Raw genomic sequence first — 57,671 nt, forward strand, 5'->3', positions numbered from 1 at the left:
TACGCCTCCGCGGCGTATTTCTGGCAATCTCGACGATCGCCTTTTCCGAGGTCGTGCGGATCTTCATCCTCAACGCCGAATGGACCGGTGGAGCCAGAGGTCTACGCCTCGACAAATGGGTCACCGTGGACTTGGCGTGGATCGTCCTCGCCCTCATCGCCTACTGTTTCTGGCGGTTCGGCCCCTCCCGGACCGGTCGCGCCTTCGCCGCCGTACGGGAGGACGAAATCGCGGCTCAGTCGATGGGGATCAACGTGGCTCGTACCCGCATGATCTCCTTCGTCACGTCGGGGGCCATCGCCGGTCTCTACGGTGTCATGTTCGCCTACTTCACCCGCTTCATCGAACCGTCCAACTTCGACTTCTCCTTGATGCTCGACGGGCTGATCTCCGCCATCGTCGGAGGTATCGCCCTCTTCATCGGTCCGATTCTGGCGGCGGCGTTCTTTACTCCCCTGCCCGATATCATGTCGGGCATGGGCGTGGAAGCCGGCTGGATTCCCTCCTTCGTCGCCGCCGCGATTCTGCTGCTGGTGATTCTCTTCCTACCAGGCGGGCTGTCGAGTCTCCTGACGAAGCTGAAGCCGAACCGTCCGGTGTCGGTCAGTGCCGAGCCACCTGAGCTGGCACCTCTACCGCAGGCCGGCAGCAGTTTGATCGAATTGACCGGGATGTCGAAACATTACGGTGGGGTCAAGGCCATCGACGGAGTCGACCTCCACCTCGCCGCCGGTGAGGTCCTGGGAATCGTGGGCCCCAACGGGGCGGGTAAGACCACGCTCATCAATCTGGTGAGCGGTCACGTGGCCCCGACCAGCGGACAGGGTAGTGTGCTCAACACTCCGTTGAAGGCCAAGACCGCCGTACACTCGGTGGCCAAGGCCGGTTTGAGCCGGACGTTCCAGCACTCCAAACTCTTCGACCGCCTGAGCGTTCTGAACAACGTCCTGGTCGGCACCCACAGCCTGGCACGTTCGACCTTCCTGCGTCGTCTGGTCTGGATTCCTTCGGCACGCCGCGATGAAGCCGCGCTGAAGGCACTGGCCTACCGGCAGCTGGAGCGCGTCGGCCTAGGCGACAAGGCACACCTTCCCGCCGCACAGCTGTCGTACGGAGACCAGCGCCGTCTGGAGATCGCCCGAGCGTTGGCGTCCCATCCCTCGGTCCTGATTCTGGATGAACCGGCAGCGGGGATGAACCCCAGTGAAGCCACCGAGTTGGCCGAACTGATCGAGTCGATTAAGAACGAAGGTGTAGCCGTCATACTGATCGAACACCGTATGAGCATGGTGGCCGACCTGTCCGACCGCATCATGGTTCTGGACTTCGGCAAGGTCATCGCCGATGACGAGCCGGACGCGGTGTTGAACAACGAGCAGGTCGTCGAGGCGTACATGGGGAGTGCAGATGAGTGATCCGGTATTGCGAGTCCGCGACCTGGAGGTCGCCTACGGCAAGATCAAGGCCGTGCAGGGAGTCTCCTTCGACGTCGAATCGGGTTCGTTGGTAACCCTGATCGGAGCCAATGGGGCCGGTAAGACCTCCACGCTGGCAAGCGTGGCGGGACTGGTTCGCCCAAAGTCCGGTTCGATCACGTTCAACGGCAAAGACATCACTCGGAAGCAGTCCCATCAACTGGTGAAGACCGGTTTGGTTCTGGTTCCCGAAGGACGTCAGATCTTGGGGTCGCTCACGGTGGAGGAGAATCTCAAGCTGGGCCGGTGGGGCCGTCCCAGTGACAGTGCTCTTCTGCAGCGCCAATACGACCGTTTTCCCATTCTGAACGAGCGTCGCGCCCTTCCGGCCGGTTCTCTGTCGGGCGGCGAGCAGCAGATGCTGGCCATCGCTCGAGCCATGATGGCGGAGCCGTCGATGGTGCTACTCGACGAACCGACGATGGGACTGGCACCCAAGATGGTGGACACCATTTTCGAGACCATCGACGAAATCCGTTCCGACGGCGTCACGGTTCTCTTGGTGGAACAGAACGCCCGCCGCGCCCTGAACGTGGCCGACCACGGCTACGTCATCGAAAACGGCACGGTGGCTCTGGATGGACCGGCCTCCGAACTGCAGGAGTCCGACGAAGTCAAGAAGGCCTACCTGGGCGGTTTTTAACACTCGAGGGTCGGGTATCAACGATGCCCGACCCTTATTCCTTGCCATCCAATCATTCCCCTTCACGCTTGGTTCTATAATGGATATACGGATTCACACTTCACTTGGGACATAACTCTCCTCTCCCTCCGTATCGATCCCGACACCACAATCGGTAAACACTCCTGGTGAATATCGCAGCAATCGGAGACGACTGGGATTTGCACCGCTCGGGCTCAACTGGTACTACTAACGAGTAATTTTTTCGTATTCGTGTCATGGTTTGTTAACGGTTTTGTACCTCGACCGTTGGCTTGGCGCGCTTTGCTGGCCATGACGACATACGATCACCCGAGAACAATACAGGTGAATACATGAAAGCCAACCGGATTGCCCTGGCGGCCACCGCCGCCGTCTCCGTTGCCGCAACAGCGGCTTGTTCCGATTCCGGCGATGCCGCACCCGACGGTGAAATCGACGTCTGGATCGCCTTTACCGACTACCGCCTGGACTGGATGGAAGACCTCGCCGAGGACTTCTCCGAAGAACACCCCGATTACAACGTCAACATTACCGGCTACGACAACTACGAGCCGTTGTTCGACGCCGTCAACACCGCCTCCGAACAGGGCGACCCTCCGGCCCTCGTGCAGTACTTCGAGGCCGCCACTCAAAAGGCCCGCGACGCGGTCAACGCCGACGGTGAGCCGATGTTCACCTCCATCGAATCGGCCATCGACGGCCGTGACGAGGTCCTCGGCGAGCCGGTGGTTCTCGATGACGTGGTCGACTCGGTGAAGAACTACTACACCATCGACGGTGAGTTCTCCTCCATGCCGTGGAACACCTCCACCACGCTCATGTTCAGCAATGACTCGCAGCTATCGGCCGCCGGCGTCGACGAGGTTCCCGAAACCTGGGAGGGCATCGAAGCCGCCTGTGACGACATCATGTCGGCCGACGACGCCCCCGAACACTGCATCACTCTCCCCAACCACAGCTGGTTCGCCGAACAGGCCGTGGCCCAACAGGGTGGCCTGTTCGTCAACAACGACAACGGACGCTCCGACCGGGCCGACGAAGTGAACCTCGACTCGTCCGAGATGGTCAACTACGTCGAGTGGCTGCAAGAGCTACAGGACAAGGACTACCTGTACTACTCCGGTAAGCAGAACGACTGGACCGGTCCTTTGAACGCCTTCAGCGCGCAGAAGAGCGCCTTCTTCCTCACCTCCTCCGGGGAAGCCACCGACATCGTCAACACCGGAGCCGACGCCGGATTCGACGTCAACGTCAGCCGCACCCCCTACAACTCCGAAACCGAGTTCGCCGGGAATCTCATCGGCGGTGCCACGATGTGGATGACCAACGGCCTCAGTGAGATCAACGAGGACGGTGCTCTGGCGTTCATGCAGTACCTCAATAACCCGGAGAACGCCGCCGACTGGCACAAGACCACCGGCTACATCCCGATCACCTACTCCGCCGAGGAGCGCCTCGAAGAGGAAGGCTGGTTTGAGGAGAACCCGTACCAGACGGTCGCCAATGAGCAGCTCGCGTTGGCCGACGACAGCCCCGCTTCCTCCGGAGCGCTCGTCGGATCGTTCGTATCCATCCGCGAAGAGGTCACCGCAGCCGTCGAAGCCGTCCTCGTCTCGGGCGATTCACCCGAGGAACGCCTGAGTGAAGCGCAAGAGAAGGCCCAGCAATTGCTGGACGACTACAACAAGCTCTACGTCGACTAGCGGAAACAACTGAAAACTCGATAATCGTGCCTATTTATCCGATAATGCCGCCGCTGTTCGCGGCGGCCGTCATCGCGGGCGCGGCGATTGGTTGGGTGGCGTGGAAACGCGCCACCCTTCCGCGCGCATGGTTGGGGGGCCTCGTCGGCGCTTTCGCCGGTGGCCTCGGCCCCTTGCTGACCATGGTTCCGCTGCAGGCCTGCACCTTCGAACCTGAACGTACCGGACTGGACAACGGCATCGGCGTGGTGGCGTTCTTCCTACCCGCCGCTTTCGCCATCGCCGCCTCGGTCTGGGTCGGACGAGCGATCGCCTCCCCCGGTGGACTGTCCAATCTCGATTCCGGAGACAAGGGCGGTACCTTCCGGCATGGAAACACCACCGCCTGGGCGTTCCTTCTCCCCACCCTGGCCGTATTGGTGCTCTTCCTCTACTGGCCGTTGCTGGAGACCTTCCGGCTGTCGACCCAGCTGACCATGCGGGGAACCGCTCAGGAACGCTTCATATGCGTCGACAACTACACGAAGTTGATCGATCCGACCCTGGAATGGTGGGCGATCGCGCTGGTGGCCGCCGCTCTCCTGGCCACCCTGATCACCCTGGTCTCCAAGCGGATCTGGAGCGACCCCCATACTTCGCCCGCGCCCAAACTGCACCGCGTGCAGCGGCTGGTGACCCTGGCGGCCGTCATTGCCGTGGCCGCCGCATTGTTCGGAGACGAGTACCGAGGCGTCTTCATTACGACGTTGATCTTGACGTCCGGAACCATCCTCACCGCACTGGCGGCCGGCCTGGGGATCGCTCTGTTGGTCTCCCAACCGATTCGAGGTAAAAGCGTCTACCGGGTGCTGTTGGTCTGGCCGTTCGCCATCAGTCCGCCGATCGCCGGTATCCTCTTCTTCGTCATGTTCGACCCCACCACCGGCATCGTCGGTCATGTGTGGGAGTTCTTTACGCCGTGGGAGATGCCCAACTATCGGACCGACGCATTCCTCGCTCGACTTCTGGTCATCGCGGCCAGCGTTTGGAAGACACTGGGATTCATCATCGTGTTCTACATAGCGGGTTTGCAGAATATCTCGCAGGACATGCTGCAGGCGGCTCGACTGGACGGAGCGAACGCCTGGCAACGACTCCGGTACTTCATCGTCCCCAGCTTGGCGCCGATTACCTTCTTCCTGATCATCACCACCGTCACCTTCGCGTTCTTCGAAATCTTCGGAACGATCGACTACCTGACGCGAGGCGGACCGGACGGTGCGACCACCGATGCCATGACGTCGGTGGTACTGAACCAGGAATGGATCGGAGACGGCGCGGCTCGCTCGCTGATCCTGTTCACCATCGTGCTGGCGATAACCGCCTGGCAGTTCCGTTCCACGGGAAGGAAGGTGCATTATGGTCGCTGAGAGGACCGTAGTCGCGCGTAAACCACGGCGACAGACGTGGCACTTTCACGTGGCACTCGTTTTGATCTGCATAGTGCTGTGCGCGCCCATCGCCTACGCGTTCCTGGGCGCGACACAGAACAACGCCCAACTGCTGAATTTCCAGCTGTATCCCGGCGACAAGTTCGCCGATAACCTGGCGGTGGTCTGGCTGGACCGGGAGTTGTGGCGCTACATGATCAACTCCTTCATCATGTCGGCCATCATCGCCGTCGGCAAGGTGGTCACCGGGGTGATGGCGGGTCTGGCGTTCGTCTATTTCCGCTTCCCCGGGCGCTGGGTGGTGTTCTTCTTCGTACTCGTCACCCTCATGATGCCCACCGAGGTGTCCATTCTGGCCCTGTTCCAGATCGTGGACGACTTGGGCATGTCGAACAACCTGGCGGGTTTGACCGTGCCGTTCCTCGCCTCGGCGACGGCCGCGTTCCTGTTCCGGCAGCATTTCGCCAACCTGCCCGCCAACCTGGTGGAGGCCGCGCAATTGGACGGAGCCAATCCCTTCCAGTTCCTCACGCGGGTATTGATCCCGTTGTCGTGGAACGTTATCGGTGCGCTGGCAGTACTGCAGTTCCTCTTTGGCTGGAACATGTACCTGTGGCCGCTGCTGTCGGTCACCGAGCGCGACCAACAGGTCGTCCAGGTCGGTCTGGGAACCCTGCAGCAGGCGGGAGAGGGACAGATGTACGGACCGCTCCTCCTCGGCGCGCTCCTGGCGTCCATTCCGCCGATCATCGTGTTCCTGGCCCTGCAGAAGCCCTTCACGTCGGGCATGGCCATCAACCCCGACAAGTAATCGGTCGCTCGGACGTCGCCACGGCGCGGCGTCCGAGACCTCCTTTAACGGCTCGCCCAGAGCCGTCGAGACGCCTTCGGCAGAAACTCGCTTCAGAGCTTAGACGGAAGCGGTCAATGCCGCGATCAGAAGTAGAAAAGCGGCGAAGCCCAAGACGGAGACACTCACGATCAATCCCGTCAACGCCATTCCACGCCCTTTGAAGGCGTCCGGCTGGCGCTTCAACTCGCGCAGCGATCGAATCGCCACCACCAGACCACCTGTCGACAACAGCACGGCCGTACTGGCGACCGTCAAGGTGAAAATCAGACTTCCGATGATCGTGGCGATGAGCTCCATAAACATGAATGGAGCCGCCAGAATCCCCAGGCACATGGAAGCCACGGCTTGACCGGATACCAGGCGCCGATACTTCGGCCACACCAGAACGAATCCGTCAGCCGCCCCGGCGAGGTTGTTTGGGCGAGGAGGCCACGGCAACGGTCCTTGGTGGGGACCGCGCGGCGGCGCCGGCTGGAAGGACGAATTATTCACGTTCCCCATGGTAACGGTTCATCGCCGCGACCGTGGCTCGAGGTTTGGTCGCGACCCGACAACACGACGGTGTCGAATCGTCGGGTCGTGTAAGCACCTAACCGCCTCCGACGCTATCGGCGATGTCGTCGAAGTACTGGTCCACTTCCTTGGTGTTGTAGCCACGAAACGTCATCTGGAATTCCAAACTCAACAGTGAATCGGGGTGCGGCGGCCTCCCGATGTCGATGGCACTGCGAACGCGCTCAATCGCACGATCAACCTGGTGTTTGTCATAGCCGCGAAACTGGGTGGAAAAATAGGGGGTCTCCATATCCATAGAGTGTCCCATAGGCAAGCCCAAATGCGCAACTTATACTCATATTTCATTGGGGCCGTGCGCTGGAGCGATCTTGCCTAGGAATCGACGGCACGCCGTCGGTGACCGCTCCACGCCAACCCTGACCGTACCTGTTGGGCGCTCCCTATCGGCTCAGCCGCACGCGTCCGGCTACCGCGCCCACGACGATCACCGCCGGAGACGATACGTCGACTTCCGGTAGTTCGGCCAAGGTCAGCGATAGATCCCGTTGATCCGTGGTCGTCGCCTTTTCCACGACCCGCACCGGGGTGGCGGCGGGTTTTCCCGCCTTCATGAGCCGCTTGGCTATCGCGGCTCGGTTTTTGACGGCCATGAGCATTACCAGAGTCCCTGTCGATGCCGCCAGGGAATCCCAGTCGGTGAGACTGTTCGGGTGTTCCGGCGGCACATGCCCGGACACCACGGTGAAGTCGTGGACGATGCCTCGTTCGGTGACCGATATCCCCGACGAGATCGGCCCGGCCAGCGCCGAGGAGACTCCCGGGATGACACGCACGGGTACGTCCGCCTCCACGCAGGCGTCGATTTCCTCGGCACCGCGCCCGAATACGAAGCCGTCGCCACCTTTGAGGCGAACGACGCGACGGCCCGCTCGGGCATGGTCGATGAGAAGTTGATTGATGGTTTCCTGGCTGGTCTGACGGCCGTAGGGGATCTTGGCCGCGTCGATGACGTCGACGTCGTCGTCCAACTCGTCCAGAAGTTCCCCGGGTACCAGGTGATCGGTGATGACCACATCGGCCCGGTGCAGAGCACGGCGACCGGCGACGGTAATGAGCCCCGGGTTTCCGGGACCGGAACCGACGAGGGCGACGTCGGCGTCTCCGCCGCTCGTGCCGAACGGTAGCGTCCCGTTGGTCAAGGCCTGCTCGATTCCATCTCGGACGACAACGGCCCGTTTCGGATCGCGAGAGGCGTTGACGCCGACGGTGATTCCGTCGGCCTCGGTGGTGGCCGACATCCACGCCTCGGAGTCGGGAGCGGAATCGGATCGAACGCACCAGAGACGATGGTCGTGGGCTTCGGCGGCCACTGTGGAGTTGACGTCGGCGTCGTCGGTCGCCGCTATGATCAGCCACGCCTCGGCGGTGTCACCGGATTGCCATGGACGTCGAATCCATTCGATTTTTTCGTCCCGCCACATCGACTCGATCATGGCCGTGGTTTGGGGAGCGATGACCCGTACCAAAGCTCCCGCTCGCAGTAGTTTGGTGATACGGCGAGCAGCGACCGTTCCGGCTCCCACCACGACGACGCGTTTGGCGGTCAGGTCCAGGCCCATGGGCAGAATACTCACAATGGCGATCCTTCATATTCGTCGTTGCCTCATTAGCCTAAGCGACCGTCGGCGGTCGTACGATGGCCGCCGTGACGGGAGTGAAGCATTCGAGGACACCGCGTCAGCATGGGTTTGGCACCTCGTGAGCGCGATGTTTTAGCGGCCCGGTAACAAAAAATCGTCGTGTTTTACCTTACTCGAATCGGCTATGGCTACTAGACTTGACATATGCGCCATCGTCCCCGAAATCAGACAAATCGGCTCAGCCCGCAGGATCGCGCCGACGCGACTAAACGGCGCGCCGAAGCCGTCTACGCCTTGCTGCGGACGTCTCTGTTGACCGGAGTCGCGGTCGCGGCACTCGTCCTACCCATTGCGATGTTGGGAGGCCTCGGCGCCAAGGCCGGGTTCGAAGCCATGGACGAGCTTTCCGCCGAGCTGGTGGAGACCAATCCGCCATTGACCTCGTATGTTTATGCCGACGATGGCGAAACGTTGCTGAGCCTTTTCTACGACGAATTCCGCCGTGAGGTCAGCCTCGACGAGATCTCTCCGATCATGCGGCAGGCGATGGTAGCCGCCGAGGACACGCGTTTCTACGAGCACAACGGGGTGGATTATCGCGGTGTTATGCGTGCGGCGGTCGCCAATCAGACGTCCGGAAAGGTCACACAGGGGGCCTCGACGATCACCATGCAATACGTGCGGGGCGCGCTGCAGCTCAACGCGGAGAGCATTGCCGACGTTGTCGACGCTTCCGAAAAGAGCGTGGGGCGTAAACTTCGCGAAGCACGATTGGCCATGTCGGTGGAAGAGCAGCTGACCAAGGATGAGATCCTCGAGCGTTATCTCAACCAGGCTTACTTCGGCCACAACGCCTATGGGATTTTCGCCGCCGCCTACATCTATTTTTCCAAGCATCCCAGTGAATTGAACCTCGAGGAGTCCGCTCTTCTCGCCGGTCTGGTGAAGTCTCCTTCGGAGTTCGACCCCACAACGTCCGGGCAGGAAGCCGCCCTGGATCGGCGCAATTGGGTACTCAATCGGATGATCAAGCTGGACTATATCTCCCATGCCGATGCTTCCGAAGTGGTTGGGGCACCGATTAAGTTGAAAAGCTCCGACGCGCCCAACTCGTGTATGACCAATTCGGGCGTGCCCAGTGAATACGGTTTCTTCTGCGATTACCTCCGCCTGTGGTGGCGACAGCAGGAGGCCTTCGGTGACACTCCGGACGAGAGAGAACGAGAGCTGCGCCAGGGCGGCTACACCATCATTACCTCGCTGAACACGAAGACCCACAAGGAGACCAACCAGCGCCTGCGCGATAAGAAGGACGACGAGTCTCGGCACGCCTTCGGCTCGGTGGTTATGGAGCCGAATACCGGCCGTATCAAGACGCTGGGGCTCAATCGCCAGTTCTCGTACAATCAGACCAACAACGCGGTTCACTCCAATCCGAGTGTGCACCGGAAGGGAAATCACCCCAATACCGTTAACGCGCTGCTCGGTGGGGGTTCCAGTTCCGGTTATCAAGCCGGGTCGACGTTCAAGATCTTCACGCTTCTGGCCGCTCTCGACGACGGTTACGACCTGAGTTACAGCTTGAACTCGCCGCACCGGGTGGCCACTTCGTTCGTCACCGCTCCCGGACCCGCCTCCTGCGGGGGGCGTTGGTGTCCGTCCAACGCGAACTCCGATATGGCCGGAAACCGCACCATGTGGTCGGGGTTCGGTATGTCGGTCAACACCTTCTTCGCTCAATTGATCGACAATGTCGGAGCGGATAAAACCGTGGAAATGGCCGAACGGATGGGGCTGCAATGGCGAACCGATGTTGACAAACGCCTCGCAAAACCGGAAAACCGGACGGGATGGGGACCGTTCACGCTCGGAGTGTCCGACGCTCAGCCCATCGAGCTGACCAACGTATACAACGCTTTGGCGGGCAATGGACAGTTGTGTGAGCCACTCCCCGTCAATCGCATCATCGACCGCAACGGACAGGACTCGGCGGCGGCTTCGCCCAGTTGCCACCAAGCCGTCGACGAAGACGTGGCGCTGGCCGCCACCGACGCCGGTCGGTGCGTGACGGAAACCGAACGTAGCGGGGTCGACTGCGGAGCGTGGGGTACGGCCCGCGAGGTCGGCGATATCGTGGGACGGCCCGTATCCGGTAAGACCGGTACGACCGACTCCAACCGGGCCTCATGGTTCATCGGATTCACTCCCGACGTGACGGTGGGAGTCTTCCAGGCCGACCCGGACTACATGTTCAATAACGTACCGCTCAACGAATTGATTTACGCGCGTGAGACGGCCGCCGAAATCATGAGCGACTACCTCGAGGGGGTCGATCCCACGCCGTTCGAACCGCCACCGCAGTCCATTCGTTAGACCTGAGCGCGCTTGTCGGAGCTTTCGGCCGTGTTGACGAAGGCGTCGCGATCCACTACTTCGGATGGCGACGTCTTCGTTGTGTCACGTCGCTTCTCCTTACGCACCAAAACAAACCAACCCAACGGGATCATCAGGGCAAACAGAGCCCACTGACCGGCGTAGGAATAGTTCATCCACGATTTGAACGTCGGTGCGGCGATCGGCTCCAGCCCTTCGGCCGTCGCGGTCAGACCCACGTAACCGGACCGCAGTTCAAGGCCGCTCTCCTCCGATAGATCAGCGGTATTGATGCGCCGCGACTTCAGCACCCCGTCCTCCGTGCTGACCTCTCCCCCGCTCGGTTCGGATTCGAAGAGTCGGCCGGTCACCGTCACTTCGCCGTCCGGAGGCGGCGGCGCTGCATCGGCGTCGGTGGTGAAACCGCGATTGACCAGCACGCTGGTGCCGTCGTCGAGCTCCAAGGGAGTCACCACTTCGACGCCCTGACTACCTTCCAGCGAGCGCAGACGAACCACCATGTCCCGCTCCGCGTAGGTGCCGGTGACTTCGACGAGTTTCCAGCGGTCGTCGTCGGCGGGGGCGCCGTCCTGCGGCAGGATCGAGTCCAGCGCGACCACTTCGGTCGTGTTTTCGACCCGATGATTGGCCTCGCTGCGGTCGACCGCGCGATTCCACTGCCAGCGCGACAGCAGCGCGCACACCACTATGCCGATGACGGCCGCGATCGTGAGGACCACGATGCGCCGTGAGGAACTTGACCGGTCTTGCTTCGCCACGTCTCCCATCCTATCGACCGGCTAATATCAGTACACATGAGTGAAGTCGTAAAGGCGGTGCGCGCCTCAATGCCGAGCGTGCGGGCCGATCTCGAGAAGCTGGTCACCATTCCCTCGGTCGCGTTCGAAGGCTTTGACCATTCGCATGTGCGCCGTGGTGCCGAGGCCGTGAGTGAACTACTGTCCGAGCTGGGTGCGGAGATCCGTACCGTTCAGCACGGCGAGGGGCAACCGTCCATCATCGCCCGATTCCCGGCTCCCGAGGGACAGCCGACCATCTTGCTGTACGCGCATCAGGACGTACAGCCTGCCGGTGATCTGGACGCGTGGGACCAGGAGGACCCGTTCACCGTGGAGGAACGCGACGGGCGCCTCTACGGGCGTGGGGTGGCCGACGACAAAGCCGGGATCATGGCGCATATTGCGGCCCTGCGCGCTTACGACGGCAAGCCTCCGATCGGGGTCACACTGCTGATCGAGGGTGAGGAGGAGTACGGCTCACCTACTCTGGACGACCTGCTGATGGAACATCGCGATCTTCTACGCGCCGATGTGGTGGTGATCGCCGACTCCGCCAACTGGTCCACCGATATTCCCGCCCTGACGACGTCGTTGCGGGGTATGGTCAATTGCTACGTCGAGGTGAAGGCGCTGAAGAGTGCCGTCCACTCCGGTCTGTTCGGCGGTCCCGTCCCGGATGCGTTGACGTCCTTGACGCGTCTTTTGGCGACGCTGCACGACGACAAGGGAAACGTGGCCGTCGAAGGGCTGGTGTCGTCGGAGAAGGCGGAGTTGGACTACGAGCCCGAGACTTTGCGGGAGGAGTCGGGCATGCTTCCGGGCACCGAATTCGTCGGTTCCGGGCGTTTGACCGACCTGTTGTGGAACAAACCGACCGCGACCGTGCTCGGGTTCGATGGACCGCGCGCGGCCGAGGCGGCGAACGCACTGCAGCCGACCGCACGCGCCAAGGTGTCGTTCCGTATCAGTCCGGATCAGAAGGCCGATGAGGCTTGGGAGGCGGTCAAGGCTCACTTTGAGTCGCACACCGAATGGGGCACAGAAGTGTCGGTCACGCTGGATTCCGCGCTTGGCGATCCCTGCTCGATCGATGCGACCGGGCCGCAGTTCGACGCCGCCTGGGAGGCCTTCGCCGAAGCGTGGGACGGTACTCGAGCCGTAGAGATCGGCGTCGGTGGTTCGATTCCCATGATCGCGACCTTCCAGGAGCTGTTCCCTGACGCCGCGATCCTGGTGACGGGTGTGGAAGATCCGTCGTCGCAGGCTCATGGCCCCAACGAATCGCTCGACATAAAGATGTTCGAACGGGTCTGTGTGGCGGAGACGCTACTGCTGCAGAAGCTCGCGCAAGGCTGATCTCGTGTTCCCTGGGCGGATTCCGCCCAGGGAACACCGTCATCGGCGTGGTCGATCAAAACTGGTCGCGCAGTTTGCGCAGCATGCGCGCCAAGGGGTCGGAGGATCGGTCGAACAGTTCCCGGTACGACTGGGCGGCGGCCTTGGCGTCGTGGGAGATCGAGGTATCACCGTCGTCGGCGCGGCGTGGGTATTCCCCCGCCAGGTAGCCAAGGTAATCTCCCTCGTCTATCCAGTCTTTGAGGGTGGCGGCGCGCGCCACGGAGAAGTCGTGTGAGCGCCCTTCCAGCATCACGAGTTTCAGGAAGCTGTCACGTAGATCGCCTCCCGCTTCGAATTCCTTTGCCTGGGCGAGGAACGCGGTGGTGTCGACGTCGGTCAGGTCGCCGCCTCCCGCCAGTTTGGCCATGACTCGAATGGCGGCGGCGGGGTCCTGCACTGCCAGCGCTCCGGCGCGATCGGCGGAGAGTTCGGATTTCCGGCTCCATTCCATGAGCCCGGCGATGATGACGCGCAGCCCCACCGCCCCGACGGGTATCCAGGCGAGGCTGGTGGTCAGACGCATGAGGGTCATGAGCATGGTGCGATACAGCCCGTGGTCGGACAGGGCGTGCCCGAGTTCGTGAGCGAGGAGGAACCGCAGTTCCGGTTCGTCCAGAACGTCGAGGGTTCCGGAATTGATCACGATGATCGGTTTGTCGATACCGACGCACATGCCACCGAGATCGGGATTGCGCACGATATACAGTTCGGGCACTTCAGCGGCGTCGAGGACCACTGCCACCTGCATGTAGGCATCGTGGACCCGGCTGAACTGGTGCCGATCCACCTTGATGCCCGAACCGAGGTAGGTGAGGCGGATAGACCGCTCGCTGAGCAGCCCCGATACCTTCCGCATCATCGTGTCGAAGCCGCGTAGTTCCCGAAGCGCGGTCAAGGCGCCTCGGTCGGCGGGGTGCTCCCAGGCTCGCGTGGAGATACCGCTGAGGGTGACGGGATCCCGTGAGGACGGGGTTTCTTGATCCATTCTCGCTCCTACCCTGAGGTGAACATCGGTGTTCGCTGTACGGCCCCGCTTGGGCCTTTTCTCGACTACCTCAACAGGACCCAGTTGTAAGTGTGCCACACGTTGGTTAACTAATATGGTCGTGCGGTCACCCGCGCGAAGCCCTACAATGCCCTCAGGTTCCACCGTGACAGCGCCCCTCTTCTGCGCTCAGGAAACGGGGAAGGTATCCTGAGCGAGGGTGTTACCGGTATATCGATACCATCCGGTTATGGCCGGCGCCAGTAGCTCAGCTGGATAGAGCACCGGACTTCTAATCCGACGGTCGCAGGTTCGAATCCTGCCTGGCGCGCATCGACCTCCTGTTCAATCAGGAAATTGTCGCGTTCTACTCAGTCTGAAACCAAATGTCCGGCGGTCGGCCCGTGGGGTCGTCTACAATGAGCCGACCGCGGGTATCGGGATGCGGTCCCTATGACTACCGCCGTTTCGCCTCGGCGAGCGCTTCAATAATCTCCACCGCTCGTCGCGTGCCGCCTTCGCGTTGTGTGTCATGGGCAAGTTGGACAGATCGCTCCTTGACCGTAGCGTCATGCGTCAGTTCGGTGACGGCGTCGCGCAGGGTCTCGGGAGTTACCTCCTCGGTGTCAATGCGTCGGGCGATTCCCAGTTCGACAAGTCGGTCGGCATTCATGAACTGGTCGACTGCTTGCGGTACCGCGACCATGGGGGTGCCGGAGAGAAGCCCTTCGGAACTGCCACCCATACCGGCGTGTGTAATGAACGCGTCGGCATGGGTGAGCATGGCTCGCTGAGGGATCCAGTTATGGATTTCGATGTTGTTGGGGATGGTGCCGAAGTCGTCGGCGGTAAGGTGTTTGCCGATTTGGAGAACGACGTGCCATTCGGGTAGGTCACCAAAGGCACTGATGCATGCACGGTAGAAGTCCGGTTGGCGGGTGAATGCCGATCCGAGCGAGATGACAAGGAGGCGTTTGTCGTCGTGCGGTGGTGTCCATTGTTCGTCGTTGTCCAGTGAAAAGCACGGTCCTACGAACGAGACTCGGTCGCGATCGACGAGGTCGGCATGCGGTTGCATCGCTGAGGGGATGACGGCGACGCAACGGTCGGGGTTGGCGGGGAATTCCCCGGCGTCAGTGGTGGTGGCACCGGACGTCGTCAGCCAGTGTTCGAATTTCGTGCGGTATTCGGTGGCTCCTGGCAGCTCCCACAGCTGGGCGAGCATTTCTTCGGTGTAGCCTTTCCACCCGACGACGGCGGGGGAAATTTGCAGGCTGGGACGTCCTTGCGTTTCCGCGAGGACACGTCCGGGATATCCGCCGATGTCGTACATATAGAGGTCGGCGGGGGTTTCGGTGTAGAAATCGCGGACCTGTGAGTAGGCATTGATGGAGTTGGTGAGGAACGTGTCCATCTGTCCGATGGGATCTTCGGGCCAGTCATTGTCAGCGACGGGCAACGAGGAATCGTACGGAACCAGTGTCGCGCCCGTATCTTCGATGATGTCGCGAACGGAGGGGTCATTCGCGTAGGTCACGTGGTGCCCTTGGGAGACGAGTTCACGGATGATGTCAATACTGGGCAGGATATGGCTGATGGCGGGGACACCGATCATCGCGATGTGGTGGCGGGTGTTATTCATGGCTGCACCTATTACTTATTGTGAGGGACCTCGAAAACGTCACGAGAATTCTAACGGAACATGCCTTGGAGCGCATGCTGATTACGGTGCAACCGCTCAATAACGTCGGATGCGGCGCTGGCATAAAGTTCCGCCGGTTACGCGGTGTAAAGTAGTGGAGGAAATTCGGACACGGTTTCTGTACCGATTCGTGAGTTTCAGTTCGAACACCGTTTTCCCGGCAGGACTTATCTCCGGTTTCCGGACAGCCAATGTCACCCCCGTTCAGGAAAGGGAAGCCCGTGGACCTTATCAGTTTGGGCGTGTTCATCGGTGCCCTGTTCATTAACGCCGGTACGCCTGGCCCCAGCGTGGTGGCGCTGGTGTCCCGTGTCATCAGCAACGGCTGTCGCGAAGTCCTCCCGTTTACTCTCGCCATGTGGATCGGCGAAGTCCTGTGGTTGACCGTCGCTCTGGCGGGACTGTCCACCATCGCGCTGAAATTCCACGTCGCCTTCCTGGTTTTGAAATGGGCAGGCGTCGCCTATCTGTGTTGGTTGGCCGTGGCAATGTGGCGGCGAAAAAGCTCCCCGGACGAAGACGATGACGAATCCATTCCCCGCCGTCGCACGTCTACGGCCATGTTCGGTGCGGGCATGGCCCTCACCCTGGGAAACCCCAAGATCATGGTTTTCTATGTGGCCTTGCTTCCCACCCTTATCGACATATCGCATCCGGGTGTCGCGACCTGGGCCGTCCTTGCCGCAGCGACAGCCACGACACTTGCCGTCGTCGACGTGACGTGGATGGCGGTGGCCAGTCGGCTTCGGCTGCTCCTCCGGTCGCCCCGGATGACCAGACTGGCCAATCGCGTCAGCGCCATGGCACTCGGTGGAGCCGCCGCCGTCATCGCCACTAAACACTAGAACGTTCGGTTACGGGCACCCGCGCATCCATTCCGAAGGGGAACCGGAACGCTCCTCACCGAAAACGTCCATCGTGCCGCGAGAGGAGCGCCGCCGGACGGTACCGCTCGCCTGGCGGGATTGAAGAACCCGCCAGGCGTGAGACCACTTGGGGCGAGAGCGGTCAAGCGGCGTCGGGTCTGGGAGACCGACGGGTGTTGTGGAAGGAGGCGAACTTCCAGTGTTCGCCGTCTCGCACGGCGGTGAAGGAAACGATGGACTCCCTCTCCGGCGGCACTCCGGCCCCCACGTCCACTTCCACACCACCGGTTGAAATCACCACTGCGACGTCAGGCGACAGCATCTTGATGTTCGTCTCCCCGGCGTCATCCATCCGAGAGCCTTTGAGCGGACCCTCGAACAGGTAACGGTGAGACTCCTCGATCGCTTTGCGCCCACGGAAACGCTGCCCGAAAAAGGTGATGTAGTCGGCGTCGGCGGTGAATTCGTCGGCATACGCTGTAGCGTCACCTTGGTTCCACGCTTCCGCCAGCCGCTCCAGTCCTGCTCGTATTTCGTTCTTCTCTTCGTCGTATCGCATGTTCCGTTTCCTACTCCTATAGGTCGGAGCGCTGCGAGCGCCGACGGCGGTTATGGTGGTGAATGAACGAATCACCGGGGCCGCCCGCACTTGCTGCGCGTGTCGTCTCGGTTCGTGGGGTGCGGCGGACGTGGCAGCGCCCGTCGTACCCGTTACTCGGGCAGTGGAGGTAGCTCCGCAGCCCAGGTCACGTTCCCTGTATTCATGTGCTCTATCAGCTGCTCCGTCCACGTGAGTTCGGCGTTGTCGCGATTTCTTTCGAATTCGACTTCCAGCGCCGGAAGCCGGGGCAGACCTGCCTCGGCCATCTCGGCGAGGGTTCGGTCGGCCTCGTTGACGAGTTCGCGCAGTGAGTCGGCCCGTACTCGTAGGGAGTTCTTCGCTTCGTGTAGCGGTAGGGCTCCCATGAGCGATAGGGCCGCAACGGTTGGCGTGGAATCGCGGTCCACGGTTTCCAGTAGGCTCTTCAGCCGTCCGACCAGATCACTGCGTCCGTCGTCGGTGATTTTGTATACGGTCCGCTCCGGGCGGTTGCCGTCCTTGACCGTTTCGACGGGTGCGATGCGGCCGGAGTCGCTGAGTTTGCGGACGGCGTGATAGAGGCTGCGTGGCAGTCCTTGCACGTAGTCCTTATGTGTGACAGCGATGAAGCGCAGCATGCCGTAGGCGTGCCTCGGCCCTTGCGTCAGCAGCGCCAATACGGTGAGCCCCACTAGGTCCCGCTCTGATTTGCGCCCCGCCATGATCTCTCCGTAGATGATGCAGAAATTAATAGTGCAATTTGCACTATACAGGAAGACACGCCTCGCTACAAGCCGATTGTCCCGTGAGAGGAAAGTTCTCCAGTCGATCCGCGCGGTTGGCGACGCGGGCGTCGCCCCACACTCCACCACCCCTCAGGACAGTAGGTCACCTTCCCAGTCGTACGGCCCGCTTCCCTGGCCTCTGTCACCCTTGACCAGGCGGTAGTACTCCGTGGTGCGCGTATCGTCGCCCAAGGTGGCCGTCAGCACCCAGAGCCAGTCGTTCTCCGCGATCTGCGTACGGTACGCCCGCATGGCCTGCAACTTGCGTTCCCCATTGTCGGAAGTGGTTCGAATCCGTGCGGAGATGTCCGCGTCAGGGGTCGCAAAGGGAACGTCTTCTGGGGCTTCAACCTCCGCAAAGGGGTTGTCGCTGGAATTGTGGAGCTTGTCGAAACCGATTCGCATGACACTGTCGGGCAAGGCTTTCCAGTAGATCTTACGAATCTCGTGCGCCGCCCCCAGTTCGGGACTCCAATTCGGATCAGCGGCCAGCTCAGCGGCACGCATCGCGACGCGATGCGCCTGGATATGGTCGGGATGCCCATAGTCGCCATTGGGGTCGTAGGTAATCAGAACCTCGGGTTGCCGCTGTCGAATCACCCGTACGAGATCGAATGCGGCGTAGTCGACGTCGGCTTTCCAGAAACAGTGCGGATGGTCGTTGGTGCGCTCGCCCATCATTCCCGAATCACGCCAGCGACCGATACCGCCGAGGAAGTGCCAGTCGTCCACCCCGAGTGCGTCCATCGCTTGGAGATATTCGCTCAACCGCCACCCTCCTAGCTGATCGGAGGCGTGGGCGGCCAGGCCTTGGAGTTCAGGAACCCTGACTTCGCCCTCCTCCCCCAACGTGCAGGTAACGACGGTGACGTCTACCCCAGGGCGATTGGCGTAATGAGCGATCGTGGCACCGGTGGCGACCGTTTCATCGTCCGGGTGGGCATGGACGAACAGGATTCCCTCGCTAGACATGCGTCTACGCTAGCCCAGTCGCCGCCTCACGTGCGTATTCCGAGGTGAAATTTGTCGACCGAACCTCACTATGACATGAACATATTTCACTTATGTGACATACCCCATTGACATAGATCATACTAGAGACGATATTCTGCGCCAGAGGACGACTTACGCACATAGGAGTGCCAGATGACCAAAGCCGAGCCCGCCGTCACATCCCCACCTCGAGCCGAGATACCGCAGCCGCAACTGCGTCGCGATCGTTGGTGGATCGGTCCAGTCCTGACTGTCCTGGGACTCACCGCCTGGGTCGCCTACGCCACGGCGCGAGTTTTCTACCAGGGCCACTATTTCGTCGCCGACTACCACTACCTCACGCCGTTCTACTCCCCCTGCGTCTCCACCGGCTGCGTCCCGGAATCCTCCCTGTTCGGTCAGTTCATCCCCAACCATCCCCTCATCCCCTTCGCGGCGATCTCGCTGCCGTTCCTGCTACTGTTCCGGTTCACCTGCTACTACTACCGGCGCGCCTACTATCGTTCCTTCTGGATTTCTCCACCCGCCTGCGCCGTGCCCGACGGACATGCCTCATATTCCGGGGAATCGAGATTCCCGCTGATAGGACAGAATCTTCACCGTTATTTCTTCTACGCCGCCTTCGCGATTGCCTTGATCAACACCGCCGATGCCGTCATCGCCATGCAGTCGCCCAGTGGATTCGGTTTCGGGCTCGGCAACATCATCCTGTGGGCCAACGTGATCCTGCTCTGGTGTTATACCTTCGGATGCCACTCCTGTCGCCACATCATGGGCGGACGCATCAATCACTTCTCCCGCCATCCGGTGCGGTATCGCTTGTGGACGATTGCTTCCGCGTTGAACACCCGCCACATGTTCTTCGCCTGGATCACCCTGCTGTCACTGGCCGTCGCCGACTTCTACGTCATGGCCGTCGCCGCGGGCTGGATCAGCGACCTGCGACTCATCGGATAGCCCCACCACGCCAAGACGACAACTGAGGAACCACATGATCACTCAATACGATATTGACCGCTTGAACTGCGATGTCCTGGTCATCGGCTCCGGCGGAGCCGGATTGCGAGCCGCCGTCGAAGCCCGCCTCGAAGGGGCGGACGTCCTCGTCATATCCAAGTCCCTCTTCGGCAAGGCCCACACGGTCATGGCCGAAGGCGGTGCGGCCGCCGCCATGGGCAATGTCAACTCCGGGGACAACTGGGAAGTGCATTTCCGTGACACCATGCGAGGCGGAAAGTTTCTCAACAACTACCGCATGGCCGAACTGCATGCCAAGGAGGCACCGCAACGGATCTGGGAATTGGAAACCTACGGAGCTCTGTTCGACCGCACCCCACAGGGAAAAATCAGCCAGCGCAATTTCGGCGGACACGAATACCCGCGCCTCGCACACGTCGGTGACCGCACCGGCCTGGAACTGATTCGCACGCTCCAGCAGAAAATCGTCGCCCTGCAACAGCAGGACGAACGCGACGGCAGCGACGCCACGATCCGTATCCTGGACGAGACGACCATAACCGAACTGATTAAAGAAGACGGCGGTGTGGCCGGTGCCTTCGGGTATCGACGCGATACCGGACGATTCCTGGCCATCGAATCCGCCGCCGTCATCATGGCGACCGGCGGGATCGGACGGTCGTTCAGCGTGACCTCCAATTCATGGGAATACACCGGCGACGGCCATGCCTTGGCTCTACGAGCCGGGGCAGGGCTGATCAATATGGAGTTCATTCAATTCCACCCCACGGGGATGGTGTGGCCCGCATCGGTGCGCGGCATTCTGGTGACCGAGTCGGTTCGGGGAGATGGAGGGATTCTGAAAAACACCTCCGACGAACGATTCATGTTCGACTACATCCCCGACGTGTTCAAAAACCAGTACGCCACCACCCCGGAGGAAGCCGACAACTGGTACACCGACCCTGACAACAATCGCCGCCCGCCCGAACTGCTACCGCGCGATGAAGTGGCTCGAGCCATCAATTCAGAAGTCAAGGCGGGTAGAGGCACCCCCAACGGCGGGGTGTATCTGGATATCGCGTCCCGGCGATCGGCCGAGTTCATCGCCAAGAAACTGCCGTCCATGTATCACCAGTTCAAGGAACTCGCGGATGTGGACATTACGGCCGAACCCATGGAGGTCGGACCGACCTGTCATTACATCATGGGCGGCATCGAAGTCGACGCCGACACCGCTGCTTCCAAAGTAGACGGACTTTTCGCCGCCGGCGAGGTCTCCGGTGGTATGCACGGCTCCAATCGTTTGGGCGGGAACTCCCTGTCCGACCTGCTCGTCTTCGGGACCCGAGCCGGCGCCCACGCCGCCGCTCACGCCCACCGCAACAAAGAGCGAGCCTCCCTGCCGCAGAGCAGCATTGAACAGGCGGCGGAGACGGTACTGCGCCCCTTCCACAACGAGGGAGACAGCCCCTACGCTCTCCAGGCCGAACTACAGGAGTTGAACGGGCGTTTGGTGGGAATCATCCGTCGCGAAAACGAACTGGCCGAAGCCCTCGACGAGCTGGACGAGCTACGCGAGCGCATCGCCCAGGTCAAGGTCACCGGTCCGCGTGCCTATAACCCGGGGTGGCATTTGGCCTTGGACCTGTCGAACATGTGGCTGTGTTCCATAGCCACGGCCCGGGCGGCCTTGCGTCGTCGGGAATCGCGTGGCGGGCATACCCGGGACGATGCTCCCGGGATGGATCCCGACTGGCGCAAGCTGAATCTGGTGGCACACTGCCGCGACGGGGATGTGGTGTTGGACGAGCAGGCGGTACCGACGATTCCGCCGGAGTTGTTGGGTCTGTTTCCACACGAGGAGTTGGCGAAGTACATGAACGCGGACGAGTACGAGTCCATCGAGTCGGGGGAGGCTGAAGGATAGTGGCACAGCAGGAGTTTCGGATCTGGCGGGGCGACGCTTCCGGTGGGGAGTTCGCGTCCTTCGACGTGGAGGTCCGTGAGGGCGAAGTGGTATTGGACGTGATTCACCGTATCCAGGCCGAATTTGCCCCGGACTTGGCGGCGCGGTGGAACTGTAAGGCGGGCAAGTGCGGTTCGTGTTCGGCGGAGATCAACGGGCGTCCTCGTCTGATGTGTATGACGCGGATGTCGACCTTGGCGGAGTCGGACAGTGTGACGGTGACTCCGATGCGGACGTTTCCGGTGATTCGGGATCTGGTGACGGACGTGTCGTTCAACTATGAGAAGGCCAGGCACATGCCCTCCTATGAGCACCCGTCCGATCTGGCACCGGGCGAGGCGCGTATGCAGCAAGTGGATGTGGAGCGTTCGCAGGAGTTCCGCAAGTGCATTGAATGTTTCCTGTGTCAGGACACCTGCCACGTGGTTCGCGATCATGAGGACAATAAGGACGAATTCTCGGGGCCTCGGATGTTTATTCGGGCGGCGGAGTTGGACATGCATCCTCTGGACGCCAGGGAGGATCGGCGTGACTTCGCCCAGGACGAGCAGGGACTGGGCTCCTGCAATATTACGAAATGCTGTACCGAGGTCTGTCCGGAGGGAATCACCATCACCGACAACGCGATCATTCCTATGAAGGAGCGTGTGGCCGGGAGTCGGTATGACCCAATGGTGTGGTTGGGCCGCACGATTCTTCGCAGGAAGGAGTGACGTCGCCCGTCTCTTGATGGGAAATGTGCCGCGGCTGCATCATTCCAAAGTAGAGGTTCATGCTCCAAGCCGGTACTTTAACCCGGCCCCCTTCGTTGGGAGGCGGGTTCGAGAGTACGGATATCAGGTCGTCGACGCGTCGCGGACGCACGAAACGGTGTTGGGCCAGGTTGGTCAACCACCCCAACACCGTTTACGTCTGAGCCGGGTCACACACTCTACTGCAGCAGATGGTATACGTAGAATCCTCCACCCAGGACGATGAGTGCGGCCAGCACGGCGAAAATGATCTTCCAGACGCTGAAGGGTCGTTCCCCGACCACTGTTCCGTTCTGTCCGTTCACCAGCACCTGCCATTGTTTGCCGTTGAACATGTAGCCGAGAATCCAAATCGGCAAGAGAAGCAGCTTGAACGTGACATTGCGGTAGTTGACGTCGTAGTTCTTGATCCGCTGACGATCCCCACCGATGTCGTGTTTGATGTCTTTCTTGATGACCTTTTCCATGCGCTCTTTGGCGCCCTCGTAACCGGCCTCGGGAGGGACGTCGTAGCGCTGCGTGTGGTGCCCTACGATGGCCTGCGGGTGATAGGGCTGGACCTGTTTGGTGTTCCATTCCTTTTCCAGCTTCTCCATATACTTCGGTGCCACGTGAGTCGAGGCGGGTACGACGACGTCGTCGAAGTCCCGACGGACGGTGCCCTGCACGGGAGTCCAGCGCGTCTCGGTTTTTTCGTTTCCGTCGGAGTCCTTGACCTTGTAGCGAATGCCTCGCTCACCGCGATATTTGGTCTTGGTTTTCGCGTCCCACGTCCAGTGCGGCAGATAGGTCGACTTGACCGACGACGAGTCGTTGACCTTCTTCAGCGCGTTGGGTGCGAACCACCGCGAATTGATCCACTCGGTCAGGTTCCCGCGAGCGGTGGACTGGTCGACCTCGAACGGGGCCACGGCCTCGGGTGCGACCAGGTCAGGGTTGAACTGGTCGACCACGAGGGGCGCGCCGCAGAACTGGCATTCGTCGGACCACGAGTCGGATTCGGTGTGCGCGGCGCATTGGGTGCAGACGAACAGGTTCGGAGGCACCTCTTCCCGACTGCGGCGACGCTTCCCCGCAGCCTTGGACCAGCTGTGTTCCTGAACCTCCCGTTGTTCGAAGACGATCTGCTTCGTAAAACCGCAGTGCGGACACTGTAGGGCGGTCGTGCCCGGCTGGTACTGCAGCTGGGCACCGCAGCCCTCACACGGGTACATCTGGTGTTGAGTGGGAGCCGGTTGATTCACGTCTTTCTCACCTGTCTTATCGGATTATTGCGGAGGAAGCGGGGGTGGGACGGACCCGAACACGGAGGCCAATTCGGGTACGTCGGAGGCGGGCGTCCAATTGGCCATTCCGTTCTTCCACACCAGGGTGTCGCGGGTGAACTCGCCGGAGCCTGCCTTTTGCTGCAGGGTGGGAACGTCGAACGGTCCCGCCTGCTGTCCGCCGAGAGCGGCGAACCATTCGGGCTGCGAGCCCGGGATTGGAGGAGGAGCCGCCGGGGGCTGGGCCTGTGCCGGGGGCTGCTGTTGATACTGCTGCTGTGGAGGAGGCTGCTGTCCTTGGAACTGCTGTCCCTGCTGGCCTCCCATGTCCTGTGCCATCTGCTGGGCCATACCAAAGCCCGCACCCATCGCCATGGCGTCACCGCCGGCTCCACCGTTCTCCGCTGACGCCTCAACGGCGTTGGCCGCCTGGAATTGGGTGTAGGCGTTCAGGTCGCCGACGATTCCCATCGAGGAACGCTTGTCCATCGCTTCCTCGACTTCGGGCGGCAGAGAAATGTTCGAGACGGTGAAGTTGGGAACTTCGAGCCCGAACTCGTTCAGCTGGCCGCTGATGGTGTCCTTGATTCGGTCACCGATCTGGTCCTGATGCATCGCCATGTCGAGCACGGGAATCTGTGCACGGGCGAGAGCCGGGGAGACGGCCGCGACGACCTTCTCCCGCAGAAAGTCACCGATCTCTTCGGTCTGGAAGTGCTGGTCGGTTCCGACCGTTTCCCGCAGGAGGACGGCGGGGTCGATCACGCGGACCGAGTAAGCACCGAACGCACGGATGCGGACGGGACCGAATTCGGCGTCGCGCACCATGATGGGGTTCTTGGTGCCCCACTTGAAATCGGTGAACTGCCGAGTGTTGACGAAGTACACCTCGGCTTTAAAGGGCGACTCGAAACCGTGCTTCCATCCTTTGAGTGTGGAGAGCACGGGCATGTTCTGGGTTTCGAGCGTGTACGTGCCGGGGGTATAGACGTCGGCCAGCTGGCCTTCGTTGACGAACACCGCCACTTGCGTCTCTCGAACGACCAGTTGGGCGCCCATCTTGATTTCGTTGTTATGCCGGGGAAAACGCCAGACAATGGTGTCGCGACTGTCGTCGGTCCACTCAATGATGTCGATGAATTCGCCGGTGATCTTGTCCCACAGACCCATACTGTGTCCTTCCGAGAACGTTGTTTGATCCGACTGGAAATTTCATCGTAGCAATGGCTTGCTCACGGCGATATCAGCGCAAGAGCCGTCCAGTGTCGAGTGATGCGCCCTCGGTTACGGGAGCGCACCACTCACCGCGTCACTGGAGTCTATTGCGCACGTCCGACGGGATTTGGCTGTTCACCATTCCCATGACGTCGATCGTTCCCGACAAACGCTGAGTCATCTCGGCAACCTTCAAGGCGTACTTTGCTTTGGCCTCTTCAATGACGTTTTTGACCATTTCACCGAGGGCGCCACGCCGACGCAGTGCGCCGTCATCCAACTCAATGGCATCGATCTTCCCTTCGGCGTTGAGTCGGACGGTGATCATTCCGTCGTCACTGGTGGCTTCGACTCCGGCATTGTCCAATTCGGCTTCGAAGCCTGCAAAGGCGGCAATGGTGTCTTCGGCGCTCTGGCGGATCTCTTCCAGTTTCCGCATGGCCTCTTCCGGAGAGGGCCGATTGTTCGCGTCGGTCACTGCTGGGTCTCCCGTCGTTTCAGCTCTCGTCTAGACGGCCGTCGAGATCCCGTGGATTGACGTCCGTACCGAGAATCTCGGACATCCGGGCACTCATCTGCTCTTGCGCCTGTGTTTCGGCCTGCCGGATCGTGTCGAGGATCTTCTGCCCGAGCTCATTACCGGAGGTCGCTTGAAACGCCCGGTGATTGAGTTCCAGGTCTTTAATGGCACCACCGGCGCCCATGACGACGCGGACGGCCGAATCATCGGAGCTGTGATCGACTTCGATCTGGTGGGCAAGTTGCTCTATCTTCTGGGATTGCTGCTGAAATTGCTGTTTCGGGTCCATCATGGCTCACTTGTCGGTCGAGGGGCGCTACACGCCCGGTTTCACGAGGGGACGGTCCTCTATCGGCCCATGTTCTCCCTGGCGTTGTCCACGCTTTCCTGAGCGCCGTCCACACCGTCTTGGGCATTCTGAAGCGTCTCGTTGTCGCCTCCGAGCGTGTCGTTGGCGTTTTCCAGACCGTCGCTGGTGGAGCTGAGAGTGTCGGACGCACCGTCCATGGCCTGGTTGACTCCCTCTTGCACGTTGCCGTCCATGGCGCTCTGTACTCCGTCGTAGACGTTGCCGGCGTTGTCGATCGTCTCATTGACCGCGTCCTGCACGCCTTCAGCGGATTCGGCCCGCGAGTCGACGGTGTCCGCGAAGTCCGCGGTGCTGTCGGCGTAATCGGCCGCCTGGTTGAGATACTCGTTGTCGCCACCGGTCGCGTCGTTGACGGCGTTAATCGAGTCGGAAGCGCCGCTCGCGGCCTGGTTGGCACCTTGAGCCGTCTGGCGCGTTCCGCCCAGGATGTCGGAGACACCTTCGTCGACATTGCCGCTGGCGATGTCACTGACGCCGTCGGCGACGGTCTGGACGCCCTCGATGATGTCGTCCTTCGAATCCCATACCTCCATGGCGCCGTCGTAGGCGGCCTTGGCGTTCATGAGGAAGTCGATGATCGGGCGGACCTTCTCGATGATGCTCTGAACGATTTCGATGGCCTGCATGGCCTGCTCGAAGATGTTCATCGCCTTCTTTATCCAGTCCCACGCCGTCATGACCAGCTGTGCGACCTTACGAATCGTATCGCCCACGGCGACCGCCGACGCCGCTCCAAAAGTGGCGAAGCTGGCGGCGATGTAGGGAACGATCCGCTCCAGGACCCACTGCACACCTTGCTTAATGAGGTCGAGGACGGTCTCGTACAACGACTTGGCTACCTTGGACATCAACTGAAGTAGATAGTTGAGCCCGGTGGCGACGAACCCCATATTGGACACCGCTTGGCTCGCCTCGTCGATCCGCGTCTTGGCGGCGCTGGCGGCCGCGCCTTCCCACTCCTGGATCGGATTAAGGCCCGACTCGGCGACGTACTGACCCACTTGACCACAGCCGTCGGCAACGGTCGACCACATGTCGGCAGAGGTCAGCATGCGCTCTTCGTTCCCGGTGACCATTTGCACCAGGTCTTCCAGTGGCTGAAAGGCCTCCATGAGAAAGTCGACGATCGTACCGGCCAGCCATTCCACGGGGTTGGCACCGATCTCGCTGACCACGTCGGTAAACTCGCTTGCCGAATCGGCGATGGTGGAGATGTTGTCGTTCATGTCCCCCACCAAGCCGGTTACGCTGTCCCAGTCGGTGAGGGTCTCCACATCGATGTCCTGGACATCGCTTACCATGTCACTGGCGGCGTTGTACCCGTCGACGGCGGGTTTCACTCCGTCAATGGTTTCGTAGGCGGCGTTACCCATGTTGTCGGTGTTCCACGCCTCGGATTCGAACGGGCCCGGGTCTTGCGTGGGTCGATCGTTTTTCCAATCCAAATTCGCATCTGACATATTTCGCCTACTTCACGTCGATGTGTTCGGTAATGCTGTTGATTTTCTTGGCAATGGCGTCATCGACCTCTTCGTATTTATCGGCGGCCTTCTCCACTCCCTCGGCAACGCCGTCGATGGCTTCTTTCGCGTCCGAAATGCTGCTGTGGAAGAAATCGGCGACCATGAAGTACGGCGGTGCCATAACCAGACCAGGCAAACCCCATATCCACCAATCAGGGTCGGCTTCCTTGGCGTATTCTGCCAATTCGTCGATTTCACCTTCAGTCCCTTTAAGTCCCGACGACGACTGGCGCAGTTGCTCGGGATCAACATTGAATGATGTCATTTTATAGCTCCGGTTTCCTCGCGTCGTGCCATCACGAGCGATACAGGCCATTGAATATCTGGATTACTTGTCTCCGGGGGAAAGACAACGCAGGTCGGGACCGAATTGAGATGTGATCCCGTCCATTTCACGAGTCTACCGAGAAGGTGCAACCGTATAATTACGATAATTCGGTCTTTCTGGGCACCAGAACTTCTCTGAACTGGTAGTTCATCGCTATTGTCGGTTAAACGATGTATCGTTTTGTCAAGAACACGACAATTAATGGCGGATTTTCTTAGCACCCCAAGCCATCGCGAAAACAGAACCGGAAACCACTAATCGGAGAGGCCTCGGGAAACAGAAGCTTCCGTTTCCTACGGTTCCACAACGGCATGCCGTTTCCCGAGCAAAACCTGACCGACACCTCGATTGGCCAGGCATCGCCGGATACCCGCAACTGAGATAACGTACACATGAGCGATCCTCGCTATACTTCACCGAGCGGCCCCGCGCGGACTCGACAACAGGCGATCAATCGATACGATGACCCAGCCGACCGAATCCAAGCGCTTCACGGTCGGTGATGTCGACGTCAAGAAGGAGTGTTGGTCTCGTCCCCATGTTCAACGGTGAATTCGGCGATCAAGTGGCTCAATTTCAGCAGGTGGCGGAACAGATTTCCGTCCCCGCGACGTCCCCGGACCATTCGGTCGAGGTCGTCGCCGGGCCCGGTGGATCCGTTCGCGAACTGAATATGAACCACCGTGCCTATCAAATGTCAGCCGCGGAACTCGGTGATCAATTGGTCAATCTCATCGATGAGGCCACGAACGCCGCAGATGCGCAGCTGCGCCAGAAAACGCAGGAATTCATGAACTCCAACCGGAACAACCTACACTGATTGGTTTAAGGAATCATATGGATAACTCCCCTGGAGGCCGCCGCAATCCAGAAGAAGTATTCGCACGGCTGGAAGAGCTGCAACAAAAGACCGAAGCCGACCTGCGCCGCATCCAAGACGTTGAAGCGGAAATGGGTAATACCGAAACCACTGCGGTTAGCGAAAACGGCATGGTCACCGTCACCTTGAACGCTCAAGGTCGGGTCCACAATATCGAGCTGAGAGACGATTCGATGCGGCTGAAAGGAAACCTGCCGCCCTTGATTCTCTCGACCATCCACGAAGCCCAGGCCACGTATTCGTTGAAGATGGCGGAAATGGCACAACAGGCCCTGCCTGGCATCGACGTCGTTGGGCAGGTGTCCCAATATATGGGCTCTGATATTCGGGACCGTGCCGGGGAGAACCTTCGCGATCACAACTGATTCGGCGAGAGCCTGATCGACGGCCGAAGCGAATGGCCGGTGTGGCACATACACGTTCGCTGTACCGCAGATATGCGCCCACACCTCGGATCGCCACGAGATTTGGAGTTTTATGAGCACGACAGACCGGGATATCTCGTCACTCCCCAAGGTGCCGCGCTACCAGCGAATGACGAAGCTATCCAACGATTCCGCAGTGGAGGTCACTCCGCAGCATCCGCATACGAGCGTGCCCGAGTCCGCCGACACAGATTTGCGGGTATTCACCTCCAATCGCGGAAAAGCGCGCTCGATGACCTTCGACATCGGAAGTCGTTTCCGCGTCCACTCTCCGATTCCGGTGATCGCGGTCAACGATCGTCCCGTCGCGGCCGGTTTCGGATCTGTCAACGTACCGGTGCCGGTGGGGACAAAGGCCGTCGTTTCAGTGCAGACGCAGGACTCCAAATCCAACTGTTGCAGTTCGTGGCCCATCGACGTGAAGGAAGACGACGACGTCCCAGAGCTTGAATACGCCGGGCGGTTCATCACCGGTTCAGGAGACCGGCGGCACTATGGATCGCTACACGGAGTCTTGGGAAAACGTGGAATCCCTTCGCCGGGCTGGAAGGGGCCGATGACAATGGCGCCGTCTATCCCGCTGGTGCTATCGCTGGTCATTATGGTGCTCTCGGTGCTTTTGATAATGCAGCTCTACGGCCAGGGGTACGTATCGGGCCAGGTGACGGGATTCGTAGCGGTCACTGTGCCTCTCGTCGTGCTCGGCGTCGGATTGACCGCCACCACGCAGAAACATCACGCGATCCGAGACCAATGGCGTGGTCCGCTCGAGGAAAAGATGCGGACCGGCACGACGCAGCCACCGGTTCTGTGGAACGAAGGTGCACCTGGAGCACGTGTCTGGAATGCGTCTACCTCTGCGCCGACATCGACGTATCCCCAACCGTCACGTGGGGCGGGAATCGTGGTGTTGCGGCAAGAACTGTCTACCGAGTCGATTCCGCATCCCAAGATTTTCCTCGCCAAGGAACCTCCGAATCAGACTCGCCGGTATGAACCGGCACCCCAGATCACGGTGTCGGGACGTGAACCGCTGTCCGCTTGGGGCCATTGGGTTCTCGAGGTACCGGCGGGCCACTGCACAGTCAGGGCCGACTTTGGGTTCGAATCCCAAGAAAAACGCGTGACCGTAACCGCCGGAGCCACCCGGACCTTGACCGTCAAGGCCCGAGTGGTGCGCCGTTTCAAGGGGTCCGGTCCTCATGCCGAGCATCTCGAGGACCAACGGACCGTGGAGTTCAGCGAGGGTCGGTTAAGCTCGTGTTGTCGCGAATCGCTTGCAGGTCCTTGGTGATTTTCCGGTCCGTTTCCTCGTAATTCTCGCGCACTCGCTCCATTTTTCCTGACGAGTCGTCGAGAGCGGTGGAAATGAAATCGACGTCGGCGGCATACGTCGAAGTGTTCTCGTTGTAGGTGTCGGAAAAGAACAACCCGCAAATACCCCAGGACATGTCTTCGGCGGTAATCGAATCGATCTTTTCGCGAATACTGGAGGCGTTGGACGACTGGGTCTTCAGCGCGTTGGACGCGGTGGTGAACTCCTCGAGGTCGGCGGCCAGGCCGACGTCCAAGCTTCCTCGGGTACTGCTCGCCTCGTCACCTCCGGAACTGAAACCGTGGTTGAACAGGTCGCGCACCGATCCGGCGACGGTTCCGGATATGATCGTCGCGATGGTGCCGTAGCCTTCCTTAGTGGTGAACACCTTTGTCAGCGCTTTCAACAAGGCACGGCCGATCGCTTGGGCGGCACTCACCAGGAATGCCGCGATGGAGCCGCCGAACGTAAACGTTGAGCTCGCCAACGCCGCGATCGCTTGATTGATCAGGTCGGTAATGACGTCAACGATGATTTGTTTGATGACCCCGTAGATGAGGTTGGCCATCGCCTGAGCCCAGGCCAGCACCTGCTGGATGCTGTCGGCACCTTTCGATAGACCCATGATCGTCTTACAGAGGTCCTCTATGTGTCCGGCGGATTTTTCCGCCGCCGAACCGCCCCAATTTTGCAGGGCGTTTTGACTCTCAGTAGCGACCTCATTGGACAGTTCCTCTAGTGCGACGCGGACCATTTCCCAATCGTCGATCTGCTGGCCCATTGCTCCAGCGTCCCCCGACACTTCCTTGAGCAAGTCGTCCAGTGGTTCAATGTAGGTGAGCAAGGCGCTGATGCCCAGCCCTACCAGCATGCCGGTTGGATTGAAGCTTCCGTCGTTCTGCTGCATGTTTCCATGCATGTTTTGAACATTCAGTCCGAAGTCGGCGACCCCCGCCATAGCCCCTATGACCCCACCGGCGACATCGGAGGCTCCCATGTCCCCGATACCTTCGAGGTTATTGATGCCGTGTTTGATGAACCCGCCCGCCAACGGGGTAAGAGTGAGAGCTTCGACGGCCGGATCACTGGTTGCCGCTTCGGGATGTTCGTACTGCGTGATATCCGAACCGTGGTTTTCAGCCCAGTCGGTCATCGTGCTCCTCCTTCGGGGGTGTCGTCCTAGCCAACCCTCACCCTAATTCCTTACGACAAGAACACCTCATCGACCTCACCCGATACCGATCCACGACATGTTCGAGTGAAACCCGCAGATCGCTGCTGTCACGCATGAGCCGTATTCGACAAGGACCAGCCTCGATACCCAATACAACATTCCACTTTGGATTCAGGTGCTACCAACGTCGGCAGAATCCAATACAAGCGGATCACCTGGGAAGCAGCGTTGCTCAGATTTCAGCACTGATACCCTCACCGAATGACTCTCGACTTTACCTGTGATACATGCGAACAAACACACAACCAGCCCGAATCCCTCATGTTCGATGCCCCGATCTATTGGCAGTCAGAATCACGCGACAGCCCGAACGGCTTTCTCGACATGGACTACTGTGTCCTCGACGGCACGCACTTTTTCGTCCTCGGCCTCATCGAGCTACCCATTGTCGGTAGTAACGACGTATTTTCCTGGGGAGCGTGGAGTTCACTCAGTGCAGATAACTTTCGAAAAGCCCAAAACCTCCACGATACCCCTGCCCGGACGGCTGAGCCGCCTTACTTCGGCTGGCTGTCCAACCGAATTCCCTTCTACGACATCGACACCCTCAATATGAAGGTCAACGTCCATTCAAGAGAACCGGGTCAGAAACCGTTCATCGAGGTTGAGCCGACAGACCATCCACTCGCCGTCGAACAACGAAACGGAATCACTCGCCAGCGTGTGCAGGAAATTTGGTCGACGTACCATCACGCAGCGGACGAACCGGAAGGTTAATCCACCCGTTACTTCCATAGCGAACACGGGCGCATTCAAGCTCCACACCAAACGACGAATCGTCGGCCTTCACTCGGATCGCAAGACCGGTAACACTGCCTGAATCGCCGATGAGCATAGCCATCGTATTTCCAGCCGCACATGTCCATCCAGCACACGGTGTGTAGATGCGGCGATGAGCTGCCTGTGCCTTTCACGATGCTCAGCCGCCCTACCACGAACCCTCAACCGGCGAGCTTCCAGCGCAGCGCAGAAGCGGTAGAGCTGAAGAGGAGATCAGGCGGTTCACAGTGCGTCGAATAGTGGGATTCTCAGGTTCCACGCGTGCTCTCGCACGCGGGGTTCTGAGAACACCGCTAGGCGACGTGCTGTGGATCGGCTGAGCGGTCACCCACCAACCAACCGTACTGTGCGGATACCTTGTCGTCGGTTACCATTACCGGGTGAAACTTACGCTTGGAATCGCTGGACTACCTAATGTCGGTAAAAGTACGCTATTCAATGCATTGACCAAAGCTGATATTTTGGCGGCGAATTACCCGTTCGCCACGATCGAGCCGAACGTGGGTGTCGTCCCGGTGCCGGATGACCGGCTCGGGGTATTGGCTGAGATGTTCGACGCTGAGAAGATCGTGCCCGCGACGGTGAGTTTTGTCGATATCGCCGGTTTGGTGCGCGGCGCCAGCGAGGGGGCCGGTAAGGGGAACCAGTTCCTGTCCAACATTCGCGAATCGAATGCGATTGTGCAGGTGGTCCGGGTTTTCGACGACGGTAACGTAACGCACGTGGACGGCGAGATCAACCCCGAAGACGACATCGAGACGATCAATACCGAGCTGATCCTGGCCGATCTGCAGACGATCGATAACGCTTTGCCGCGTCTGGAGAAAGAGGCGAAGACCAAGAAGGACAAGCAGCCCAAGGTCACGGCCGTCAAAGAGGCCCGAGAGATCCTGGACGGCGGCAAAACCCTGTACGCCGCCGGTTTTGAGTCCGAGCACATCGACGATCTGCACCTTCTGACGACCAAACCGTTCATTTACGTCTTCAACGTCGACGAGAATCAGGTCGCCGACGAGGCGTTGACCTCCAAGTTGCGCGATATGGTCGCCCCCGCACAGGCGGTGTTCCTGGACGCGAAGTTCGAGTCCGAACTGATCGACTTGGACGAGGAAGAGGCTCGCGAGCTCTTGACGTCGACCGGTCAGGAAGAGCCGGGTCTGGAGCGCCTCGCCTCGGTCGGTTTTGACACGCTCGGCCTGCAGACCTACCTCACCGCCGGCCCCAAGGAGGCTCGGGCCTGGACGATCCGTCAAGGCGACACCGCGCCACAAGCGGCCGGGGCGATTCACACGGACTTTGAACGCGGGTTCATCAAGGCCGAAATCGTCTCCTACGACGATTTGATCGCGGCCGGTTCCATGCAGGAGGCCAAGTCCGCCGGGAAAGTCCGCATGGAAGGCAAGGACTACGTTATGCGAGACGGCGACGTCGTTGAATTCAGGTTTAATGTGTAGGCGCGGAGCTGACGCGATTAGCAATCGATCGTTGCATCGAACTCGATTTTCGAACTCGCTACCGCACAACTAGATTCCGAGCCGTATGTCGATTTTGCAGGCGAGGTTTTGAAGAAATGATTCCCACTCGGCTTTATGGGCCTTGAGGGTCTCGATGGTTCTGGGGTTCGTGTCAGCGGGATGTGTGTCAGAGACCCGGCCACCGTCGGCTACCCTCGTTAGGGTAATGTGAGCGCCGCAATGACCAGTCACTTGGTGGAACATGCTGAATAATCGCGAACTCGCGTCCGTGATCCTGATTGCGGCGCTCATCCTGCTCTCGCTGGTCCTTCCCAAGTGGCGCAACGTTGTGCTGCCTTCGTTCAGAACTGTCGCGCGCTCCTTCTTTAAATGGGCGATCCTCCGGGTACTTGGACTATTCGTCGTGTGGGTTGCGCTGTGTGTTTGGCTCGCATGGCTCCTCGGCGCGTGGGAGCTGGACCTGCTTAAGAACACCATCATCATCCTGTTCGGTGTCGGCTTCCCGCTCCTCTTCAGCTCCATACGGGCAAAGTCCGGCGTTGACATCATCGGTCACATCCGCCGCAAAACTCTTGCGCTGTCCACGCTCGTCTTGTTCTACCTGAATATGGAATCACTGCCGCTGTGGGGCGAGTTGCTCTCGCAACCGGTAGTTGTTCTCTTGTCGGTGATGACGGCATTCGCTCAGCGCGACGAGAAAGGGCGGCGAGTAGTCGGGTGCTTCTCGATACCGCTCCTGCTGATCGGACTGGGCCTGATTGCATGGACCACGGTTCAGACCGTCACCAACTGGGATGAGCTTGACTGGCTAGAACTATTGGCTCAATTGGCAATCTCGGTGTGGCTCCCGTTCGCGATGTTCCCCTACCTCTACGTAGTGGCGTTCTATGTCGCTACGGAGACGATTTTGAAACGGTTCCTCTGGACGAACAAAGAGATGCCACTTCGTGCACGCTCGGGGGTGCTCGTGGGGCTGCACGGGTCTGTGCGCTGGGCGAAGGAACTAACAGGCCGGTACAACCACGTGGCGCGGGCAAGATCTTTCAGTGGAGCGCTGTCAGAGATGCGCGACTTCCGCAACGACGTGACCCGACGCGAGACAAGCGAAGCTGACCGGCTTGCCGACCTGGAGGGCTTCTCAGGCCAGGCCGGGGTGGACGCAACCGGAGCGCAACTTGACCGGAGAGAGTTCGACGGCACCAAACGTGCCCTACAATTCATTCACACCGCCCAAGCCCTCCGCTACGAACGGCGGGGAGAGACGTTCTGGGATGATCTCACCGACATGGTGGTCAACCCCGTGTCGAAATGGGGCCTGCCAACTCGGCACGGAATCGTCGTTCAGACAACGAGCGACAAAAAGAAGTGGCGGGCCTGGCGTCGCTTGCCATCCGGCTGGGTGCTCGGGATCGGAGCAGCCGGGCGCTTTGGAGAGTACCGCTATGCGGGTGCCGAACCACCCACGACATGGCCAGGGGCGTCCGAAGATTGGATCGACTCTGCCACCGCGCTCGGTCCCGTCGATTGGGATCGTAACGACGGGTCCAGGTTGTGATAAGGTACATATCCTCGACGCCACTGTCACGCATAAAGGAATGATCATCACATCTTATGAGTCGACCTCGCCTAGCTCTCGTCGTAAGGTCGGTTTGCGCCGGAACGCGGTCGAGCTCCAATTTAACGTCTACCCAATGGAGCTGCCGTCTGGACACCACCCCTGCGCTCTGAATCCTCACCGCGGCACCGATTGAAAAGGTCGTGGCGCCCTGTGGGCAACACCTCGGGTCGTTCACTTCACCTGCCGATCTGTTCCGCGATCAGGTCGGTGACGTTGCGGGGCGGCCGTCCGAGGAGTCGGGTGAGCGTGGAACCGGAGTGCGCGAAGTGTCCGCTCCGTATGGCCTGGAACATCGATAGAGCGAAGCGCGCTGCCTGTTCCGGTACGCCTGTCGCGACCTCCTCCGCGACCCACGTTTCGTCTTCGACGGTGCTGCGCTCAATGTGGTGGCCGGAGAGGTTGGAGGCCGCCAAGGCGAAGTCGGCGAGGGTGACCGGTGAGGCCGGGATCAGATCGACGGGACCGTCGAACGCGACGTCGCCGGTGAGGACCGCAGCAGCGGCTTCGGCCGCGTCGCGACGGTCCACCCAGGGGAACGGCCCATCGGCGGGCTTCGCGATCGTTCCCGTGCTCTGCCACGGACCGAGCAGCTGCCCCAAGTCTCCGTAGAAGCCGTTGCGAAGGGCGGTCCATGGGACGCCGGAGGAGGCGAGGTGCTCTTCCGTGGCGGCGTGGATCGTCAACGGCGGGTACGGGGTGTCGAAACCGGCTCCAAAGGTGCTGGTGTAGAGGATCCTTTCTGCCCCTGCGGCGACGGCGGCGTCGATCGCTCTTCTATGCTGGGCGACGACGTCGGCCCCGATGTCGCTGGATGAGATCAGGAGCACCTGTTTTGCGCCGGCAAAGGAGTGGCGCAGGGCGGCGGGGTCGTCGTAGCTTCCTCGTCGCACGCGAACACCGCGACGTGCGAGGTGGTCCGCGCGGGACGGGTCGCGGACGCTGACTCCGATCTGTGCTGCGGGGATTCGCTGCAGGAGATGCTCGACGGTGTGCCCGTTGAGGACCCCGGTCGCTCCGGTCACGATGATCATGGTGGTTTCCTTCCGTATAGGGCGATCGCGATCTGCGCCGCGCCCGATCCTTAAATTGACTCACCTAGTCAATTTTCTGTCGTCTATCATGGTACATGAACTTGACCAGAGTGGTTAAGTTACGTTTGTTGGGAGGTGGATCATGACCGATACAGACACGCCGTCGATACTGAGAGCCGATGCACGCCGCAATATCGACCGCATCCGTACGGCGGCAGTGACGGTGTTCGGTGAACGCGGCCTTTCCGCACCGCTAGAAGATGTGGCTGCGGCCGCGCGCGTGAGCAAGGCGACCATCTTCAACAGATTCGGGGGTCGTATCGGCCTGATCGACGCGGTTATCGACGAGCTCGCCGCGAAGGAATTGATGGACGTCATCGAACGAATGCGGGCCGTCCCTGATGTCGGTACGCGGATTCGCGCCTACGTGGGGGCGTTGCGGGACCTCCAGTACCGGCTGTCGGCAGTCAACGGGGTCCTGCTACAGCAGTTTCCCGACTCTGAGGCCCTCATGGATCTGTGCCACACGGGAGAAGCCTTCCACAGTGAACTAGTCGCGGAGGGGCATGCCGCCGGAGTCCTCGCCGACGGGTTCACAGCGCGTGATTTCCAGGCACTTGCCACCGATAACGCCCTCGCGCTTGAACATGGCGGCCGGCCGTCCCGGGCCGACTACGACCGCCGAACCGTATTCGTTCTCGACGGGATCTGTCGATCGGCATAGGTCGACCTGATCCCGATGTCGACCAGAGGATGATCCACTACGAAACGTCGTGGTGGAGTTCCGCGCCAACGTATGACCTGGGATTGGCTCGACCTTCTGACCACCCGTCGCAGCGTCAGCCGCGAGTGGCGGGATGAGCTCGACTATCGTGCTGGAAATGGAGATCGCTTGCGGGTCAACAATGAATCGACGAGACGTTGGTCCGTGCTGGAACACCGTCGAGTTCACATTCAATGTACAATCGCCTTCCAGTACAAAGCCACATCAGACGGGACAGGGTAGCGACATGAAGCGCGTTTCAATCGTGGGATGCTCGGGTTCGGGCAAGTCGACAGTGGCGCGACGCCTGTCGGATGTCCTCAACGCGCCTCACATTGAACTCGACGCGCTGCACTGGGGGCCTGACTGGTCCGCGGCCTCGCCGGAGGAGTTGAGCGACCAAGTCCGCCGGGCGACGAACGCTGACGCTTGGATCGTTGACGGCAACTACCAAAGCAAGATCGGCACTCTCGTGTGGCAACGAGCGGATACGGTCGTGTGGGTCAATCCTCCACGGTGGCGAGTGATGTGGCGCTGTCTCAGTCGTACGGTGCGCCGGGTCGCGACCGGACAGGAACTGTGGAACGGCAATCGCGAGAGTTGGGACGGCCTCAAGATCTGGCGCGGAGAACAATCGTTCCTGGGGTGGGTTTGGGCGTCATACGCGCGAAATCAGGAACGGTATGAAGCGGCCATGACCGATCCGCAGAACGCGGGCCTTACCTTCCATCGGCTGCGAACACCCAAGGACGTGGATCGCTTCGTAACTTCACTCGCGAAAGGCTACGTCTGACAGAGAGTGCTGCACACGTCGTATGAGGTCGAGAAGCACCGCTTTCACCAACTTCCCTGGATTCGTTGACGAGACACCGTCGATGGGAGAGGCTGAGGAGGTGACGATCTTGGATTTCGATCAAGTCTCCTTGGCGGTCGACGAGTTCGGCGACCGGAGCGCCCCACCGGTATTGCTTATCGCCGGTGCTACGCAGTCGCAGGACTGGTGGGCTACGGATTTCTGCGAGACGCTCGCAGCAGAAGGCCTGTACGTCATCAGGTATGACCAGCGAGATACGGGACAGTCAACGACAAGCCCACCGGACCGCCCGAACTATACGGGCGTTGACTTGGCGACCGACCCAGTACGGATCCTCGATGCGCTCAATATTGACGCGGCCCACCTTGTCGGCCTGTCAATGGGCGGAGGAATCGCGCAGTACCTCGGCGTCCACGCGGAACACCGGGTACGGACCCTCACGCTGATCGAGACGTCGCCGGCCGGAGGAGAAACCGGAGACCTACCTCCACCGGACGCAACCCTTGCCGCAGCGGAGAACGCCGTCCCAGAGATGAAAGACTGGACCGACACCGGGGCCGTCATCGACTACCGTGTGGAGGCCGAACGTCCGTATACAGGCTCGCTCGGTTTTGACGACGAACGTTTCCGCGCGATCGCCACCGTGGAGGTCGACCGCAGTCGAAACATGGAATCGGCACTGACGAACCACTTCCTCATGGCCGCCGACCTTGAGATCAATCCGTCCTCGATCACCGTACCGACGCTCGTCATCCACAGCGCCACAGACCCGCTGTTTCCTCTACCCCACGGCGCGGCTCTCGCCCAAATGATTCCGAACGCCGCTCTCCTGCGTAGCGACGGAATGGGGCACGAGGTGCCACCGCCACAGCTGTGGGACATCATCATGCCCGCGATCGTCGACCATGTTCGTGGGCACGCCGCGTCGGGAACCCGAGGCAACAATGACGCATCATGATCCTGCGGCGCGCGACGCGTCCAGCTGGCTCGCGGACACCCGAACGTCATACGACACCGACGCCGTCGGTTACGCCGAAAAAGTCCAAGGGATCCTTGAGACGTTTCCGCACCTGCGAGCGCAACTCGACGTATTCGCCGAACTTATTCGGTGTGCCGGCGGTGGACCGGTGGCCGACGTCGGTTGTGGTACCGGCTACGCCACGCGTTATCTTCATGATTCGGGTATCGAGGCGTTCGGAATCGACCTCTCTCCCAAGCTGGTTGCGATCGCACAGCGAGACCACCCGGACCTGCGGTTCGAAGTGGGGTCGATGACGAATCTCGACATGGATGCTCACTCCGCTGCCGGTATCGTCGCGTTCTGGTCGACGATCCACATTCCCGACTACGCCATGTCGGGGGTGATCGCCGAGCTTCATCGCGTCCTGCGACCTGAGGGCCTTGTCCTGGTCGGATTCCATGTCGGCGACGGGATCGAACACGCCGCTACCGGATACACGAAGCAGCCGATCAACATCGACACTCACCTCCGACAGCCGAGTACGATGTCGAACCGGCTGCACGACGCTGGCTTCCGCATCGAGTCCACGTCGGTCTTCCGACCCGACGACGTTGTCCCGGGCGCGATCATCGTCGCCCGAAAGCGCGGGTAAACTCACCCTCCAATCCTGATGCAATGTTTGACCGCCGCAATGGTCGACTATGCGACGACACGACAACGCATCTGACCCACCCACAATGGTGGGGCCGAATAGACCACGGCCCAGGCGTTGGTCCGCGCTCTTCCAACGAGCGAACCAATTCACACGACATCGACCTATCGGCATCTCGCGACACATGAGACACTAAAAACCTCGGAGCCGCCCAATGGCGGGCGTTATGGGCAGGGCATTGTTGTTACACCACAGTCGATTCCTCGCACCCCTGCGCATAGATATCCCCATTCACCGCCCCTCCCTGCCTAACGTTTCCTCTCATTCCGACACGTCACAGTGCACCCCCGTCTGACGACAAAGGAGAGACACAATGAGACCTATAGCTAAACGTCTGGTCGGCGTGGGGGCCACGGTGGCCCTGATAGCCGGGATTGGCGGCGTGGCCCTGACATCCGCACATGCGGAAACGGGCGGTCCGGAAGGATTCGCCGCTCAGAACGGCGGAACCACCGGTGGAGCGGACGGCCAGACCGTGAGCGCCAGCACGGGCACCGAGATCCACGCCGCACTGTGCGACCGCGCCAGCAGCGATACTCCAATCGTGATCGAAGTGGAAGGCACCATCAACCACGGCAACACCAGCAAGGTGTCCGGGGACAGCTGCAACACCGCCGACGACAAAATCGAGTTGAAGGAAATCAGCAATGTCACGCTCGTCGGAGTCGGCGACGGTGCTCTCTTCGACGAGTTGGGGATTCATCTTCGAGACTCCAGCAACATCATCATTCAGAACGTCCACGTTCGGAACGTCAAGAAGTCAGGTTCCCCCACCTCCAACGGTGGCGATGCCATTGGGATGGAGAGCAACGTCCGCAACGTGTGGGTCGACCATGCCACTCTCGAGGCCTCAGGCGGCGAGTCGGCCGGCTACGACGGCCTGTTTGATCTAAAGAACAACACTCAGTACGTGACGCTCTCCTACAGTATCCTGCGTAACTCGGGTCGCGGCGGCCTGATTGGCTCCAGTAACAGCGATACCACCAACGGTTTCACGACGTTCCACCACAACCGGTACGAGAACATCGACTCCCGCACTCCCCTGCTGCGTGCCGGTACGGCGCACTCGTACAACAACCACTACGTGGGCTTGACGAAATCCGGCATCAATTCGCGCGTTGATGCAGAGATCCAGGTGGACCACAACTACTTCCAGGATTCAAGGGACGTCCTGGGCACTTTCTACACCGACCACCTCGGGTACTGGGAGGTCAATGACAATATCTACGACAACGTCACGTGGTCCAGCGACGATAGTGACAACCACCCGGCCGGCCCGAACCCGACGTCGACCACCTCGGTGGACATCCCCTACGAATTCGAGCTCGACGAGGCGAACTGCGTGCCTGACATCGTCGCCGGGACTGCGGGTGCCAACACCGGGCTACAGGTATCAAACGGGTCCTGCGCGCCACAGGACTCGAGCCCCGAACCGACGACTGACCCGACGGTCCCTCCGAATGGTGACAATCTCAGCATCGGGGCGGGCTCCGACGGATCCACCAAGGCCAGCGGGACCAGTTTCCGCAATGTTCGCGACGGCGACATGGACACCTACTGGTCACCAACCAGCTCAACCGGGCGCATCTCCATCAAATGGGATACAGACACGACCGTCACCACAATCAACATCCGCGAAACTCCGAATACCGAAGGCACCATCGAATCGTGGCAGGTAGTCAATCACGACAATGGCGACATCCTAGCCGTCGGAACCGGAGCGGGGCCCATCAACGTCCCCGCGACTACACTAACCAAAATCAACTTCGTCATCACAACCTCAAATGGAACACCTCAAATCGCAGAATTCGAAACCTTCTCCGAATAGTAAGGTCGGTCTCCATCGACGACTGTCCGCAGCGCATCCATGACGGTGCGCTGCTACGCGTCCAAGGCCGAACCAGCACCTACACAGGTGTAGATACGTGTGAGGGGGCCGCCAGCGACAGGTGATTCGTGGCGACCCCTCACGCGTATATGAATGCTTACGTCGGGGGCTCGTCGAGAGATGCACACGCGTTCGTGCTCCGGCGTCGAGCGTTTTGAACGGAAGGGGAATTCCTCGTTCCATCGCGGCACGCGATCAGACGTACCGTTCCCGCCGTTAACCGCTCGCGCCGGTTCGCGCCGCTCGCTTTTTACCGTTCAATTGAACCTTCAACCGTGCCCACCAATGCGGGCGTGGCTGACGGGCGCGGGCGATTTCATCGCCCACAACGGCGATGTAGGCGCTTTCGATGCGTCCGGCGAAGGTGATGAGGCTGTCGCCGTCGGGCTGGTCGGCGCAGAGGGAGACGTGGGTCAGACCGTTGCGGCGGTCGAGAGTGGGGTTGAGGCCGAAGGTGTCGGCTACGATACGGATCTGTTCCACCAACTGGGCATGTTGGGAGTCGTCCAATTCGAGGGCTCGCGTTATATGTCCGTCATGGTGTTCCCAATTCGGCATGTCTTGTAGTCCTTCGAGAACCACTGTGTCGCCTCCCTGCGTTGATTCCATGCGTCCCTCATAATGTGCGGTGGTTGGGCAATCAGCCACCGGGTCGGTTTCTGAAATCGTTCCAGCGCAGAATAGGTCACGCCGCACTTGAATATTCCAGTCCCATTCCGGTTTCAACGTCCTATGGCCGCGGACGATTGACGGGCTCACGATAAAGACAGCGAATACGAGTTACGGTCACGTATTGTAATCGTTGCGTTTCCGTCGCCGTTTCTTTATCTTTCAGTCTCGATTCTGTCGCGTTCTTGACTCAATGTCTAGGGGGGCATTTCCGACAAACTCCCCGTTTCCCCTCAGTAGGGCCGATTCATTCACCATTCATCTCCCATCTACCGAGATTCCTGACTAGAAGAATGATCTTCACTCATACGAAAGTATGAGTACTACGTCACTCCCCCATCGACCGTTCGTCTCCCGTTCGTCGACCGGCCATCGCCTATCGCTCCCACTCACCGACACTCCCCGGCGAGGTCATTCCACTCAAGGGCATGACGGCGTACGTTTCATCTACGCCCCTGTTCGACGGATCACGTATCGACAAGGGGACACATAGCAATGGTCTTGGTGCCCATCCAAAGGAGGAATCGTGTCCACTCCAGTCACAGACCACAACCATTCCGATCTCGAGGATTCCGACCCCTACGTTCGCCTCCACAGCACGGCCGAATTCACCGATCTGAAGCGACGGCTGTACAGGTTCGTCGTACCCGCGACCGTGGCCTTCCTAGCGTGGTACTTCCTCTACGTCATCCTGTCGGCCTACGCACGTGGCTTCATGTCAACGGTCGTCGTGGGCCACATCAATATCGCGTTCCTGTTCGGCCTGGCACAGTTCATCTCCACCTTCGTTATCGCCTGGGCTTATTCGCGTTACTGCGCCAAGAACTTCGACCCCCAAAGCGCACACCTGCGTCGTCAGATCGTCAACGAGGAGTAGTCATGACCGAGCTTGCCCAAGAATCGACCGGACGCGGCCTGACGGTCGTCCTATTCCTACTTATGGTCTCGGCGACTCTGGTCATTACCGTATGGGCCGGACGCCAAACCAAGACCGCCACCGACTTCCACTCCGGCGGTCGCCAATTCAAACCGTGGCAGAACGGGATGGCCATCGGCTCGGATTACATGTCCGCCGCCTCCTTCCTCGGCATCGCCGGGACCATCGCGCTGTTCGGATACGACGGGTTCCTCTACTCCATCGGATTCCTGGTGGCTTGGCTGATCGCGTTGCTGGCCGTGGCCGAGCTGCTGCGCAATTCCGGTCGCTTCACCATGGCCGACGTCGTCTCCTACCGCATGCGGCAACGTCCCGTCCGCACCGCCGCAGCGGTCTCGACTCTCGGTGTCAGCGTGTTCTACCTACTCGCACAGATGGTGGGCGCGGGAGCTCTCATCGCGCTCCTATTGGGGTTGCGTGACGACCAGACCTTCCTGGGCATGGACGGCGACACCGCCGCCAATGTCGCCATCGTGGTCGTCGGACTGCTCATGGTGGTGTACGTGACGTTCGGAGGCATGAAGGGAACCACGTGGGTGCAGATCGTCAAGGCCGGTGTCTTGATGGGCGGCGCGATCCTGCTGGCCCTCCTGGTGATGGTCCACTACGGTTTCAACTTCAACAACCTGCTCGGGGACGCCTCAGCGGCCTCCGGACACGGTTCGGCGTTCCTGGAACCGGGACTGCGTTACGGAACCGAAGTCGCCGGTGACGCCGTCCAGACGATGTGGAACAAACTCGATCTGCTGTCACTCGGTCTGGCTCTGGTTCTCGGTACCGCAGGGCTGCCGCACATCCTCATCCGCTTCTACACCGTGCCGGACGCCAAGGCGGCACGTAAATCGGTGAACTGGGGTATCGGGATCATCGGTTCCTTCTACCTGATCACCTTGATCCTCGGTTTCGGAGCGGCCGCCATCGTGGGAAGCGAGGCCATCCGCGCGGAGAACTCCGCCGGTAACACCGCGGCTCCGCAATTGGCCGAAGCGGTCGGCACCGACATGATGGGCGGTACGTTCGGAGCGATACTGCTGGCCATCATCGCAGCGGCGGCTTTCGCCGCCATCCTGTCGACGGTGGCGGGATTGACCATCGCGTCGTCGTCCTCGCTGGCGCACGACTTCTACAACAGCGTGCTCAAGCGCGGACAGGCCACCGAAGGCCAAGAAGTCCGCTTCGCCCGTGTCGCGGCGTTCGGCGTCGGAGCCGTCGCCATCGTTCTGGCGATCTTCGCTCAAAACCTGAACGTCGCATTCCTGGTGGCCTTGGCATTCGCCATCGCGGCATCGGCCAATCTGCCGACCTTGCTGTTGTCTATCTTCTGGAAACGCTTCAACACCTCGGGAGCGACGTGGGGCATCTACGGCGGGCTGCTGTCGGCTGTCGTCCTGGTGTTCTTCTCCTCCACCGTGTCGGGAACGCCAAGCTCGCTCTTCGGCGACGGGGTCGACTTTGCCTGGTTCCCCATCACCAACCCCGCCTTGTTCTCCGTACCGGCCGGATTCCTCTTCGCGGTACTCGGAACATTGATGTCCAAGGAATCGGACCCCGACCGTTTCGCGGTATTGCAGGTACGGGCGTTCACCGGGGCCGGGGCCGCCGGAACGGAGAAGGAATAGCCTCGATTGGACCGAACCCCGTTGAGCGCTCACAATTCGAGTCCAATGACTCGTAACGGGGTTCCGACGTTTCCGGTCGCCACGGACCTTCCACCTTGGCGACCGGAAACCTTCGGATTGACGGCATAGACATGATTTGCCGGTTTCCCCATAATGAAGTCATGAGCGACACCGAAACCGGCGACCCCACCTACGAAACCCTTCCACCACACCAGAAATCCCACCAGCGCGAATTGCATGCACGACTCCGTCGACGTCGTGACACCGCTATCGCCGCCGTCACCGGAATCGTTCTCACAGTCTCCGGAACGCTTTTCGCAGCCTATGCTGACACAGACTCTGATGACTCCCTCGACACAGGAGAGGAACCCATCGACCTCACTGCAGATTTCGCCGAATTCGACCCGCAGGAAGTAGGAGGCGAATGGCACGCGGTCGAGGTTGCCGACGCATCGCTCTGGATGCCACTCGTATCAGGACGAAACTGGCGCTCCCAACCGTCAAACGGCTCCGATATATTGACCTACTCCGGCAAGGGCGGCACGAACATGATTGATGCATCTACAACGTCCGGATCGATCTTTTGCGAAGACGACGCAATTAAACAACCCTACGACCCAATGGACTTTGAACAATGGTGGGATCACACCGCACTATCAATCGATGCGACCCTCGATTACCTGGACGGAACCATACTCTCCGAACCCGAAGCGAACGCATACACCATCGATGGGTTTGACGCTGTCACCTACGAGTACACTGTGGAATGGCAGAAATCCACCGACCGAGAAAAGCTGCGTGAAGGGCCCGAAGCGGCATTGATCGACTTTGAACACTTCAGTTATTACGGAGAGCTCTATATCGACCTCGGATCGGATGACATCGTCACATGTTCCTATACCGTCGTCACTCCCGAACAAGACCCGCCGGTATTCGAGTTTCTTCAGTCGACCTTGCGCCACATCCGTGTCACGACAGACGGTTAAATCTCTACCTCATGACACGTGAGGAATCTTCATGAATCCGCCCCTGGGGCGGTGGGCGGAATCAAATCGTCGCAGCCGGAGCAACGCAAGCGGTCGTTCGTTCCGCGCATTGGTCAAATATACGACACTCAAATATTGGTGATGCTGTCAAGCTCAGCTAATCAAGCTCGCAATTTCCTACAATTGCACCTCTTCCAGGGATTCCAATCGGCGCCATCACCTCTCCATTGTTAAAGTCTTCGCCGTATCGCAGACCGCCATATTGGTAACGAAACGATAAACTATTGGCATGGATCGAATTTCAGCCAACCACCCCACCGCATCCCATAGCAGCGAACAGAAAGCCGCTCTGAACGCTAGAGATCCCAAGGGTCGCCGTCGCCTGTTCGGCGAACCTTTGAGTTTCACCGCATGCCACGAAGGCGAATCCACAATCGTACCGGAACACGTCGCTGCAGCCTGGTGCGCACTCTGAGCACAACACCAACGGCTATACAGTCGCAGAACCGAACTGTCCACCGACTTGAATGAAATAGAACGGCAATGAATACTTCACTCTCCCCCCACCAGCAACGTACAGTCCACATCATCGCCTCAGACGGCCGCACCCGACACAGCCTCACCGGGTTCATCATTGCCCCCGGCTTGGTTTTGACATGCGCGCATGACATCGTCGACGCAGTCGACCTCACAGTCCGAACCGGCAACAACCGGCAACAACCGCTCCCGGCTCACCTATCGTGGACGCCCGCCGAGTCAGACGAGTTGGACGTAGCAGTTCTGGAGGTACCTGACTTGGAGGAACCCGTACAGACCCACCTGGCTTGGGGTTCGATACAGGGATTCACGACCGAACTCAACGCAACGGGGTTCGGTTACCCCACAACCAATCGCGACCCCGACGACCTCACCGCCACGGGTTTTCACCTCACCCACTTGAACGGAACGATCCTGCCCGGGGAAGGTGTAGAACGCAATCGCCTGGTTTTCCGCTTCGCCCCCGGCCAAGTCGATGACGACCGAACGTGGCGAGGCGTTTCCGGTATGTCGCTGTTCAACGACAACGGCCGCCTACTTGGTCTCGTGTCACAAAAAAGATCAGGGTGGCGCAATCGCTGGGATCTCGTCTCCGCCTCCTCCATCAGCGCGGCACTCCAGAACGACTCAACAATCTCACCACAAGTCTTGCAAGCAATCCCGACCCGCGCAGTCGAACCGCCCGACCAACTGATCGAACCGGCCTATATTACCCAGTGGGGCCGGATGAACGACATCAGACGGTTGAAGGCACGATTCGGCCAAGTCGATTTTGTAGGCGAAGCGCACCACTCGCACCTAGAACGCCTCCTGGAATGGTGCCGCAGTGACGAGGACCAATGCTCAGTCACCGTCATCACAGGTCACGCTGGTTCAGGTAAAACCCGCCTGGCCGCCGAACTGTGCTCCACTCTTCTACAGGACACTGGTACCCCGTGGCAAGCCGGCTTTGCCCGAACAGCCCCCAATCTCCCTTGGAACAACTTCCTACCCGACCGCCCGACCCTATTGGTATTCGACTACAGCGAACGGCACATCGTTCGCGACTACATTTCCCACTGGATCACCCACCTCGACCAGGAAGGAAATGCCTGCCCCAAAATTCGCATCGTACTGATCAACCGCAATACTGGACCGTGGCTGACTCGAATCGACGATCAAACCGACGGGCTTCTCAGCGAACTGAAACGCAGCGGCCTGAAACTCGACCTCCACATCCACATCGATGATTCAAACTTTGGCCCCATACAACGCTCCAGGCACGCCGAAACAGCCTACCTATCATTTCGCAATGAGCCCTATGCGAACTCAGACGACCTGGAACTTCTCCTTGAATTCGTATCGAAGGCCGACATCGACTCGCCACTTATGATTCACATTGCGGCCCTCTTGGTCGCCAGCGGCGAACCCCTCCCCGGCCATCCCGAGAACAATAATCCACAAGGAGACTCACCGGTCCAGAACCAACTGTTGGAACATCTCCTCAACCGCGAACGCCGTCTGCGGTGGAACGAATACGCGGCACTGTCCCTCACCGATCAACCTCCGGCCGAAAGCGACGACACTCTACACGCGATTTGCATCGCCAACTTCACCACCCCTACGTGCCAGGAATTGGAGGACCTTCTGACCGCCTCGCCACTGTGGTCCGATGACGGGACAACTGCGGCCGACCGCCGTGAAGCGGCCAAGGCGATCCATGATCTATATCCGGGCCCCGATCGTATTGACGATGACGGTCAGAGTGTCCCTACGATCGCGGCCTTGGAACCGGATCTGATTTCGGAATACCTCGTGACCAAGATCGGTAAATCCGACCTCGATGAGATTTCCACCCGCCTTCACGACCATAACCTCCTTGCCCAGCACCACGATCGAATGCTCCATCTGACCGCCCTGATATCCGATCATTACCCCGACACCAGCAAGGCCCTTGACAACGTCGTCGAACGATTTCTACTCCAACCGACAGAGGACGACGAATCACTTGACGCTTCGGCGCCACAGATTCTCGCGACTCAATTGGAAAAGTTGGTTCACATCGCCGTATCCCGAGCTACACATTCGGAGGACCGAGCCACCTCTAATCTAATAGCACTTTCCCTTCGTCGATACGACAACGTCCCGGAGGTATTGGACGCCGCCGCGCGACTCGACGCCGATATCTGGCCATCACATTCACCGAACCGGCAAGTTACCGAGCTAAGCGTCTTGATCCAAACCCTAAAGCTGCGCCGTAGAACCCCGCTTGGCTTCACGCCGAGAACCGTAGGCCAAATCAGGGAGGCGGCCCCGCCGCTCCATCGCATGAAACGTTCGGAAATGGCAAAAACTCTCATGGAATGTACCAATGCATTTTTCACATGGACTTCGGAAACAGCCTTGACCTACCACAACCTGGGAATCGGCCTTTCTGAATTGAGACGATACAGTGATGCACTTATCTATTTCGAATACGCTTTGGTCATAATTGAAAGACTGACCGAGTCCAGCTCTGTTGACCACCATCCCAACCTTGCCGCGATTCTGGGAAGTATAGGGTCGAGCCTGCACGATCTGGAGCGGGATGACGAAGCTCTCGAATACTTGCTACAGGCTGTAAAGATGTCTCGGAACTTGGATATGTCCTCTTCGGACGTGCTCATCACTTTGGCAATGAATCTAAGGAATCTTGGACTCGTGCTTTGCTACATGAAGCGCAGTGACGAAGCGCTGCCTTATCTTGAAGAATCAGTGCAGATTCGTGAAGGACTGGTGTACAACATCGCACCACACTATCCGGACCGCGACCAGCATTTGGATAAACTCATTACCAGCTTGAGCACCTTGGGAACAGCACTTTCCGATCTAGGGCGGCATGGCGAAGCCCTTGCACATCAACAACGAGCACTGGAGCTGAGTGATTGGCTGGAACGGAGTAGCCCCACATACTCCCCTGAACGAGCTCACCTACTTATTGATATTGGCAATACCGTATATACAATGGGACGGTATGAAGAGGCATTGTCGTATTACCGACAGGCAGAACAAGTGAGTTCTAATGTAGCTCAAAACGACTTTGCTTTTATACCGCTTCAGGCCAAAAGCCTGAACAATATCGCTGCGGCCCTGGGAGAACTAGAACGAGGAGACGAAGCGATTAATCACCTCAAACGAACTCTTCAACTCTACAAAGGTGTATCGAAGATAATCCCATTCTATCAAGTCGAGACCGCAAAGAGCCTGCACAATATGGGAATTGAATTCAAAATGCAAGATGACCGTAGGAAGGCGGTTCCATACCTGAAACGAGCGGTCAAGATTCGTGAGAAATTGGCGCAAAGTAATCCAATTTATCTTCGAGAGCTGTCATACAGTCTGTATTTGCTGTCGGACGTACTTACCGAGCTACGAAAACCAATTCAAGCGTGGCGCTACCAAAAACGACTTCATGAAATATGCGTACGCATCGTTAGACATGATTCAGATCGATAGAATCGTCGGTCCTTGGACTACCCTGAACTCCGGTAGAATGGAGACCACTTGCTTCCCGGCTACTTTCCATGGCATTCCGATATTCTAAGCCCTGACCTACCGTGCAAATTGACTGGCGCGGAGACATCACAGTAAAGAGAACACCTGCCGGTCAAGATAGACGGCGACCTCCACCCACATCTCCGTCTCGCCGAGACCGAAATGTTCCTCAGCCGCATCGTCTACACTGACGTCGTCCACAATGACAGCCTCATAAAAGCCCCGGAAAGAATCATCGAACACCTCTTTGAGGTAATAAACCGCCAGTTGCGACACACCCCGAACCCCGTCGTTCGCCCCTGGCGCGTGGTTTAGTTCGAATTCCACTCCCTCGGTGATGTCGTTTCCGTCGACGTATCGTCGGGTGATTTGTGGTTCGTGGAGGAACCTAGAACCGTGGATGACGTTTTCTGCGAGCCCTTCGTATAGCCATGTCCTGTTGCTGGGGATGAAGTCTGGCCAATCGTTTAGGTCGAAGTGTTTTCCCTTCAGGAAGGTAGCGTGGGTCATCTGGTGACTGAGGATGCGTATCATTTCACTGGCGTCGGTGATGGCTTCGACGTTGACGACGACGGACCAGATATCAGTACGACCTCCGTCACCGCTGGGGCGCTCTGCGTAGGAGGGGACGATGAACGCCTTTTCGTCTTCGGTGGTTTTCCATCCGCCCGTATACCAGGAGTTAAAGGTGTTCGTGTCGGCGAGGTAGATCATTTTTGCCGGCCCGGTGTTTTGGAACGCGTGCTGGCGTATCCGTTCAACTGTGTCATCGACGACGCCGCTGTATTCGGACGGTTCGAATTGGGATTCTCGGTCGGCTGCGACCATGGCGCCGTGTTGGAATGCGACGTTGAGATTCGATTCTTCCCAGGGAGTTGGGCGTAGGGGCGATTCTTCGGTCTGCTCGGCGTTGTCGAAGGTCGTGAGAGCAATGTCTTTGTCACTGATGACCCATTCGGTGTCGAATTCGGCTTGCGTTTTCGGGCACGGTCGTGATCCGATGCAGATTTCGACGTGCAGTGTTCCTTTGTATCGCGGCAATGAAGAATAGGTTGGCTGTAGGTCGTCGAGATAGAGTTTCGAGTACGCAGGTTGGAATCTGGTGAGGTTAGCGAAAACCCTGCTGTACAACGTGAACTCCTCTGATTCCGTGTCTCCGTGAAAGACCGACTCCCAGGTGTTTTGGTTACCGGATTCCAGCGCTTCTTCCAGGTCAACCAGTTTTTGCCCGAGTCGTATGCAGAGTCGTTCGTTCAGGAGACATTCGTTGCTTGGGGCCAGCGAGTCTTCATAGAAGTCGGGGCCGTTCATAGCATAGGGGTCGCCTCCGTAGACCCAGGTGTTTTCGGGGTTCATCACTTCGTTCCATCGATCGTCGCGATCGGGTTCGTCTCCTATGGAGAACGGTGAAAGGAAGACGCCTACGGTTGCCACCACCGAAATCACCAGCGTGCCCACCAGTTTTGCGGTCAGGCCCAAGTGGTCCCGTATTCGTCCCGTTGAGGTCTTCGTTCGTGTCATTCGGTCAGTTCACACCACTTTCCCCGAAGGTTTGAGGTTCAATGGAGGCACGGTTCTTCTCCAGGGTACGCAATGATGTCGAACGGTCAATTCCTTGTTGTATCCAACGAACTTGGTAGGTGGTTGTTCGGCCGTTGAAGGCCCACAATCCCGACGCACCGCAATGTCCTTCTCTTGTGCGGCTGGAGTCGGTGCTCAATAGGAGCCCGTGTTTGCAGGCCGTCTATCCACGAGCGCACCCATCGAAGCCCCGATAGAGGTGTGCGTCACTGTCGATTGACAGACCACTAGTCAGTGATACTATGTACTAGTAGATAGTAATGCTAAGTACCTATAGGAGGTGGTCCGTGGGTAGGCAGATGACCGCGATGCTCAAGGGCACGTTGGAGGGCATCGTCCTCGCAACCCTTGCCGGAGGTTCCGCGTACGGCTACGAGATCACGGCTCGGTTGCGCGACCAGGGCTTTACCGACACCGCCGAAGGCACCGTCTACGCGCTGCTGGTCAGGATCGAGAAAAAAGATCTGGTGGATGTGGAGAAGGTTCCCTCCGAAAAGGGGCCACCGCGCAAGGTGTACTCGCTCAACGAGCAAGGACAGCAATACCTCGACGAGTTCTGGACAAACTGGAACTTCCTCGCAGAACGAATTGAACGGCTCTGCGACGAAAGGAACTAATCATGGCCGCTAAATGGATCGAACAGAAGAAGCGCTACCGCAAGTACAAGGCGCGCATCAAGGAACTCCCCGAGAACTACCGGTCCTCGATCGAGGCATTGGAACGTTATCTGCTGATTTTCGGCCCCGGGCAGGGCGACAGCGTGGTGGTGATGTTGGAAGATCTCGCCGGGCTCTTTGAGGAAAGCGCGGCGGATCAGCTTCCACTACGCGAGATCGTGGGCGACGATCCCGTGGAGTTCACCGAGACGTTTTTGCAGAACTACCCGGAGGGGCAGTGGATCAAGCGCGAAAGGGATCGACTGATCACGACCATCGACCGCGCTGCGGGCGATCGGTCCTAGGAAAGCAGGGAATCAATGACGACTCGACAGTCCGATCGCCCCGCCATCCGTGTGCGGGGTTTGGAGAAATCGTATAAGGACCTCGCCGTGCTGCGTGGAGTCGACTTCGACGTGGCGCGTGGCAGCATCTTCGCGCTGCTCGGTTCGAACGGGGCCGGTAAGACGACGGCGGTGAAGATCCTGTCGACACTTCTGACCGCCGACGCGGGGACGGCCACCGTCAACGGCCTCGACGTCGCCGACCAAGCGGCCGAGGTTCGTGAGGCCGTCAGCCTGACCGGGCAGTTCGCGGCCGTCGATGAGGTCTTGACCGGGCGGGAAAACCTCATCATGGTGGCCAGGTTGCGCCATCTCGACAACCCGCGTTCCATCGCCGACGACCTGCTTGAGCGCTTTGGTCTCACCGACGCGGGCGGGCGAACGGTGGCGACCTATTCGGGCGGCATGCGCCGTCGGCTGGACATCGCCATGAGCCTGATCGGCAGTCCGCCGGTCATCTTTCTCGACGAACCGACCACCGGACTCGACCCGCAGTCGCGTATCGAGGTCTGGGAGGCGGTCAAGCAGCTCGCCGAGCAAGGCACGACGGTCCTGTTGACCACTCAATACCTCGATGAGGCCGAACACCTCGCCGACCGCATCGCGATCCTCCACGAAGGCCGCGTCATCGTCGACGGCACTCTCGCCGAACTCAAGCGTTTGCTGCCTCCCGCACAGGTCGAATACGTCGAAAAGCAGCCGAGTTTGGAAGACGTCTTCCTGTCCCTGGTCGGTGAACCCAACCGGGATCGCCAGGACGACGCGAACCGTAAGGAGTTACCGTGACCAAGCACTTCTTCAGTGATACTGCAGTCCTTTTGGGACGGTCGCTGCGTCACATTACCCGCAGTATGGACACCGTCATCACCACCGCTGTCATGCCGATCGCCTTCCTCCTACTGTTCGTGTACGTCTTCGGCGGTGCGATCGAGACCGGTTCAGAGTCCTACGTGGACTATCTGTTGCCGGGAATTCTGCTCATCACGGTCGCCTCCGGCATTGCCTACACCGCATTCCGGCTCTACACCGACCTACAAGGAGGGATCTTCGAGCGCTTCCAGTCGATGCCCATCGCACGGTCCGCCGTCCTGTGGGCACACGTGTTGACGTCACTGCTGGCCAATCTGATCTCGGTGGCACTCGTCGTGCTCGTCGCCCTGCTCATGGGCTTCCGCTCCGGGGCGGGCGTCACCGCGTGGCTTGCCGTGGGCGGCATGCTGGTTCTGTTCACTCTGGCGTTGACCTGGATCGCCGTGATCGCCGGACTGTCGGCGAAGTCAACCGACGGCGCGACGGCGTTCTCCTACCCGCTCATTTTCCTACCGTTCGTCAGCTCGGCGTTCGTACCCACCGACACCATGCCCGGACCGGTGCGCGCGTTCGCCGAACACCAACCGGTGACGTCCATTGTCAATGCGATCCGGAATCTGTTCGCACAGCAGCCGGTCGGCAACGACGCATGGGTCGCCGTCGCCTGGTGCGTGGGAATCCCGGCCGTCGCCTACGTCTTCGCCGTGGCCGCCTACCGCCGCAGGATCTCTTGATTCGGGAGGTTCAGCGTCCGAATGCGATGCCAGGCTCGACCTGAACTCTCCTTCGCCTCCCGACTCGGCCCCTAGCCCGAATTCGTCGTTCGCCTCCAGGGTTCCGCCTCCGCCCTCGGGGCGAGCGACGTCTGTGCCATGAATTACAATCAAGCCGTGTTTACGAAGAAGTTTCAACACTCCCGGCAGGTACCCCAGCTGTGGAAACTTCTCCAGCAACTCAACTCGGCACTCGCCCACGGACTCAACGACAGCGCGGCCCGCTTCCTCGGGCGCTCGCTGCAGGCCGACGCTCTCGCCCTCACCGACTACACACAACTCCAGGGCCTCTGGGGCGACATTCCCGTCGACGTCGTCGATCGTCTACGCCACCGGTGCTTGAGCGAGCTCTCCCCCGTGACCCACGAATCGCATTGCGCCGCCCCCATCGTCCACAATGACGCGCTCCTGGGGTGCGTCATCGCCCGGGGACCGGTCACCACCACCAGCGTGGTGGCCGCCGCCGACCTGGTCGCCACTCGACTGGACCATCTGGAACTCGCCCGCGCCCGCCACACCATTGCGGCGGCCAACCTCCGCACTCTACGCGCCGAAATCTCCCCGCATTTCCTCCACAACACCCTGTCGACCATCATCGGCAACATCCCCACCGACCCCGAACGGGCCCGCGACCTCCTCACCTCCTTCAGCGACTATCTGCGCTACTCCTTCGCCGCCAAGGGAAACCTCGCCACCATCGGCGAGGAGCTGGAAGCGGTGGAAATGTACGTCGAACTACAGCAGGCCCGATTCGGCGAGCGCCTCGACTTCCAGTTGCAGTTGGAGCCCGATATTCTTCCGGTCCCGATTCCGTTCTTGGTGGTGCAACCGTTGGTGGAGAACGCGATTCGCCATGGCCTGGAATCCGGTTCGGTTCCGGGCACGGTGGTGGTGCGTGGTCTGGGGCAGGGGCCGGTGTGTTGTGTTGAGGTGGAGGACGACGGCGTCGGGATGGATCCTGTGGCCGCGGAGCGGATTTTGGCCGACGGTCCCGAAGCGGGCCGGGGTATTGGTTTGGCGAATGTGGATGAGCGTTTGCGGTCGACGTACGGTCCGGAGTTCGGTTTGGTGGTGGAGACGGCCGTGGGTGAGGGTGTGAAGGCGACGGTGCGTCTGCCTCGTTTTCCGCGTGGTTTTGAGGCTGCGGAGTGGTCGGTCGGTGTCTAGGGTGGGGCGTTTGCGTTGTCTGGTGGTTGAGGACGAGTCCGCGACGCGGCGGGATTTGTTGGTGCAGTTGAAGAAGGTTGCTCCGTCGTGTGAGGTGTCCGAGGCGGCGACGGGGGACGCGGCGGTGCGTCTGATCGCTTCGGGCCGGTTTGACGCGGTGTTTTTGGATGTGGCGTTGCCGGGTGTGAGTGGCATGGATTTGGCGCGGGTGTTGGCGCGTTTGGAGTCTCCTCCCGCGATCGTGTTCGTTACGGCCTATGACTTGTATGCGGTGGACGCGTTTGGTCTGGGTGCGGTGGATTATTTGTTGAAACCGTGTCGTCCGGAGCGTTTGGCGCAGGCGGTGGAGCGGATTGTGGCGCGCGGTGCGCAGTCGCGGGCCGCCGACGAGGTGGCCACGATCGAGGTGGAGTTGGCGGGTCGGACGGTGTTTTTGCGGCGTGAGGAGGTGCGTTTTGTGCGCGCTCACGGCGATTACGTGCGGCTGTTCATCGAGTCGGGGTCGCATTTGTTGCGGCAGACGTTGAGCGAGTTGGAGCGAGCCTGGTCGAACGCCGGTTTTCTGCGTACGCACCGGTCGTATCTGGTGAATCTGCATCAGGTCACCCAGCTGCACGCGTCGACGCAGTCGGGGTTGATGGCCATCACCGACGTGGGGAAGGTTCCGGTGAGTCGCCGTCATGCGCGGACGTTGCGTTCGCGGCTGATGGAGGTCGTCCAGGAGGGTCAGTCGTGACGCGTACTCGGGTGATGAGTCCGCAGACGCGGTTGGCGCTGCGGCGTGGGGGTCGGCGTGACAATCGTGCGCGGATGCCGTTGATTTATCCGGATGTGCCGGATCGTGGGCGGGCGTTGCGTCTGATGCGGGCGCAGCGTCGTTTGGCGTTTCGGGTGGCGGCTTGTCTCGCGCTGTTGTTGGGTGTGTTGGTGGCGGGGACGTCGGTGGTGCCCGCGCCGTGGAGTTTCGCGTTGTTGCTGGTGGTGCCGTATCCGGTGTTGTTGCTGTTGAGTGCGCGGGGTGTGGCGTTGGCGGAGGATATCGATCGTCGTGGCGGCTCTTAGTGTTATCGCGGCGGTGGTGGCGGCCAGTTTGTTGCTGGGTTTGTTCGCCGTCCGCACGTCGACGACGAAGCCGGATTTTTTGATTGCGTCGCGGCGGATCGTTCCGGGATGGAATGCTACGGCCATCGCCGGGGAGTACATTTCGGCGGCGTCGGCGTTGGGTCTGGCCGGGATGGTGTGGCAGACGGGGATCGGGGCGATGTGGTACGCGGTGGGTTTTACCGCCGGGTACGTGTTGATCGCGCAGTTGACGGCGGGTCCGATGCGGCGTTCGGGGGCGTATACGGTTCCGGATTTCGCGGAGTTTCGGCTGCGTTCGGTGGTGTTGCGGCGGTTCTGTGGCGTGGTGGGCGCGGTGATCGTGTTGCTGTATCTGGTGCCGCAGTTCAAGGCCGCCGGTGTGGTGTTGCAGGCGGTGTCGGGTTTGCCGTATGCGGTGGGTGTGGTGGCGTCGGGGTGCGTCGTCGCGGGCACGGTCGTGTGGGGTGGGATTCGTTCGGCCACGTACGTGCAGGCGTTTCATTATCTGGTGAAGTTGGCGTTCATTGCCGTCCCGGGTGTGTATTTGTGGTGGTCGGCGTCGCCTCGGCCGCGTCCGGATTTGGCGCGGGAGCCGGATTTGTTGATCAGTGTCGCCGGGACGGGACCGTCGTTGTGGGCGACGCTGTCGATTCTGGTGGCCACGACGGTGGGTGCGGTGGGTCTGCCGCATGTGATCATGCGGTTTCATACGTCCCCTGGGGCGCGGACGGCACGCCGCACGGCCGTCGGAGTGATCGTGCTGCTGGGGGTTTTCTATCTGTTCCCGGCGGTGTACGGGTTCCTGTCGCGGCTGTTCGTGCCTACCGCGTCGGAGCCGGATTTGGCGGTGTTGCGGGTAGCCGAACGGCTGGATCCGTCGGGGATTGTTCTGGCCGTGGTGGCGGCGGGGGCGTTCGCGGCGTTTCTGTCGACGTCGTCGGGTCTATTGGTGGCTTTGGCCAGTTCGGTGACGCATGACCTGTTCGCCGTGTCGTTGCGGCGGTTGCGGCTGGGCGTGGTGGCCGGTAGTGCGGTGGCGGTTGTTCTGGCCGTTCCCACCGCGACGGTGGACATCAATATTCTGGTGGGTTGGTCGTTTACTTTGGCGGCGTCGAGTTTCTGTCCTCTGCTGGTGTTGGGGATTTGGTGGCGCGGCCTGACGGTGTCGGCGGCCGCGTCGGGAATGGCCGTCGGTGGGCTTCTCACCTTGGGTTGTGCGGCGGCGACGGTGGTGTGGGACGTGCCGGTGACGGTCGCTTATCCGGCGCTGTGGCTGGTTCCGAGCGTGTTCGCCGTGATGCTGGTGCTGTCGCGCTGCACGCGACCGCCGGTCAATGCCTGTGAAGCGGTGCTGTTTCTGCATCTACCTCGCGAATTGAGCCGTTGACGACGGCGTCGACCTCTATCGTCTTTCATCGATGGGACGTAGAATGGAAAT

General features: G+C 60.0%; 53 protein-coding genes, 1 tRNA gene and 1 pseudogene (1 of these 55 running past the window's edge). 36 read left to right on the forward strand and 19 right to left on the reverse strand.

Annotated elements, in window-relative coordinates:
- The 5 genes from HALAL_RS0101165 to HALAL_RS0101185 form a co-directional block, all read left to right on the forward strand.
- On the forward strand, positions 1-1,415 hold the 3' portion of the coding sequence (locus HALAL_RS0101165) for a branched-chain amino acid ABC transporter ATP-binding protein/permease (RefSeq protein WP_025272238.1). 253 nt of this gene lie to the left of the window's left edge; 1,415 of the gene's 1,668 nt are visible here — the last part of the coding sequence; its start codon lies beyond the left edge, outside the window; the stop codon is at positions 1,413-1,415.
- Positions 1,408-2,118, forward strand: coding sequence for an ABC transporter ATP-binding protein (locus HALAL_RS0101170; RefSeq protein WP_025272239.1), 711 nt, complete (start codon positions 1,408-1,410; stop codon positions 2,116-2,118). The genes HALAL_RS0101165 and HALAL_RS0101170 overlap by 8 nt, the downstream gene beginning before the upstream one ends.
- 353 nt (positions 2,119-2,471) lie before the next feature.
- On the forward strand, positions 2,472-3,842 hold the full coding sequence (locus HALAL_RS0101175) for an extracellular solute-binding protein (RefSeq protein WP_025272240.1): 1,371 nt from the start codon (positions 2,472-2,474) through the stop codon (positions 3,840-3,842).
- 26 nt (positions 3,843-3,868) lie between these two features.
- On the forward strand, positions 3,869-5,251 hold the full coding sequence (locus tag HALAL_RS17205) for a carbohydrate ABC transporter permease (protein ID WP_156937547.1): 1,383 nt from the start codon (positions 3,869-3,871) through the stop codon (positions 5,249-5,251).
- A complete protein-coding gene (locus HALAL_RS0101185) occupies positions 5,241-6,083 on the forward strand; it encodes a carbohydrate ABC transporter permease (RefSeq protein WP_025272242.1) in 843 nt (280 codons plus the stop codon). Before HALAL_RS17205 ends, HALAL_RS0101185 begins: the two co-directional genes overlap by 11 nt.
- Positions 6,084-6,182: 99 nt before the next feature.
- Here the strand turns inward: HALAL_RS0101185 and HALAL_RS0101190 are convergent, their stop codons facing one another.
- The 3 genes from HALAL_RS0101190 to cobA all read right to left on the reverse strand — a co-directional run bounded on the left by HALAL_RS0101190 (position 6,183) and on the right by cobA (position 8,275).
- A complete protein-coding gene (locus HALAL_RS0101190; RefSeq protein ID WP_156937548.1) occupies positions 6,183-6,617 on the reverse strand; it encodes a hypothetical protein in 435 nt (144 codons plus the stop codon).
- A gap of 97 nt (positions 6,618-6,714) precedes the next feature.
- On the reverse strand, positions 6,715-6,936 hold the full coding sequence (locus HALAL_RS0101195) for a DivIVA domain-containing protein (RefSeq protein ID WP_025272244.1): 222 nt from the start codon (positions 6,934-6,936) through the stop codon (positions 6,715-6,717).
- Positions 6,937-7,081: 145 nt separating this feature from the next.
- Positions 7,082-8,275 carry a uroporphyrinogen-III C-methyltransferase gene (gene cobA, locus HALAL_RS0101200; RefSeq protein WP_245598006.1) on the reverse strand — a complete coding sequence of 398 codons (1,194 nt, stop codon included), beginning with the start codon at positions 8,273-8,275 and terminating at the stop codon, positions 7,082-7,084.
- 210 nt (positions 8,276-8,485) lie between these two features.
- Between cobA and HALAL_RS0101205 the strand changes: the two genes are divergently transcribed.
- Positions 8,486-10,654 carry a transglycosylase domain-containing protein gene (locus HALAL_RS0101205; protein ID WP_025272246.1) on the forward strand — a complete coding sequence of 723 codons (2,169 nt, stop codon included), beginning with the start codon at positions 8,486-8,488 and terminating at the stop codon, positions 10,652-10,654.
- Here the strand turns inward: HALAL_RS0101205 and HALAL_RS17210 are convergent.
- Positions 10,651-11,433: an SURF1 family protein gene (locus HALAL_RS17210; RefSeq protein WP_169732386.1), complete on the reverse strand. Its 783-nt coding sequence runs from the start codon at positions 11,431-11,433 to the stop codon at positions 10,651-10,653. The genes HALAL_RS0101205 and HALAL_RS17210 overlap by 4 nt on opposite strands.
- Positions 11,434-11,469: 36 nt before the next feature.
- Here HALAL_RS17210 and HALAL_RS0101215 point away from each other — a divergent pair, with 36 nt between their 5' ends.
- Positions 11,470-12,810: a dipeptidase gene (locus HALAL_RS0101215; RefSeq protein WP_029767173.1), complete on the forward strand. Its 1,341-nt coding sequence runs from the start codon at positions 11,470-11,472 to the stop codon at positions 12,808-12,810.
- Between the two features lie 55 nt (positions 12,811-12,865).
- Here HALAL_RS0101215 and HALAL_RS0101220 read toward each other — a convergent pair whose 3' ends face one another.
- Entirely contained in the window at positions 12,866-13,837 is a 972-nt protein-coding gene (locus tag HALAL_RS0101220; RefSeq protein ID WP_025272249.1) for a M48 family metallopeptidase, read from the reverse strand.
- Positions 13,838-14,094: 257 nt separating this feature from the next.
- Here HALAL_RS0101220 and HALAL_RS0101225 point away from each other — a divergent pair.
- Positions 14,095-14,168, forward strand: a tRNA-Arg gene (locus HALAL_RS0101225).
- A gap of 126 nt (positions 14,169-14,294) precedes the next feature.
- Here HALAL_RS0101225 and HALAL_RS0101230 read toward each other — a convergent pair.
- Complete coding sequence (locus HALAL_RS0101230; protein ID WP_029767174.1) at positions 14,295-15,479, reverse strand: macrolide family glycosyltransferase; 1,185 nt, start codon at positions 15,477-15,479, stop codon at positions 14,295-14,297.
- A gap of 281 nt (positions 15,480-15,760) precedes the next feature.
- Here HALAL_RS0101230 and HALAL_RS0101235 point away from each other — a divergent pair, with 281 nt between their 5' ends.
- Positions 15,761-16,384 (forward strand): LysE family translocator, encoded by a 624-nt coding sequence (locus HALAL_RS0101235; protein ID WP_025272251.1) that lies wholly within the window; start codon positions 15,761-15,763, stop codon positions 16,382-16,384.
- A 163-nt stretch (positions 16,385-16,547) separates the two neighbouring features.
- Here the strand turns inward: HALAL_RS0101235 and HALAL_RS0101240 are convergent, their stop codons facing one another.
- The 3 genes from HALAL_RS0101240 to mshB form a co-directional block, all read right to left on the reverse strand.
- Positions 16,548-16,964, reverse strand: coding sequence for an SgcJ/EcaC family oxidoreductase (locus HALAL_RS0101240; RefSeq protein ID WP_025272252.1), 417 nt, complete (start codon positions 16,962-16,964; stop codon positions 16,548-16,550).
- 152 nt (positions 16,965-17,116) lie between these two features.
- Positions 17,117-17,707, reverse strand: coding sequence for a PadR family transcriptional regulator (locus tag HALAL_RS0101245; RefSeq protein ID WP_025272253.1), 591 nt, complete (start codon positions 17,705-17,707; stop codon positions 17,117-17,119).
- Between the two features lie 153 nt (positions 17,708-17,860).
- The gene (mshB, locus tag HALAL_RS0101250; RefSeq protein WP_025272254.1) at positions 17,861-18,742 is read right to left on the reverse strand and encodes an N-acetyl-1-D-myo-inositol-2-amino-2-deoxy-alpha-D-glucopyranoside deacetylase; all 882 of its coding nucleotides are present in this window, start codon (positions 18,740-18,742) and stop codon (positions 17,861-17,863) included.
- Positions 18,743-18,916: 174 nt separating this feature from the next.
- On the opposite strand from mshB, the gene HALAL_RS0101255 reads away from it, so the two are divergent.
- The 3 genes and pseudogenes from HALAL_RS0101255 to HALAL_RS0101265 all read left to right on the forward strand — a co-directional run.
- The gene (locus HALAL_RS0101255) at positions 18,917-19,720 is read left to right on the forward strand and encodes a hypothetical protein (protein ID WP_025272255.1); all 804 of its coding nucleotides are present in this window, start codon (positions 18,917-18,919) and stop codon (positions 19,718-19,720) included.
- 34 nt (positions 19,721-19,754) lie between these two features.
- Positions 19,755-21,650 (forward strand): fumarate reductase/succinate dehydrogenase flavoprotein subunit, encoded by a 1,896-nt coding sequence (locus HALAL_RS0101260; RefSeq protein WP_025272256.1) that lies wholly within the window; start codon positions 19,755-19,757, stop codon positions 21,648-21,650.
- Positions 21,647-22,393 (forward strand): annotated as a pseudogene (locus HALAL_RS0101265) (succinate dehydrogenase/fumarate reductase iron-sulfur subunit); the annotation flags it as partial. The gene HALAL_RS0101260 and the pseudogene HALAL_RS0101265, both read left to right, overlap by 4 nt.
- 227 nt (positions 22,394-22,620) lie before the next feature.
- On the opposite strand, the gene HALAL_RS0101270 reads toward HALAL_RS0101265, so the two are convergent.
- The 6 genes from HALAL_RS0101270 to HALAL_RS0101295 form a co-directional block, all read right to left on the reverse strand.
- Positions 22,621-23,685 (reverse strand): TFIIB-type zinc ribbon-containing protein, encoded by a 1,065-nt coding sequence (locus HALAL_RS0101270; protein ID WP_025272258.1) that lies wholly within the window; start codon positions 23,683-23,685, stop codon positions 22,621-22,623.
- 24 nt (positions 23,686-23,709) lie between these two features.
- Positions 23,710-24,876 (reverse strand): SPFH domain-containing protein, encoded by a 1,167-nt coding sequence (locus tag HALAL_RS0101275; RefSeq protein WP_025272259.1) that lies wholly within the window; start codon positions 24,874-24,876, stop codon positions 23,710-23,712.
- 139 nt (positions 24,877-25,015) lie between these two features.
- Positions 25,016-25,399 (reverse strand): YbaB/EbfC family nucleoid-associated protein, encoded by a 384-nt coding sequence (locus HALAL_RS0101280; protein WP_025272260.1) that lies wholly within the window; start codon positions 25,397-25,399, stop codon positions 25,016-25,018.
- Positions 25,400-25,418: 19 nt separating this feature from the next.
- Entirely contained in the window at positions 25,419-25,733 is a 315-nt protein-coding gene (locus HALAL_RS0101285) for a YbaB/EbfC family nucleoid-associated protein (RefSeq protein WP_025272261.1), read from the reverse strand.
- A 56-nt stretch (positions 25,734-25,789) separates the two neighbouring features.
- Positions 25,790-27,271, reverse strand: a complete 1,482-nt coding sequence (locus tag HALAL_RS0101290; RefSeq protein ID WP_025272262.1) for a hypothetical protein — start codon at positions 27,269-27,271, stop codon at positions 25,790-25,792.
- 7 nt (positions 27,272-27,278) lie between these two features.
- Entirely contained in the window at positions 27,279-27,599 is a 321-nt protein-coding gene (locus HALAL_RS0101295) for a WXG100 family type VII secretion target (protein WP_025272263.1), read from the reverse strand.
- 601 nt (positions 27,600-28,200) lie between these two features.
- On the opposite strand from HALAL_RS0101295, the gene HALAL_RS0101300 reads away from it, so the two are divergent.
- From HALAL_RS0101300 to HALAL_RS0101310, 3 genes are all read left to right on the forward strand, one after another.
- A complete protein-coding gene (locus HALAL_RS0101300) occupies positions 28,201-28,482 on the forward strand; it encodes a YbaB/EbfC family nucleoid-associated protein (RefSeq protein WP_025272264.1) in 282 nt (93 codons plus the stop codon).
- Between the two features lie 17 nt (positions 28,483-28,499).
- Complete coding sequence (locus HALAL_RS0101305; protein WP_025272265.1) at positions 28,500-28,907, forward strand: YbaB/EbfC family nucleoid-associated protein; 408 nt, start codon at positions 28,500-28,502, stop codon at positions 28,905-28,907.
- A gap of 112 nt (positions 28,908-29,019) precedes the next feature.
- Positions 29,020-30,261, forward strand: coding sequence for a hypothetical protein (locus HALAL_RS0101310; RefSeq protein WP_025272266.1), 1,242 nt, complete (start codon positions 29,020-29,022; stop codon positions 30,259-30,261).
- Here the strand turns inward: HALAL_RS0101310 and HALAL_RS0101315 are convergent.
- Positions 30,206-31,435: a hypothetical protein gene (locus tag HALAL_RS0101315; RefSeq protein WP_025272267.1), complete on the reverse strand. Its 1,230-nt coding sequence runs from the start codon at positions 31,433-31,435 to the stop codon at positions 30,206-30,208. The two genes, HALAL_RS0101310 and HALAL_RS0101315, sit on opposite strands and share 56 nt — an antisense overlap.
- Before the next feature lie 282 nt (positions 31,436-31,717).
- Here HALAL_RS0101315 and HALAL_RS0101320 point away from each other — a divergent pair, with 282 nt between their 5' ends.
- The 3 genes from HALAL_RS0101320 (at position 31,718) to HALAL_RS0101340 (ending at position 35,326) form a co-directional block, all read left to right on the forward strand.
- Positions 31,718-32,233, forward strand: a complete 516-nt coding sequence (locus tag HALAL_RS0101320) for a DUF2199 domain-containing protein (RefSeq protein ID WP_025272268.1) — start codon at positions 31,718-31,720, stop codon at positions 32,231-32,233.
- Between the two features lie 443 nt (positions 32,234-32,676).
- Positions 32,677-33,750, forward strand: coding sequence for a redox-regulated ATPase YchF (ychF, locus tag HALAL_RS0101330; protein ID WP_025272269.1), 1,074 nt, complete (start codon positions 32,677-32,679; stop codon positions 33,748-33,750).
- 262 nt (positions 33,751-34,012) lie between these two features.
- A complete protein-coding gene (locus HALAL_RS0101340) occupies positions 34,013-35,326 on the forward strand; it encodes a hypothetical protein (protein WP_025272271.1) in 1,314 nt (437 codons plus the stop codon).
- 239 nt (positions 35,327-35,565) lie between these two features.
- Here HALAL_RS0101340 and HALAL_RS0101345 read toward each other — a convergent pair whose 3' ends face one another.
- The gene (locus tag HALAL_RS0101345) at positions 35,566-36,420 is read right to left on the reverse strand and encodes an NAD(P)H-binding protein (RefSeq protein WP_029767176.1); all 855 of its coding nucleotides are present in this window, start codon (positions 36,418-36,420) and stop codon (positions 35,566-35,568) included.
- A gap of 142 nt (positions 36,421-36,562) precedes the next feature.
- On the opposite strand from HALAL_RS0101345, the gene HALAL_RS0101350 reads away from it, so the two are divergent.
- The 5 genes from HALAL_RS0101350 to HALAL_RS0101370 all read left to right on the forward strand — a co-directional run bounded on the left by HALAL_RS0101350 (position 36,563) and on the right by HALAL_RS0101370 (position 41,498).
- Positions 36,563-37,144 (forward strand): TetR/AcrR family transcriptional regulator, encoded by a 582-nt coding sequence (locus HALAL_RS0101350; RefSeq protein ID WP_025272275.1) that lies wholly within the window; start codon positions 36,563-36,565, stop codon positions 37,142-37,144.
- A gap of 286 nt (positions 37,145-37,430) precedes the next feature.
- Positions 37,431-37,976, forward strand: coding sequence for a P-loop NTPase family protein (locus HALAL_RS0101355; RefSeq protein WP_025272276.1), 546 nt, complete (start codon positions 37,431-37,433; stop codon positions 37,974-37,976).
- 82 nt (positions 37,977-38,058) lie between these two features.
- Positions 38,059-38,955, forward strand: coding sequence for an alpha/beta fold hydrolase (locus HALAL_RS0101360; RefSeq protein WP_035534295.1), 897 nt, complete (start codon positions 38,059-38,061; stop codon positions 38,953-38,955).
- Positions 38,942-39,610 carry a class I SAM-dependent methyltransferase gene (locus HALAL_RS0101365; protein ID WP_025272278.1) on the forward strand — a complete coding sequence of 223 codons (669 nt, stop codon included), beginning with the start codon at positions 38,942-38,944 and terminating at the stop codon, positions 39,608-39,610. Before HALAL_RS0101360 ends, HALAL_RS0101365 begins: the two co-directional genes overlap by 14 nt.
- Positions 39,611-39,983: 373 nt before the next feature.
- The gene (locus tag HALAL_RS0101370) at positions 39,984-41,498 is read left to right on the forward strand and encodes a pectate lyase family protein (RefSeq protein ID WP_029767178.1); all 1,515 of its coding nucleotides are present in this window, start codon (positions 39,984-39,986) and stop codon (positions 41,496-41,498) included.
- 276 nt (positions 41,499-41,774) lie between these two features.
- On the opposite strand, the gene HALAL_RS17215 is transcribed toward HALAL_RS0101370, so the two are convergent.
- Entirely contained in the window at positions 41,775-42,167 is a 393-nt protein-coding gene (locus tag HALAL_RS17215) for a hypothetical protein (protein WP_025272280.1), read from the reverse strand.
- 586 nt (positions 42,168-42,753) lie between these two features.
- Here HALAL_RS17215 and HALAL_RS0101380 point away from each other — a divergent pair.
- The 5 genes from HALAL_RS0101380 (at position 42,754) to HALAL_RS0101395 (ending at position 49,780) form a co-directional block, all read left to right on the forward strand.
- Positions 42,754-43,104: a DUF485 domain-containing protein gene (locus tag HALAL_RS0101380; protein WP_025272281.1), complete on the forward strand. Its 351-nt coding sequence runs from the start codon at positions 42,754-42,756 to the stop codon at positions 43,102-43,104.
- 2 nt (positions 43,105-43,106) lie between these two features.
- Positions 43,107-44,783, forward strand: coding sequence for a solute symporter family protein (locus HALAL_RS0101385; RefSeq protein ID WP_025272282.1), 1,677 nt, complete (start codon positions 43,107-43,109; stop codon positions 44,781-44,783).
- A 161-nt stretch (positions 44,784-44,944) separates the two neighbouring features.
- On the forward strand, positions 44,945-45,769 hold the full coding sequence (locus HALAL_RS0101390) for a hypothetical protein (protein ID WP_025272283.1): 825 nt from the start codon (positions 44,945-44,947) through the stop codon (positions 45,767-45,769).
- A gap of 289 nt (positions 45,770-46,058) precedes the next feature.
- A complete protein-coding gene (locus HALAL_RS18385) occupies positions 46,059-46,244 on the forward strand; it encodes a hypothetical protein (protein ID WP_156937549.1) in 186 nt (61 codons plus the stop codon).
- A 68-nt stretch (positions 46,245-46,312) separates the two neighbouring features.
- Positions 46,313-49,780, forward strand: coding sequence for a tetratricopeptide repeat protein (locus HALAL_RS0101395; protein WP_025272284.1), 3,468 nt, complete (start codon positions 46,313-46,315; stop codon positions 49,778-49,780).
- A 126-nt stretch (positions 49,781-49,906) separates the two neighbouring features.
- Here HALAL_RS0101395 and HALAL_RS0101400 read toward each other — a convergent pair whose 3' ends face one another.
- Positions 49,907-51,340, reverse strand: coding sequence for a hypothetical protein (locus HALAL_RS0101400; protein WP_025272285.1), 1,434 nt, complete (start codon positions 51,338-51,340; stop codon positions 49,907-49,909).
- 347 nt (positions 51,341-51,687) lie between these two features.
- Between HALAL_RS0101400 and HALAL_RS0101405 the strand changes: the two genes are divergently transcribed.
- The 8 genes from HALAL_RS0101405 (at position 51,688) to HALAL_RS0101440 (ending at position 57,620) form a co-directional block, all read left to right on the forward strand.
- Positions 51,688-52,017: a helix-turn-helix transcriptional regulator gene (locus tag HALAL_RS0101405; protein ID WP_025272286.1), complete on the forward strand. Its 330-nt coding sequence runs from the start codon at positions 51,688-51,690 to the stop codon at positions 52,015-52,017.
- A gap of 2 nt (positions 52,018-52,019) precedes the next feature.
- Positions 52,020-52,361: a DUF1048 domain-containing protein gene (locus HALAL_RS0101410; RefSeq protein ID WP_029767180.1), complete on the forward strand. Its 342-nt coding sequence runs from the start codon at positions 52,020-52,022 to the stop codon at positions 52,359-52,361.
- A gap of 15 nt (positions 52,362-52,376) precedes the next feature.
- Complete coding sequence (locus HALAL_RS0101415) at positions 52,377-53,186, forward strand: ABC transporter ATP-binding protein (RefSeq protein ID WP_025272288.1); 810 nt, start codon at positions 52,377-52,379, stop codon at positions 53,184-53,186.
- On the forward strand, positions 53,183-53,944 hold the full coding sequence (locus HALAL_RS0101420; RefSeq protein WP_025272289.1) for an ABC transporter permease: 762 nt from the start codon (positions 53,183-53,185) through the stop codon (positions 53,942-53,944). The genes HALAL_RS0101415 and HALAL_RS0101420 overlap by 4 nt, the downstream gene beginning before the upstream one ends.
- Before the next feature lie 156 nt (positions 53,945-54,100).
- On the forward strand, positions 54,101-55,150 hold the full coding sequence (locus HALAL_RS16385; protein WP_211240408.1) for a sensor histidine kinase: 1,050 nt from the start codon (positions 54,101-54,103) through the stop codon (positions 55,148-55,150).
- A gap of 22 nt (positions 55,151-55,172) precedes the next feature.
- Entirely contained in the window at positions 55,173-55,886 is a 714-nt protein-coding gene (locus tag HALAL_RS0101430) for a LytR/AlgR family response regulator transcription factor (RefSeq protein ID WP_211240409.1), read from the forward strand.
- Positions 55,883-56,212, forward strand: a complete 330-nt coding sequence (locus tag HALAL_RS0101435; RefSeq protein ID WP_025272292.1) for a hypothetical protein — start codon at positions 55,883-55,885, stop codon at positions 56,210-56,212. Before HALAL_RS0101430 ends, HALAL_RS0101435 begins: the two co-directional genes overlap by 4 nt.
- Entirely contained in the window at positions 56,199-57,620 is a 1,422-nt protein-coding gene (locus HALAL_RS0101440) for a sodium/solute symporter (protein WP_051462663.1), read from the forward strand. Before HALAL_RS0101435 ends, HALAL_RS0101440 begins: the two co-directional genes overlap by 14 nt.
- The last annotated feature ends 51 nt before the right edge of the window (positions 57,621-57,671 follow it).

Source organism: Haloglycomyces albus DSM 45210 (assembly GCF_000527155.1).
In the GTDB taxonomy this organism is placed as follows: Bacteria; Actinomycetota; Actinomycetes; order Mycobacteriales; family Micromonosporaceae; genus Haloglycomyces; species Haloglycomyces albus.

Coding starts and splice junctions, on each gene's coding strand:
- HALAL_RS0101170 (WP_025272239.1), top strand. CDS start 1,408: ATGAGTGATCCGGTATTGCGAGTCCGCGACCTGGAGGTCGCCTACGGC.
- HALAL_RS0101175 (WP_025272240.1), top strand. CDS start 2,472: ATGAAAGCCAACCGGATTGCCCTGGCGGCCACCGCCGCCGTCTCCGTT.
- HALAL_RS0101185 (WP_025272242.1), top strand. CDS start 5,241: ATGGTCGCTGAGAGGACCGTAGTCGCGCGTAAACCACGGCGACAGACG.
- HALAL_RS0101195 (WP_025272244.1), bottom strand. CDS start 6,936: ATGGATATGGAGACCCCCTATTTTTCCACCCAGTTTCGCGGCTATGAC.
- HALAL_RS0101205 (WP_025272246.1), top strand. CDS start 8,486: ATGCGCCATCGTCCCCGAAATCAGACAAATCGGCTCAGCCCGCAGGAT.
- HALAL_RS0101215 (WP_029767173.1), top strand. CDS start 11,470: ATGAGTGAAGTCGTAAAGGCGGTGCGCGCCTCAATGCCGAGCGTGCGG.
- HALAL_RS0101220 (WP_025272249.1), bottom strand. CDS start 13,837: ATGGATCAAGAAACCCCGTCCTCACGGGATCCCGTCACCCTCAGCGGT.
- HALAL_RS0101230 (WP_029767174.1), bottom strand. CDS start 15,479: ATGAATAACACCCGCCACCACATCGCGATGATCGGTGTCCCCGCCATC.
- HALAL_RS0101240 (WP_025272252.1), bottom strand. CDS start 16,964: ATGCGATACGACGAAGAGAAGAACGAAATACGAGCAGGACTGGAGCGG.
- HALAL_RS0101245 (WP_025272253.1), bottom strand. CDS start 17,707: ATGGCGGGGCGCAAATCAGAGCGGGACCTAGTGGGGCTCACCGTATTG.
- mshB (WP_025272254.1), bottom strand. CDS start 18,742: ATGTCTAGCGAGGGAATCCTGTTCGTCCATGCCCACCCGGACGATGAA.
- HALAL_RS0101255 (WP_025272255.1), top strand. CDS start 18,917: ATGACCAAAGCCGAGCCCGCCGTCACATCCCCACCTCGAGCCGAGATA.
- HALAL_RS0101260 (WP_025272256.1), top strand. CDS start 19,755: ATGATCACTCAATACGATATTGACCGCTTGAACTGCGATGTCCTGGTC.
- HALAL_RS0101275 (WP_025272259.1), bottom strand. CDS start 24,876: ATGGGTCTGTGGGACAAGATCACCGGCGAATTCATCGACATCATTGAG.
- HALAL_RS0101285 (WP_025272261.1), bottom strand. CDS start 25,733: ATGATGGACCCGAAACAGCAATTTCAGCAGCAATCCCAGAAGATAGAG.
- HALAL_RS0101290 (WP_025272262.1), bottom strand. CDS start 27,271: ATGTCAGATGCGAATTTGGATTGGAAAAACGATCGACCCACGCAAGAC.
- HALAL_RS0101295 (WP_025272263.1), bottom strand. CDS start 27,599: ATGACATCATTCAATGTTGATCCCGAGCAACTGCGCCAGTCGTCGTCG.
- HALAL_RS0101300 (WP_025272264.1), top strand. CDS start 28,201: ATGTTCAACGGTGAATTCGGCGATCAAGTGGCTCAATTTCAGCAGGTG.
- HALAL_RS0101305 (WP_025272265.1), top strand. CDS start 28,500: ATGGATAACTCCCCTGGAGGCCGCCGCAATCCAGAAGAAGTATTCGCA.
- HALAL_RS0101310 (WP_025272266.1), top strand. CDS start 29,020: ATGAGCACGACAGACCGGGATATCTCGTCACTCCCCAAGGTGCCGCGC.
- HALAL_RS0101315 (WP_025272267.1), bottom strand. CDS start 31,435: ATGACCGACTGGGCTGAAAACCACGGTTCGGATATCACGCAGTACGAA.
- HALAL_RS0101320 (WP_025272268.1), top strand. CDS start 31,718: ATGACTCTCGACTTTACCTGTGATACATGCGAACAAACACACAACCAG.
- HALAL_RS0101340 (WP_025272271.1), top strand. CDS start 34,013: ATGCTGAATAATCGCGAACTCGCGTCCGTGATCCTGATTGCGGCGCTC.
- HALAL_RS0101345 (WP_029767176.1), bottom strand. CDS start 36,420: ATGATCATCGTGACCGGAGCGACCGGGGTCCTCAACGGGCACACCGTC.
- HALAL_RS0101350 (WP_025272275.1), top strand. CDS start 36,563: ATGACCGATACAGACACGCCGTCGATACTGAGAGCCGATGCACGCCGC.
- HALAL_RS0101355 (WP_025272276.1), top strand. CDS start 37,431: ATGAAGCGCGTTTCAATCGTGGGATGCTCGGGTTCGGGCAAGTCGACA.
- HALAL_RS0101360 (WP_035534295.1), top strand. CDS start 38,059: ATGGGAGAGGCTGAGGAGGTGACGATCTTGGATTTCGATCAAGTCTCC.
- HALAL_RS0101365 (WP_025272278.1), top strand. CDS start 38,942: ATGACGCATCATGATCCTGCGGCGCGCGACGCGTCCAGCTGGCTCGCG.
- HALAL_RS0101370 (WP_029767178.1), top strand. CDS start 39,984: ATGAGACCTATAGCTAAACGTCTGGTCGGCGTGGGGGCCACGGTGGCC.
- HALAL_RS17215 (WP_025272280.1), bottom strand. CDS start 42,167: ATGGAATCAACGCAGGGAGGCGACACAGTGGTTCTCGAAGGACTACAA.
- HALAL_RS0101385 (WP_025272282.1), top strand. CDS start 43,107: ATGACCGAGCTTGCCCAAGAATCGACCGGACGCGGCCTGACGGTCGTC.
- HALAL_RS0101390 (WP_025272283.1), top strand. CDS start 44,945: ATGAGCGACACCGAAACCGGCGACCCCACCTACGAAACCCTTCCACCA.
- HALAL_RS18385 (WP_156937549.1), top strand. CDS start 46,059: ATGGATCGAATTTCAGCCAACCACCCCACCGCATCCCATAGCAGCGAA.
- HALAL_RS0101395 (WP_025272284.1), top strand. CDS start 46,313: ATGAATACTTCACTCTCCCCCCACCAGCAACGTACAGTCCACATCATC.
- HALAL_RS0101400 (WP_025272285.1), bottom strand. CDS start 51,340: ATGACACGAACGAAGACCTCAACGGGACGAATACGGGACCACTTGGGC.
- HALAL_RS0101410 (WP_029767180.1), top strand. CDS start 52,020: ATGGCCGCTAAATGGATCGAACAGAAGAAGCGCTACCGCAAGTACAAG.
- HALAL_RS0101415 (WP_025272288.1), top strand. CDS start 52,377: ATGACGACTCGACAGTCCGATCGCCCCGCCATCCGTGTGCGGGGTTTG.